Source organism: Streptomyces incanus (genome assembly GCF_042656345.1).
Classification (GTDB): Bacteria; Actinomycetota; Actinomycetes; order Streptomycetales; family Streptomycetaceae; genus Streptomyces; species Streptomyces incanus.
The window spans coordinates 1-55,221 of record NZ_JBHSPC010000063.1 but is presented as its reverse complement, the minus strand read 5'-3'; the positions used below and the strand labels follow the sequence as shown (position 1 = coordinate 55,221).

The 55,221-nt window shown below is 71.9% G+C and carries 51 protein-coding genes and 3 pseudogenes (1 of these 54 only partly in view); 26 read left to right on the top strand and 28 right to left on the bottom strand.

Annotated features, from left to right (window positions below; all coding sequences use genetic code 11):
• Positions 1 to 763 carry the 3' portion of an ADP-ribosylglycohydrolase family protein gene (locus ACFP2V_RS21080; protein ID WP_381214569.1) on the top strand. Its footprint begins 257 nt before the window's first position, so 763 of the gene's 1,020 nt are visible here — the last part of the coding sequence; its start codon lies beyond the left edge, outside the window; it ends in the stop codon at positions 761 to 763.
• Positions 764 to 794: 31 nt separating this feature from the next.
• On the opposite strand, the gene ACFP2V_RS21075 is transcribed toward ACFP2V_RS21080, so the two are convergent.
• Both ACFP2V_RS21075 and ACFP2V_RS21070 read right to left on the bottom strand, forming a co-directional pair.
• On the bottom strand, positions 795 to 1,487 hold the full coding sequence (locus ACFP2V_RS21075; protein ID WP_381214566.1) for a nucleotidyltransferase domain-containing protein: 693 nt from the start codon (positions 1,485 to 1,487) through the stop codon (positions 795 to 797).
• 28 nt (positions 1,488 to 1,515) lie between these two features.
• Positions 1,516 to 1,913 (bottom strand): annotated as a pseudogene (locus ACFP2V_RS21070) (Rieske (2Fe-2S) protein); the annotation flags it as partial.
• A 223-nt stretch (positions 1,914 to 2,136) separates the two neighbouring features.
• Here ACFP2V_RS21070 and aroH point away from each other — a divergent pair.
• From aroH to der, 5 genes are all read left to right on the top strand, one after another.
• Positions 2,137 to 2,499 (top strand): chorismate mutase, encoded by a 363-nt coding sequence (gene aroH / locus ACFP2V_RS21065; RefSeq protein WP_381214563.1) that lies wholly within the window; start codon positions 2,137 to 2,139, stop codon positions 2,497 to 2,499.
• Positions 2,496 to 3,581 (top strand): prephenate dehydrogenase, encoded by a 1,086-nt coding sequence (locus ACFP2V_RS21060; protein WP_381214560.1) that lies wholly within the window; start codon positions 2,496 to 2,498, stop codon positions 3,579 to 3,581. Before aroH ends, ACFP2V_RS21060 begins: the two co-directional genes overlap by 4 nt.
• A 436-nt stretch (positions 3,582 to 4,017) precedes the next feature.
• The gene (gene cmk / locus ACFP2V_RS21055) at positions 4,018 to 4,686 is read left to right on the top strand and encodes a (d)CMP kinase (protein ID WP_381214557.1); all 669 of its coding nucleotides are present in this window, start codon (positions 4,018 to 4,020) and stop codon (positions 4,684 to 4,686) included.
• A complete protein-coding gene (locus ACFP2V_RS21050; RefSeq protein WP_381214554.1) occupies positions 4,683 to 5,330 on the top strand; it encodes a lysophospholipid acyltransferase family protein in 648 nt (215 codons plus the stop codon). Before cmk ends, ACFP2V_RS21050 begins: the two co-directional genes overlap by 4 nt.
• A 75-nt stretch (positions 5,331 to 5,405) precedes the next feature.
• The gene (gene der, locus ACFP2V_RS21045; RefSeq protein ID WP_381214551.1) at positions 5,406 to 6,884 is read left to right on the top strand and encodes a ribosome biogenesis GTPase Der; all 1,479 of its coding nucleotides are present in this window, start codon (positions 5,406 to 5,408) and stop codon (positions 6,882 to 6,884) included.
• Between the two features lie 89 nt (positions 6,885 to 6,973).
• Here der and ACFP2V_RS21040 read toward each other — a convergent pair whose 3' ends face one another.
• Positions 6,974 to 7,393 carry a hypothetical protein gene (locus tag ACFP2V_RS21040; RefSeq protein ID WP_381214548.1) on the bottom strand — a complete coding sequence of 140 codons (420 nt, stop codon included), beginning with the start codon at positions 7,391 to 7,393 and terminating at the stop codon, positions 6,974 to 6,976.
• Between the two features lie 141 nt (positions 7,394 to 7,534).
• Positions 7,535 to 8,383: a hypothetical protein gene (locus ACFP2V_RS21035; protein ID WP_381214544.1), complete on the bottom strand. Its 849-nt coding sequence runs from the start codon at positions 8,381 to 8,383 to the stop codon at positions 7,535 to 7,537.
• 559 nt (positions 8,384 to 8,942) lie between these two features.
• Here ACFP2V_RS21035 and ACFP2V_RS21030 point away from each other — a divergent pair.
• The 3 genes from ACFP2V_RS21030 to ACFP2V_RS21020 all read left to right on the top strand — a co-directional run bounded on the left by ACFP2V_RS21030 (position 8,943) and on the right by ACFP2V_RS21020 (position 11,447).
• Positions 8,943 to 9,656, top strand: coding sequence for a LysM peptidoglycan-binding domain-containing protein (locus tag ACFP2V_RS21030; RefSeq protein WP_381214541.1), 714 nt, complete (start codon positions 8,943 to 8,945; stop codon positions 9,654 to 9,656).
• Positions 9,657 to 9,782: 126 nt separating this feature from the next.
• Positions 9,783 to 10,763 (top strand): helix-turn-helix transcriptional regulator, encoded by a 981-nt coding sequence (locus tag ACFP2V_RS21025; protein ID WP_381214538.1) that lies wholly within the window; start codon positions 9,783 to 9,785, stop codon positions 10,761 to 10,763.
• Between the two features lie 468 nt (positions 10,764 to 11,231).
• Positions 11,232 to 11,447, top strand: a complete 216-nt coding sequence (locus tag ACFP2V_RS21020; RefSeq protein WP_381214535.1) for an I78 family peptidase inhibitor — start codon at positions 11,232 to 11,234, stop codon at positions 11,445 to 11,447.
• Positions 11,448 to 11,531: 84 nt separating this feature from the next.
• On the opposite strand, the gene ACFP2V_RS21015 is transcribed toward ACFP2V_RS21020, so the two are convergent.
• Positions 11,532 to 12,548, bottom strand: coding sequence for a phosphatase PAP2 family protein (locus tag ACFP2V_RS21015; RefSeq protein WP_381214532.1), 1,017 nt, complete (start codon positions 12,546 to 12,548; stop codon positions 11,532 to 11,534).
• A gap of 266 nt (positions 12,549 to 12,814) precedes the next feature.
• Positions 12,815 to 14,110 (bottom strand): glycosyltransferase family 39 protein, encoded by a 1,296-nt coding sequence (locus tag ACFP2V_RS21010; RefSeq protein ID WP_381214529.1) that lies wholly within the window; start codon positions 14,108 to 14,110, stop codon positions 12,815 to 12,817.
• Between the two features lie 282 nt (positions 14,111 to 14,392).
• Between ACFP2V_RS21010 and ACFP2V_RS21005 the strand changes: the two genes are divergently transcribed.
• On the top strand, positions 14,393 to 16,048 hold the full coding sequence (locus tag ACFP2V_RS21005; protein ID WP_381214526.1) for an MFS transporter: 1,656 nt from the start codon (positions 14,393 to 14,395) through the stop codon (positions 16,046 to 16,048).
• 188 nt (positions 16,049 to 16,236) lie between these two features.
• Complete coding sequence (locus ACFP2V_RS21000; RefSeq protein WP_381214523.1) at positions 16,237 to 17,427, top strand: acyl-CoA dehydrogenase family protein; 1,191 nt, start codon at positions 16,237 to 16,239, stop codon at positions 17,425 to 17,427.
• A gap of 71 nt (positions 17,428 to 17,498) precedes the next feature.
• Here ACFP2V_RS21000 and ACFP2V_RS20995 read toward each other — a convergent pair whose 3' ends face one another.
• On the bottom strand, positions 17,499 to 17,936 hold the full coding sequence (locus ACFP2V_RS20995) for a cell division protein SepF (RefSeq protein ID WP_381214519.1): 438 nt from the start codon (positions 17,934 to 17,936) through the stop codon (positions 17,499 to 17,501).
• A gap of 290 nt (positions 17,937 to 18,226) precedes the next feature.
• Between ACFP2V_RS20995 and ACFP2V_RS20990 the strand changes: the two genes are divergently transcribed.
• From ACFP2V_RS20990 to ACFP2V_RS20975, 4 genes and pseudogenes are all read left to right on the top strand, one after another.
• Positions 18,227 to 19,417: a DUF5685 family protein gene (locus tag ACFP2V_RS20990; RefSeq protein ID WP_381214516.1), complete on the top strand. Its 1,191-nt coding sequence runs from the start codon at positions 18,227 to 18,229 to the stop codon at positions 19,415 to 19,417.
• A 455-nt stretch (positions 19,418 to 19,872) separates the two neighbouring features.
• A complete protein-coding gene (locus tag ACFP2V_RS20985; protein WP_381214636.1) occupies positions 19,873 to 20,778 on the top strand; it encodes a S1 family peptidase in 906 nt (301 codons plus the stop codon).
• Between the two features lie 203 nt (positions 20,779 to 20,981).
• A pseudogene (locus ACFP2V_RS20980) lies at positions 20,982 to 21,404 on the top strand (slipin family protein); the annotation flags it as partial.
• Between the two features lie 276 nt (positions 21,405 to 21,680).
• Entirely contained in the window at positions 21,681 to 22,763 is a 1,083-nt protein-coding gene (locus tag ACFP2V_RS20975) for a S1 family peptidase (RefSeq protein WP_461089361.1), read from the top strand.
• Positions 22,764 to 22,931: 168 nt separating this feature from the next.
• Here the strand turns inward: ACFP2V_RS20975 and ACFP2V_RS20970 are convergent, their stop codons facing one another.
• Entirely contained in the window at positions 22,932 to 23,306 is a 375-nt protein-coding gene (locus ACFP2V_RS20970; RefSeq protein ID WP_381214513.1) for a cupin domain-containing protein, read from the bottom strand.
• Between the two features lie 275 nt (positions 23,307 to 23,581).
• Between ACFP2V_RS20970 and ACFP2V_RS20965 the strand changes: the two genes are divergently transcribed.
• Positions 23,582 to 24,028: a MarR family winged helix-turn-helix transcriptional regulator gene (locus tag ACFP2V_RS20965; RefSeq protein ID WP_381214510.1), complete on the top strand. Its 447-nt coding sequence runs from the start codon at positions 23,582 to 23,584 to the stop codon at positions 24,026 to 24,028.
• Positions 24,029 to 24,202: 174 nt separating this feature from the next.
• Positions 24,203 to 25,063: an esterase/lipase family protein gene (locus ACFP2V_RS20960; RefSeq protein WP_381214506.1), complete on the top strand. Its 861-nt coding sequence runs from the start codon at positions 24,203 to 24,205 to the stop codon at positions 25,061 to 25,063.
• Positions 25,064 to 25,170: 107 nt separating this feature from the next.
• Here ACFP2V_RS20960 and ACFP2V_RS20955 read toward each other — a convergent pair whose 3' ends face one another.
• Together ACFP2V_RS20955 and ACFP2V_RS20950 are read right to left on the bottom strand one after the other, a co-directional pair.
• A complete protein-coding gene (locus ACFP2V_RS20955) occupies positions 25,171 to 26,253 on the bottom strand; it encodes a lytic polysaccharide monooxygenase auxiliary activity family 9 protein (protein ID WP_381214503.1) in 1,083 nt (360 codons plus the stop codon).
• Between the two features lie 220 nt (positions 26,254 to 26,473).
• Positions 26,474 to 26,608 (bottom strand): hypothetical protein, encoded by a 135-nt coding sequence (locus ACFP2V_RS20950; protein WP_381214500.1) that lies wholly within the window; start codon positions 26,606 to 26,608, stop codon positions 26,474 to 26,476.
• A 138-nt stretch (positions 26,609 to 26,746) separates the two neighbouring features.
• On the opposite strand from ACFP2V_RS20950, the gene ACFP2V_RS20945 reads away from it, so the two are divergent.
• The gene (locus ACFP2V_RS20945; protein WP_381214497.1) at positions 26,747 to 27,364 is read left to right on the top strand and encodes a class I SAM-dependent methyltransferase; all 618 of its coding nucleotides are present in this window, start codon (positions 26,747 to 26,749) and stop codon (positions 27,362 to 27,364) included.
• A gap of 9 nt (positions 27,365 to 27,373) precedes the next feature.
• Here the strand turns inward: ACFP2V_RS20945 and ACFP2V_RS20940 are convergent, their stop codons facing one another.
• Positions 27,374 to 27,874: a ribonuclease FAU-1 family protein gene (locus ACFP2V_RS20940; RefSeq protein ID WP_381214494.1), complete on the bottom strand. Its 501-nt coding sequence runs from the start codon at positions 27,872 to 27,874 to the stop codon at positions 27,374 to 27,376.
• Positions 27,855 to 28,784, bottom strand: a complete 930-nt coding sequence (locus ACFP2V_RS20935) for a GNAT family N-acetyltransferase (RefSeq protein WP_381214491.1) — start codon at positions 28,782 to 28,784, stop codon at positions 27,855 to 27,857. Before ACFP2V_RS20935 ends, ACFP2V_RS20940 begins: the two co-directional genes overlap by 20 nt.
• A 70-nt stretch (positions 28,785 to 28,854) precedes the next feature.
• Between ACFP2V_RS20935 and ACFP2V_RS20930 the strand changes: the two genes are divergently transcribed.
• A complete protein-coding gene (locus ACFP2V_RS20930; RefSeq protein WP_381214488.1) occupies positions 28,855 to 29,223 on the top strand; it encodes a GntR family transcriptional regulator in 369 nt (122 codons plus the stop codon).
• A gap of 75 nt (positions 29,224 to 29,298) precedes the next feature.
• Here the strand turns inward: ACFP2V_RS20930 and ACFP2V_RS20925 are convergent, their stop codons facing one another.
• The 4 genes from ACFP2V_RS20925 to ACFP2V_RS20910 all read right to left on the bottom strand — a co-directional run bounded on the left by ACFP2V_RS20925 (position 29,299) and on the right by ACFP2V_RS20910 (position 33,344).
• Positions 29,299 to 30,396, bottom strand: coding sequence for a DUF5925 domain-containing protein (locus ACFP2V_RS20925; protein ID WP_381214485.1), 1,098 nt, complete (start codon positions 30,394 to 30,396; stop codon positions 29,299 to 29,301).
• A 221-nt stretch (positions 30,397 to 30,617) separates the two neighbouring features.
• Positions 30,618 to 31,418, bottom strand: a complete 801-nt coding sequence (locus ACFP2V_RS20920; RefSeq protein ID WP_381214481.1) for a polysaccharide deacetylase family protein — start codon at positions 31,416 to 31,418, stop codon at positions 30,618 to 30,620.
• Entirely contained in the window at positions 31,411 to 32,445 is a 1,035-nt protein-coding gene (locus ACFP2V_RS20915) for a glycosyltransferase family 2 protein (RefSeq protein WP_381214630.1), read from the bottom strand. The genes ACFP2V_RS20920 and ACFP2V_RS20915 overlap by 8 nt, the downstream gene beginning before the upstream one ends.
• A 65-nt stretch (positions 32,446 to 32,510) precedes the next feature.
• Complete coding sequence (locus ACFP2V_RS20910; RefSeq protein WP_381214478.1) at positions 32,511 to 33,344, bottom strand: glycosyltransferase family 2 protein; 834 nt, start codon at positions 33,342 to 33,344, stop codon at positions 32,511 to 32,513.
• An 855-nt stretch (positions 33,345 to 34,199) separates the two neighbouring features.
• Here ACFP2V_RS20910 and ACFP2V_RS20905 point away from each other — a divergent pair.
• Positions 34,200 to 35,006 carry an SGNH/GDSL hydrolase family protein gene (locus ACFP2V_RS20905; RefSeq protein ID WP_381214475.1) on the top strand — a complete coding sequence of 269 codons (807 nt, stop codon included), beginning with the start codon at positions 34,200 to 34,202 and terminating at the stop codon, positions 35,004 to 35,006.
• A gap of 110 nt (positions 35,007 to 35,116) precedes the next feature.
• Here the strand turns inward: ACFP2V_RS20905 and ACFP2V_RS20900 are convergent, their stop codons facing one another.
• The 4 genes from ACFP2V_RS20900 to ACFP2V_RS20885 all read right to left on the bottom strand — a co-directional run bounded on the left by ACFP2V_RS20900 (position 35,117) and on the right by ACFP2V_RS20885 (position 42,014).
• Positions 35,117 to 36,817, bottom strand: a complete 1,701-nt coding sequence (locus ACFP2V_RS20900; RefSeq protein ID WP_381214472.1) for a serine/threonine-protein kinase — start codon at positions 36,815 to 36,817, stop codon at positions 35,117 to 35,119.
• A 51-nt stretch (positions 36,818 to 36,868) separates the two neighbouring features.
• Positions 36,869 to 38,527, bottom strand: coding sequence for an urease accessory protein UreH domain-containing protein (locus ACFP2V_RS20895; protein ID WP_381214469.1), 1,659 nt, complete (start codon positions 38,525 to 38,527; stop codon positions 36,869 to 36,871).
• Positions 38,524 to 40,233: a tetratricopeptide repeat protein gene (locus ACFP2V_RS20890; protein ID WP_381214466.1), complete on the bottom strand. Its 1,710-nt coding sequence runs from the start codon at positions 40,231 to 40,233 to the stop codon at positions 38,524 to 38,526. The genes ACFP2V_RS20895 and ACFP2V_RS20890 overlap by 4 nt, the downstream gene beginning before the upstream one ends.
• Positions 40,234 to 40,481: 248 nt before the next feature.
• A complete protein-coding gene (locus ACFP2V_RS20885; protein ID WP_381214464.1) occupies positions 40,482 to 42,014 on the bottom strand; it encodes a DUF4331 domain-containing protein in 1,533 nt (510 codons plus the stop codon).
• A gap of 241 nt (positions 42,015 to 42,255) precedes the next feature.
• On the opposite strand from ACFP2V_RS20885, the gene ACFP2V_RS20880 reads away from it, so the two are divergent.
• From ACFP2V_RS20880 to ACFP2V_RS20870, 3 genes are all read left to right on the top strand, one after another.
• Positions 42,256 to 42,801: a sigma-70 family RNA polymerase sigma factor gene (locus ACFP2V_RS20880; RefSeq protein ID WP_332426371.1), complete on the top strand. Its 546-nt coding sequence runs from the start codon at positions 42,256 to 42,258 to the stop codon at positions 42,799 to 42,801.
• On the top strand, positions 42,798 to 43,649 hold the full coding sequence (locus ACFP2V_RS20875) for an anti-sigma factor (RefSeq protein WP_381214459.1): 852 nt from the start codon (positions 42,798 to 42,800) through the stop codon (positions 43,647 to 43,649). The genes ACFP2V_RS20880 and ACFP2V_RS20875 overlap by 4 nt, the downstream gene beginning before the upstream one ends.
• 127 nt (positions 43,650 to 43,776) lie before the next feature.
• Positions 43,777 to 44,049 (top strand): hypothetical protein, encoded by a 273-nt coding sequence (locus ACFP2V_RS20870; RefSeq protein WP_381214457.1) that lies wholly within the window; start codon positions 43,777 to 43,779, stop codon positions 44,047 to 44,049.
• 310 nt (positions 44,050 to 44,359) lie between these two features.
• On the opposite strand, the gene ACFP2V_RS20865 is transcribed toward ACFP2V_RS20870, so the two are convergent.
• Both ACFP2V_RS20865 and ACFP2V_RS20860 read right to left on the bottom strand, forming a co-directional pair.
• Positions 44,360 to 45,142 carry an ABC transporter permease gene (locus ACFP2V_RS20865; RefSeq protein WP_381214454.1) on the bottom strand — a complete coding sequence of 261 codons (783 nt, stop codon included), beginning with the start codon at positions 45,140 to 45,142 and terminating at the stop codon, positions 44,360 to 44,362.
• Positions 45,139 to 46,137: an ATP-binding cassette domain-containing protein gene (locus ACFP2V_RS20860; protein ID WP_381214451.1), complete on the bottom strand. Its 999-nt coding sequence runs from the start codon at positions 46,135 to 46,137 to the stop codon at positions 45,139 to 45,141. The genes ACFP2V_RS20865 and ACFP2V_RS20860 overlap by 4 nt, the downstream gene beginning before the upstream one ends.
• Before the next feature lie 63 nt (positions 46,138 to 46,200).
• On the opposite strand from ACFP2V_RS20860, the gene ACFP2V_RS20855 reads away from it, so the two are divergent.
• Positions 46,201 to 46,914, top strand: coding sequence for a TetR/AcrR family transcriptional regulator (locus ACFP2V_RS20855; protein ID WP_381214448.1), 714 nt, complete (start codon positions 46,201 to 46,203; stop codon positions 46,912 to 46,914).
• Between the two features lie 26 nt (positions 46,915 to 46,940).
• Here ACFP2V_RS20855 and ACFP2V_RS20850 read toward each other — a convergent pair whose 3' ends face one another.
• The 3 genes from ACFP2V_RS20850 to hmgA all read right to left on the bottom strand — a co-directional run bounded on the left by ACFP2V_RS20850 (position 46,941) and on the right by hmgA (position 50,442).
• Positions 46,941 to 48,209, bottom strand: coding sequence for a type ISP restriction/modification enzyme (locus ACFP2V_RS20850; RefSeq protein ID WP_381214445.1), 1,269 nt, complete (start codon positions 48,207 to 48,209; stop codon positions 46,941 to 46,943).
• Positions 48,210 to 48,234: 25 nt separating this feature from the next.
• Positions 48,235 to 48,984 (bottom strand): GntR family transcriptional regulator, encoded by a 750-nt coding sequence (locus ACFP2V_RS20845; RefSeq protein WP_381214442.1) that lies wholly within the window; start codon positions 48,982 to 48,984, stop codon positions 48,235 to 48,237.
• Positions 48,985 to 49,092: 108 nt separating this feature from the next.
• On the bottom strand, positions 49,093 to 50,442 hold the full coding sequence (gene hmgA / locus ACFP2V_RS20840; RefSeq protein WP_381214439.1) for a homogentisate 1,2-dioxygenase: 1,350 nt from the start codon (positions 50,440 to 50,442) through the stop codon (positions 49,093 to 49,095).
• A gap of 275 nt (positions 50,443 to 50,717) precedes the next feature.
• Here hmgA and ACFP2V_RS20835 point away from each other — a divergent pair, with 275 nt between their 5' ends.
• Positions 50,718 to 51,329, top strand: a complete 612-nt coding sequence (locus ACFP2V_RS20835) for a hypothetical protein (protein ID WP_381214436.1) — start codon at positions 50,718 to 50,720, stop codon at positions 51,327 to 51,329.
• 99 nt (positions 51,330 to 51,428) lie between these two features.
• Here ACFP2V_RS20835 and ACFP2V_RS20830 read toward each other — a convergent pair.
• Positions 51,429 to 51,596: pseudogene (locus tag ACFP2V_RS20830) on the bottom strand (DUF4291 family protein); the annotation flags it as partial.
• 145 nt (positions 51,597 to 51,741) lie between these two features.
• Positions 51,742 to 51,924, bottom strand: a complete 183-nt coding sequence (locus tag ACFP2V_RS20825; RefSeq protein ID WP_381214432.1) for an SRPBCC domain-containing protein — start codon at positions 51,922 to 51,924, stop codon at positions 51,742 to 51,744.
• Positions 51,925 to 52,360: 436 nt separating this feature from the next.
• On the opposite strand from ACFP2V_RS20825, the gene ACFP2V_RS20820 reads away from it, so the two are divergent.
• Positions 52,361 to 54,139, top strand: a complete 1,779-nt coding sequence (locus ACFP2V_RS20820) for a multicopper oxidase family protein (protein WP_381214429.1) — start codon at positions 52,361 to 52,363, stop codon at positions 54,137 to 54,139.
• 189 nt (positions 54,140 to 54,328) lie between these two features.
• Here ACFP2V_RS20820 and ACFP2V_RS20815 read toward each other — a convergent pair whose 3' ends face one another.
• Positions 54,329 to 54,922, bottom strand: a complete 594-nt coding sequence (locus ACFP2V_RS20815; RefSeq protein ID WP_381214426.1) for a DUF4291 domain-containing protein — start codon at positions 54,920 to 54,922, stop codon at positions 54,329 to 54,331.
• Between the last annotated feature and the right edge of the window lie 299 nt (positions 54,923 to 55,221).

Sequence of the window (55,221 nt, the reverse complement as noted above, 5' to 3'; positions counted from 1 at the left end):
CGAGGAGTTCGTGGACTGGTACCGCTCGCCCGAGAACAACCGGGCGCCCGGCAACACCTGCCTGAAGGCCTGCCACCTGCTGTCCGAGGAGGACCGCCCCTGGCAGGACGCCAGCCAGGTCGGCTCCAAGGGCTGCGGTGCCAACATGCGGGTCGCGCCCCTGGGGCTCGCCCCCGGACTGAACGAGGAGCAGCGCGCGGGTGCCGCCCAGTTGCAGTCGGCCCTCACCCACGGGCACCCGACCGCGCTCGCCGCCTCCGACCTCACCGCCCACGCCGTACGCCTGCTCGCCGAGGGTGCCGAACCCGCCGGGCTGATCGGCTTGTTGCGCTCCTACGCCTACGAGAACCGCACCCGCTACCACGCGGTGTGGCTCGGCGACCTGTGGACCCGCGCGGGGGACCCCAGCCCCGAGCACTTCATCGCGCGCGGCTGGGACGAGTGCCTGGAGATCCTGGAACGCCTCCGGCGCGCCGTGCGCACCGTCTCGCCGGAGACCGATCCGTGCCTGGCGACGGGGGAGGGCTGGATCGCGGAGGAGGCCCTCGCGACCGGGCTGCTGTGCTTCCTGCTCTTCGTCGACGAACCGCTCACGGCCCTGCGCCGCGCCGCCTGCACCTCCGGCGACTCCGACTCCATCGCCTGCCTCGCGGGCGCCTTCGCGGGCGCCCACCTCGGCGTGGACGCCTGGCCGAACGCCTGGGCCGACCGCATCGAGTACCGGGACGAACTGCTGGCCCTGGGAGCGCTCTGGGACATCTGAGGGGAGCGCCCATGCCAAGGGGCCGCCCGCCCTACCCTGCCCGCAGGGCGGAAGCGCGGCGGACGCGGACCAGGAAGTCCTCGATCCGGCGTCGGTCCGGTTGCGCCGGGAGCGGCGTACGGTGCAGCGCCTCGCCGGCCTCCCGCTCCAGCCGGGCCATCCGGGCTTCGACCTCGGACCAGGGCACCTCGCCCCGCTTCACCGCGAGCAGCGGCTCGCGGTGCTCGCCCACGTCGATGGTGAGGACGCCCGTGCGCAGCACGTCGCGGGCGGAGAGCAGCAGGCGGAGCAGATGCATCGCGTGCTTCCAGCGGGGCGCCCCGTGCGTGCGGACGTCGGCCTCGAGTTTGCGGCGCTGGCCGTACGCGTACCCGATGAACGTCCCGTGGACCCGGCGGGAGAGGAACGCCCCGCGCAGGGCGAGCAGTTCGCGGCCGGTGTCGTCGGCGTACTCCATGAGCGGTGAGTGCAGGCACTCCAGGATGTTGGGGTTGGCGCGCAGGGCCAGCTCGCAGAAGCGCTCCAGCTCCCAGCTGAACTGCTCCTCGGCCGGCCCCTCGAGATGGGTCGGCGGCTTCTCGAAGCGCCAGAACAGGGGAGTGGGGGCGAGGAAGACGCCCCGGCGGTCGGTGTCGCTGCCCTCCGTGGCCAGGCCGAAGGCGCGCGAGCCCATGACGCAGGCGTAGACCGTGTGGTCGCGGACCAGGAGCTCGGCGGAGTGCATGCCCGGGAGCGTACGGGCCGGCTCGCGCCAGACGAATCGAATTTCCCTCCACCGTGATCCGCTCCACGGGCAGCGCCCCGGTGGCCGGCCCCTGCTCCACCGAGCCGTCGGTGATCCGGAACCGGCTGCCGTGGCAGGCGCAGTCGACCGTGCCGTCCGACACCTCCGCCACCAGGCAGTTCTGGTGGGCGCAGATCGCCGAGAAGGCCTTGAAGCCGCCCTGCTCGGGCCGGGTCGCCACAACCTTCCCGCCCTTGAGGATCACGCCCCCACCCACCGGGATGCCGTCGGTCGTGGCGGGTTCCCGCCCCGCCGGGCCGTCCGGCGCCGCGGTGCCCGAGGCGGCGTCCGGCGAGGAGCCGGCGCTGTCGCGCCTGCCGCGAGAAGGGCCGTGCGTCGTGTCGTGCGTGGGGTCGTGCGTCGGATTGCGCCAGTCGTGTCGTCACTCCGGAGGAGGGAACCACGGGGGCTCGGGAGGTTTGCGGAGGACTGAGGCATTTTTGCACCGACCGTCTCGGCGGGCGGGCACCGGACACCGGCCGCGCCCGTTCTGACTAGGCTGAACGACCGCACAACCGATACGCGCGTCAGCGCATCCAGCGCATCCAGTGCAATCAGCACATTCGGCACACCAGCGAGGAGCAACGCCGTGGCGATACGAGCGGTCCGGGGCGCCGTCCAGCTCGAGCGGGACGAGGCCGGCCACATGGAGGAACAGGTCGGCGCGCTGCTCACCGCAGTGCTGGAACGCAACGACCTGGCCACGGACGACCTGATCAGCATCTGGTTCACCGCCACGCCCGACCTGCACAGCGACTTCCCGGCCGCCGCCGCCCGCAAGCTCGGCATCGTCGACGTCCCCCTGATCTGCGCCCAGGAACTGGACATCGAGGGCGCCCTGCCCCGCGTCGTCCGCATCCTCGCGCACATCGAGTCCGACCGGCCGCGCGCCGACATCGCCCATGTGTACCTCGGCGCCGCGGCGGCCCTGCGCAAGGACATCGCCCAGTGAGAACCGCAGTCGTCATCGGTACCGGACTGATCGGCACGTCCGCCGCCCTCGCCCTGTCCCAGCGGGGCGTCACCGTCCACCTCGTCGACCACGACCCGGAGCAGGCCCGTACGGCCGCCGCGCTCGGCGCCGGTACCGACGGGCCCCCCGAGGGGCCGGTGGACCTGGCGATCGTCGCCGCCCCGCCCGCCCACGTGGCCGGCGTGCTCGCCGACGCCATGGAGCGCGGCGTGGCACGCGGCTACCTCGACGTCGCCAGCGTCAAGGGCGGGCCGCGCCGCGAGCTGGAGCAGCGTGGGCTCGACCTCTCGGCGTACATCGGTACGCACCCCATGTCCGGTCGTGAGAAGTCCGGCCCGCTGGCCGCCGGCGCGGACCTCTTCGAGGGCCGCCCCTGGGTGCTCACGCCCACCCGGGACACCGACACCGAGGTGCTGAACCTCGCCCTCGAGCTGGTCTCGCACTGCAGGGCCGTCCCGGTCGTCATGGACGCCGACGCCCACGACCGTGCCGTGGCCCTGGTCTCCCACATGCCGCACCTGGTGGCCGGCATGGTCGCCGCACGCCTGGAGCACGCCGAGGAGGCCGCCGTAAGGCTGTGCGGGCAGGGCATCCGGGATGTGACCAGGATCGCTGCCTCCGACCCCCGGATGTGGATCGACATCCTCTCCGCGAACCCCGGTCCGGTCGCCGACCTGCTCACCGACATCGGCGCCGACCTGGAGGAGACCGTACGGTCCCTGCGCGCGCTGCAGTCCTCCGACGAGGACAAGCGGCGCGAGGGCAGCACCGGCATCGAGGACGTGCTGCGCCGCGGCAACGCCGGCCAGATCCGGGTCCCGGGCAAACACGGCTCCGCCCCGCGTGCGTACGAGATCGTGGCGGTGCTCATCGACGACCAGCCGGGCCAGCTGGCGCGCATCTTCGCGGACGCCGGCCGTGCGGGCGTCAACGTCGAGGACATTCGTATCGAGCACGCGACCGGGCAGCAGGCCGGTCTGGTACAGCTCATGGTGGAGCCCAAGGCGGCTCCGGTGCTCACCGCGGCGCTGCGGGAGCGGGGCTGGTCCATCCGGCAGTAGCGCTGCCCGGCGGGCGGGCAGCGGTGGGCGGCGGCGTACGGTGCGTGGCGGGCGGCGGCCGTGGACGGCGTGCGGGGCGGACGGCGTGTGTGGTGCACGGCGGGCACCATGCAGGGCGGCGGGCGGCGGACGGCGGACGGCGCGTGTGGTGCACGGCGCGTGTGGTGCACGGGGTGGGGCGGGCGGCGTGTGTGGTGCAGGGCGGCGGGCGGCGGACACCGTGCGGTAGTGGTGGTGGGCTGCGGGGGTGGACAGCCCGGCGGGCCGCCGAGGGCATGGGGCGAGGGCGGTGTCGCTACCGCTTCCGGGCCGGTCGCGTCCCCGGGCCCGGGTACGGCCGATCGGGGGACGCGCACCCAGTAACCTTGTGCAGGGCGGTTTCGCGCCCCGCTCCCCGCCAGCCAGGTCCAGGAAGGTCCCCACTGTGGAAAGCGCCATGCCAGTGATTGTCGCCATCGACGGCCCGTCCGGCACGGGCAAGTCGAGCACGTCGAAGGCCGTGGCGGCACAGCTCGGCCTGAGCTACCTGGACACCGGCGCCCAGTACCGGGCGATCACCTGGTGGATGGTCACCAACGGCATCGACACCGCCGACCCCTTCGCGATCGCGTCCGCGGCCGGCAAGCCCGAGATCGTCTCCGGCACCGACCCGGAGAAGCCCGCCATCACGGTCGACGGCATCGACGTGTCCGGTCCGATCCGCGAGCAGGACGTCACCTCCAAGGTCAGCGCGGTCAGCGCGGTCCCCGAGGTGCGCACCCGGATCACCGAGCTGCAGCGCGCGATCGCCGGCTCCGCCGTCACCGGCATCGTCGTCGAGGGCCGCGACATCGGGACCACCGTGCTGCCCGACGCCGACCTGAAGGTCTTCCTCACCGCCTCCCCGGAGGCACGGGCCGCCCGCCGCAGCGGTGAGCTCGAGGGCGCCGACCTGCACGCCACGCGCGAGGCCCTGGTCAAGCGGGACGCGGCCGACTCCAGCCGCAAGACCTCCCCGCTGGCCAAGGCGGACGACGCGGTCGAGGTGGACACCACCGACCTGACCCTGCAGCAGGTCATAGAGTGCGTCGTCACCCTCGTCGAGGAGAAGCGAGCCGGCCGGTGACCGGGCTTCCGTCGGCGCGGGGCGCCGAGGTCGGGCGGCGTATCGGCGTCGGCCTGATGTACGGCTTCTGGAAGCCGCGCGTGCTGGGTGCCTGGCGGGTGCCGGCCTCCGGTCCGGTGCTCCTCGCCGTGAACCACTCCCACAACATCGACGGTCCGATGGTCATGGGCGTGGCGCCCCGGCCCACGCACTTCCTGATCAAGCAGGAGGCGTTCGTCGGGCCGCTCGACCCGTTCCTGACCGGCATCGGCCAGGTGAAGGTGGACCGGAACACCACCGACCGCACGGCCATCTCCCGGGCACTGGGCGTCCTGCAGCAGGGTGGCGTCCTCGGTATCTTCCCCGAGGGCACCCGCGGCGAGGGCGACTTCGCCTCGCTGCGCGCGGGGCTCGCCTACTTCGCCCTGCGCGGCGGCGCGCCGATCGTGCCCGTCGCCGTCCTGGGAAGTTCCGGGCAGGGCGGACGGTTGATAAAGGCGCTGCCCCCGCTGCGCTCCCGCGTCGACGTCGTCTTCGGCGACCCGTTCGAGGCGGGTGACGGCAGCGGGCGGCGTACCCGCAAGGCGCTGGACGAGGCGACCGAGCGCATCCAGAAGCAGCTCACCGCGCACCTGGAAAACGCCAGGCGCCTCACCGGGCGCTAGCGGACACTGAGTAGTGGAACGCCCGGAATCGGGTGTTCCACCGACCACCACGATGAACAACGAGGTACGGACTTCATGAACGACCACATCCAGCCCGACGGCTCGGCCGAGCACGAGCACGAGCACGGAGCGCTCGGCGACGCCGAGTTCGCGGAGTTCATGGAGCTCGCCGCGGAGGAGGGCTTCGATCTCGAGGACGTCGAGGGCGCCATCGAGGAGGCCGGACACGGCCCGCTGCCCGTGCTCGCCGTCGTCGGCCGCCCCAATGTCGGCAAGTCGACCCTGGTGAACCGCATCATCGGCCGCCGCGAGGCGGTCGTCGAGGACAAGCCGGGCGTCACCCGCGACCGCGTCACCTACGAGGCCGAGTGGTCGGGCCGCCGCTTCAAGGTCGTCGACACCGGCGGCTGGGAGCAGGACGTCCTCGGCATCGACGCCTCCGTGGCGGCGCAGGCCGAGTACGCGATCGAGGCGGCCGACGCCGTGGTGTTCGTGGTGGACGCCAAGGTGGGCGCGACCGACACCGACGAGGCCGTCGTCCGGCTGCTGCGCAAGGCCGGCAAGCCGGTCGTCCTGTGCGCCAACAAGGTGGACGGCCAGAGCGGCGAGGCCGACGCCTCCTATCTGTGGTCCCTGGGCCTGGGCGAGCCGCACCCGGTCTCCGCCCTGCACGGCCGCGGCACCGGCGACATGCTGGACCAGGTCCTGGAGGCGCTGCCGGAGGCCCCCGCGCAGACCTTCGGCACGGCGGTCGGCGGCCCGCGCCGGATCGCCCTGATCGGCCGCCCGAACGTCGGCAAGTCCTCGCTGCTGAACAAGGTCGCCGGTGAGGAGCGCGTCGTCGTCAACGAGATCGCCGGCACCACCCGCGACCCGGTCGACGAGCTGATCGAGCTGGGCGGCAGGACCTGGAAGTTCGTGGACACCGCGGGCATCCGCAAGCGCGTCCACCTCCAGCAGGGCGCCGACTACTACGCCTCGCTGCGCACCGCCGCCGCCGTCGAGAAGGCCGAGGTCGCCGTCGTCCTCCTCGACGCCGCCGACTCCATCTCGGTGCAGGACCAGCGCATCGTCACCATGGCCGTCGAGGCGGGGCGCGCGCTCGTCCTCGCGTTCAACAAGTGGGACACTCTCGACGAGGAGCGCCGCTACTACCTGGAGCGGGAGATCGAGACCGAGCTCGGCCAGGTGGCCTGGGCGCCGCGGGTGAACGTGTCGGCCCGCACCGGACGCCACATGGAGAAGCTGGTCCCGGCGATCGAGACGGCCCTGGCGGGCTGGGAGACCCGCGTCCCGACGGGCAGGCTGAACGCCTTCCTCGGCGAGCTGGTCGCCGCCCACCCTCACCCCGTACGGGGCGGCAAGCAGCCGCGCATCCTGTTCGGCACGCAGGCGGGCACCAAGCCGCCGCGGTTCGTGCTGTTCGCCTCCGGCTTCATCGAGGCGGGCTACCGGCGGTTCATCGAGCGCCGGCTGCGCGAGGAGTTCAGCTTCGACGGCACGCCCATCCACATCTCGGTGCGGGTGCGCGAGAAGCGCGGCAAGAAGAAGTGACGTAACGGCGGCACGCAGGGTGAAGGGGGCGGTCCCGGCCGGGACCGCCCCCTTCACCCTGTCTCGTCGATAGGCCCGGTGGCCCTTGGTCAGGCCTCCCGGCGCGGGGCCGGGGGCAGTGCCGCCGGCACGTGGTGCCTCCCGATGGCGTGTCGGCCGACCGCCGAGACGCGCTGCCACTGCGGCTGTTGCCCCGCGCTCTGACGGGCGCTGCTCGCCCCCGCGCTGTAGGCGCCGTACGACCCGCCGCCGAGGGAGCCGCCGAACGCCCCCGAGCCGTGGCCGGCGGACGAGCCCGTACTGTGCGGGGCGCCTCCGAAGGCGGTGAAGCCCAGCTTCTCCTCGCCGCTGCGGTCACCCGGCAGCGAGCGGAAGGACTTCACGTACTCGGCGTAGAGCGCGTCGTAGATCGGCGTGGCCGAAGGGCCGCCCGCTGAGTTCTGAGCCGACCGCGCGGGGGAGGGGACCAACGGGAAGGGCTGGCGGCGGGGAGCGTCGTATGCGTGCACGTATCTCCAAACGACCCCGCCCGGTAAGGGATGCGGCCGCAGTGCGGGTTTTCGCCGGTCACCGGCCTGTCGGCCGGCAGCAGGGGCTCAGCCGGGTGTCAGCCGTCGGTCATCGGCCATCGGCTGTCCGTCGACCACCGGTCAGAGACCGGCGAGCGGCAGTGCTGCCGTGACCAGCCTTCCGTTCGCCGCGGCCCTGTCCAGCGCGTCGCGGAGCAGATCCTCGCGCGGCTGGCGGCCGATCGAGCCGACCGGAGCCGCGAACAGCAGTACCTGTTGGTGCTTGTTGGCGGCCGCCCGCCAGCCCTCGGTGACCTGGAGCGGCTGGTGCGCCTGCCACCAGGCCACCGGCTGCCCGCCGTTCGGGTTCGGCTGGAGCACCGCGTGCAACTGTCCCACGGCCAGCAGAATCGACCAGCCGTGCAGCACGGAGGGCGCGGTGGACAGCTCGGTCACGGGCATGAAGCCCTGCTCGATGAGCAGCGGCAGGAAGTCGTCGCCGGACCCGAGGGAACCGGGCCGCGCCACCGGTGCGGTCGGCTCGACGACCAGGGCCGGGTGCAACTCCCCGGCGATCAGGACCAGTCCGCTGGTCACGCCGAGCACGGCCTGCTCGGGCATGACGTGCGGCGCTGCGGCCTGGTGGTGAGCGGTCTGCGCCGGGGCCGTCTGTACGGCCTGCGCGTTCTGCGCGGGCGCCGCCGGGGCCGCGGCGGCGCCGCCGATGGACCGCACGGCGCCCTGGAGCTGCTCCTCGGTGACCTGGACGACCTGCGAGGGCAGGCATGTGGAGTGGGCGAAGGCGAGGACGGCGGTCTCGTCCCCGATGAACAGGACCGTGCTGGTCCGCTCCTGCTCCGGATCGCCCGGTGTGCGGCAGGAGGTGCAGTCGTAACCGCCCGGGGCGGAATCTCCGGCGAGCAGGCGGTCGGCTTCTTCGTCGCCGATCTCGGCGCGTACCTCGTTGCTGACGTCGAGCATGCGCGGCACGGGGGGCTCCCTCGGGATGCGGTGCGTGGCGAGGCCGGGTGGGCCCCGGCCCGTGGTCCGGGGTGGGCCCCCGGCTCCTACGGATGACAACGGGCGATCTGTGGCGGGAGTCACGCCCGGAAGCGAACGGAATCGAACCATCCTGCGCCCACGGTCACTTCCAGCGCGGAATCGGACACTCATCGTCAACTGCCTGCGGTGTCAATGCCGTTGATCGAGTGAAGTGGCTCACAGGACATGCGTCCCGCTGGTTGATAAATCGTGAAATCAGTGAATGAAGTGGGTGTCCTGAAAACGACGCTACCGGGGGTAATGCCGAACTGGCCTGCGAAGACGGGGAGTTGCTTGCTGCCGGCCCGGTCGGCTGCCTAGATTCCTTCGCCGTGTGCAGCGAGCACCGCTCGGGAACGTCCGCCGACCGCACCAGCCGGATCCATCGCACCAGCCGGATCCGTCGCACGACCCGACGGCGGACGGGGCGAGCGCGACATGCCGCGTCCCATGACGCGGCGGTGGCGCTCCGCTCCGGGGGACCCCGGGTCCTCGGAGAGGGAACTACATGTCCGATTGTGCCGACAACACCCGCGACGACGCCCGCAGGACCCAGAAGACCCAGAAGCCCCGTACGGCGGCGGCCCTGGCCGGCGCGGCACTGCTCGCGCCCCTCGGACTGCTGGCCTCGGCCGGCAGCGCCGCGGCGGCGGACAGCGGAGTGTGGGACCGCATCGCACAGTGCGAGAGCGGCGGCAACTGGCACATCAACACAGGTAACGGCTACTACGGCGGGCTCCAGTTCTCTGCCTCCACCTGGCGCGCGTACGGCGGTACGGCCTACGCGCCGACCGCCGACCGGGCCACCAGGGCCCAGCAGATCACCATCGCCGCCAAGGTCCAGCGCGGCCAGGGGTGGGGCGCCTGGCCCACCTGCTCGGCACGTGCCGGGGCGTCCGGGAGCGCACCCGGCGCCGGCTCGGTGACCGTCCAGGAAGCCCCGGCGAAGCCCGCGAAGCCGACGGAGTCCTCCCGGCGGTCGACATCGTCGAACCAGTGGAACCAGTGGAACCAGTCGGTCCCGTCGAAGGCGCCGGCCCCGTCGTCGGGCAGCGCGGACCGGAGTTCGTCCGGCGGTGACTACACCGTCCGCGAGGGCGACACGCTGAGCGCCATCGCCGCCCGGCGCGGCACCACCTGGCAACAGGTGCACGCCGCCAACAAGGCCGTCATCGGCGGCGACCCCGACGTGATCCTGCCCGGTCAGCGTCTCGTGTTCTGATCCGCCCCGGACGCACCGCGTTGTGAGGCGAGGCCCCGCCCGGGCGGCCGCCGGTTTCCGGCGTCCGGACGGGGTCCACCTCCTTTGCGGACAGTGACTGTCCGCAAAGGCTGGCAGACTCGGCCCATGGTGGAGACCTCGGCACGACTGCTGCGTCTGTTGTCCCTGCTCCAGGCCCACCGCGAGTGGTCCGGCGCCGATCTGGCCGGGCGGCTCGGGGTCAGCTCCCGGACCCTGCGCCGCGACGTGGACCGGCTGCGCGCGCTCGGCTACCCCGTCAACGCCAGCCCCGGAACCGGCGGCGGCTACCAGTTGGGCGCGGGCGCCGAACTGCCGCCGCTGCTGCTGGACGACGACGAGGCCGTCGCCGTCGTGGTCGGGCTGCGTACGGCGGCCGGGCAGGGCATCGAAGGCATCGGGGAGAGCTCGGTGCGGGCCCTGGCCAAGCTGGAACAGGTGCTGCCGGACCGGCTGCGCCGCCGGGTGGGCGCCCTGAACGCCGTCACCGTGCCGATGCTGCGCGGACCGGGGGCCGAGGCCGTCGACCCGGCCGTGCTCACCGAACTCGCCCAGCTCTGCCGCGACACCGAACGTCTGCGTCTCGAGTACCGCGGCCACGGCGGCGCGACGAGTCGCCGCACCGTGGAACCGCACCGTCTGGTGTGCTCGGAACGCCGCTGGTACCTGGTGGCCTGGGACCTCGCCCGCGAGGACTGGCGCACCTTCCGGGTGGACCGCGTCACTCCGAAGCCCCCGCACGGCCCGCGCTTCGTCCCGCGTGATCCCCCGGCCGAGGACCTGGCCGCCTATGTGTCCCGGGGCGTCTCCACGCGCGCGTACGCCTCGCAGGCCGCGATACGGCTGCTGGTGTCCGTCGAGGAGGCCGCGGAGCGGATCTCGCCCTCTGTCGGCACGCTCCGGGCGGAAGGACCGGACACCTGCGTCCTGACCACCGGGGCGGCGAGCTTCAACGCTCTGGTGGTCCACGTGATGCTGCTGGGCTTCGAGTTCGAGGTGCTGGAGCCGGCCGGGCTGACCGATGCGATCACCGCGGCCCGCGACCGGCTCTCCCGCGCCCTGACCAGGGCGGGGGAGCCGGCGCGGTGAACTGACGCCGGACCGCGCGCCGCCCGGACCGCGCGCCGCCCGGACCGCGCGCCGCCCGGGCCGGTCGGCGCCGGACCCGGCAGAGCCGCGCAGGACCGGCCGGAGCCGGTCCGGGCCCACCCGTACCGGCCGGTGGGGGCGGGTGGATCGTGTGAAGGAACCGCGCGTTTTCCGTGGGGCGCGCTCTCCGGGGGCGCGCATCCGTCGTCACGGCGACGGAATGGCCCGAAGGGGCCCGGGATGTTTCTTCCGGAAGCCTCTGCCGGGTTTATCCGCGGCCCCGACGCGAGGCCCGGGAATTACGTTCGGCCACCGCTCGAAGAGACTTCGAATCACCCATTCGTGTGGTGGGGGTGAGCATAAACGTCTGTCGTGATCCTGTGACAGAAGTGTGACCGCCAGGGGATCTCGGACAGGTGTTCCCGGTCCGGCCTTCCCCGTCCGCCGGGCAGGGCATAGCGTGGCCGTATGGCACCCATTCCGACACCTTCCGCGGACCCCGACGACAGCCCGGACGCCTATGTGGGCCTGCCCGTGGACCGGGCCGAGCACCTCGCGCGCGAGCGCGGCTGGGCGACGGTCCGGGCGCTGCCGCCGGGGGCGATCATCACCATGGAGTACCGCGTGGGACGGCTGAACTTCGAGGTGAAGGGCGGCACGGTGGCGCGGTCCTGGAAGGGGTGAGACACGGCGACGGCCCCGGTTCCACGAGGGAACCGGGGCCGAGGTGTGTGTACCGGGCTGTCGCCGCGGGGTCCGGCGGGGCCGTCAGGGGCGGGTTGCCGGGGTGTTGCCGCGCGGATGACGTTCGCCGTGCGGCGGGCGGCGGCTGCCGGTCGGAGTGACCGGTGTGCGCTCCGCGCGCGTCGAGTGCGGTCCTGGCGCCAGATAGGCGGGTGACCGGCCGGCTGGGCGGGACGCGGAGACCGGTTCGGGGGCCGCGCCGGCCTCACGGCCGGCGAGTGGCTTGAGCATGACCGGCGTCGCGACGGGGGCCGCGGGGGCCGCCCGGTCCCGCTGGGCGTACCGGCGGTCCCGCCAGTGGTCGCGCCAGCCGAAGATCCGGTCCTCGGCACGGGCGATCAGCGGCTCGAACCAGGGCAGGGCCAGCAGGATCAGCAGGCCCGCCACCCAGCCGAGCAGGACGTCGCTCAGCCAGTGGGTGCCGAGATAGACGGTGGACAGCCCGACACCGAGCGAGGTCACCGCGGACACGGCGGACAGCCAGCGCCGCGCTCTCGGAGTGGAGGCCAGATAGGCCAGGATTCCCCAGGTCACCACGGCGTTCGCGGTGTGACCGCTGGGAAATATACTGCCGCCGAGCCACATCTCGCTGGAGCCGATCTCGGTCGCGTAATGCGGTCCGAGGCGTCCCATGCCGTACTTCGCGGCACCGACGGTGATGTTGAGCAGCAGCAGGGAGACCGCGAGCGCGAGCAGTGGACGCAGGGTGTGCTGCCGCCAGGAGCGCCAGCCCAGCCAGGCCGCCACCATCACCGCGGTCGGACCGCGCTGGCCGAGCACCACGTAGTAGTCGACGACGGCGTGCAGCTCCGCCCACTGCTCGTAAGGACGGAAGAACATCACCTGCCAGTCCAGCCGGACCAGCCAGGACGAGATGACGACGGCCCACACGATCGCCACGTAGAAGGCCAGGGTGGAGCCGAAAAGCACCGTCCGGTGCCGGCTCATTCGAGGCACGTCGAGGTGGGCCGGTCGTTCCGGCTCACGATCCAGCCTCGCGAACACCCGGTCCAGACGGGTGGTCTTCCGTTCGGTACGCACCCAATCGACGTTACAGGGAGTGAACGCCCGGCCCCGTCGAATCGGCAGATCTGTGATGACGATGTGATGTGGGATTGCTCTCAAGGCGGCCTTTGTTTTCCGTGAATCGGCATTCTTCGGCCGTGGCCGCCTTCAATTCTTTTGATCATTCGAGGGGGCATTTTTATCGCGCTTTTGGAATGTGTTCACCGAAGGCCGGCGCAGATTTTCCCCGGCGCTCACCGCCCGTTGGCGCGGGAGGGGGCGGACAGGGCCCGCGGGGCCGGTCAGGGCGGGCCGGAGCCGTTCAGCCAGAAGGCGCCGTACACCGCCGAGGCCACCGCGACGGACCCCACCACCAGCGCCGACCTGGGCGTACGCAGCCGTGCCAGGGGCAGGGCGAGGGGCAGCAGCAAGGGGAAGGCAGGCATCAGCAGACGCGGTTTCGAGCCGAAGTAGCTCGACGCGCAGAGGGCGAGGACGGTGACGACACCGGCGTACACCAGCAGCGGGAGCGGCTGGCGCTGCCGTACGCAGAGCACGTACAGCCACACCAGCAGGCCGGCCCCGAGGATCAGCCCGAGCCCCGCCAGGGCCGACGGGAACGACGTGAACTTCTCTGCCGTGAACCGGGCGAAGGCGAAACCGCCGTCGAACCCGTTCCGCCAGCCCGCCTGTACGTCGAGATACCCGAACGGGCCCTTCCCGGTCCGGTGCCCGACCCACAGAACGTAACCGGCGGCACCGAGCGGAGCGACGAACAGGCCGAGCGCCCGGCGGACGCCCACACCGGGGGCGCACGGCAGGAGGGGCGCGCCCTCGACGGAAGGCGCGCGCGGGGTGTTCCCGCCCGGGGCGGCGCGTTCCCCGGAGCGCGCGCCGTCCACCACCACCGCGCCACGGCTCCCCCCGAACGAGCGGTGCTCCTCGCCACGGTCGCGGCGCTCGTGCAGGAAGGAGACGATGCCCGCCGCCCAGACCGCCGCGACCACCGCCAGTCCCACCGGGCGGGTCAGACCGGCGAGCGCCGCCAGGACCCCGGCCGTCACCCAGCGCCCGGTCAGCACCGCGTACAGCGACCAGGCGGCGAGCGCCGTGAACAGGGACTCGCTGTACGCCATCGACTGGACGACCCCGACCGGCAGGACCGCCCAGAGCAGCACCGCGCACACCCCGGCCCGCGGCCCGTACACATGGTCCGCCACCGCGAAGACGCCCCAGGCCGCGACGAGCGAGGCGAGCACGGCGACCACGAAGCCCCCGTCCGCGTACGACAGCGGCGACACCGCCGCCACCAGCCGCTCCAGCCAGGGGAGCAGGGGGAAAAAGGCCAGGTTCGAGTGCACATCTCCGTTAGGGAGGCGCATCTCGTAGCCGTAACCCAGCTCCGCGACCCTCGTGTACCAGAGGGCGTCCCAGCGGGCCGTGAGCAGGGTGTACGCGCTCTTGCCGCGTGCCTCGCTCCACAGGGCCAGGACGAGGAGGCCCAGGGCGCGCACGGTCGCGTATCCGAGGAGCGCCGGCGCGGCCCTGCGCAGCGCTCCGGGGCGGGCCGGTGCGGCACGCGTCTCAAGATCGGTCACGGACCCGATTATCGACCGGGTGCGTGGCCGGGGCCCGTCCCGTGGGTGTGCGCACCCGGAGCGGGCCGAGGAAGCCGTGCGGAAGTGGTGTACGCCACACCTGTCGGCCGTAGATGTGAGAGGCCTGCCACTCGATAACGGCACGGCCTCGCGTACGCTGCCTGTCACTCGCCGTTCGTTGCGCGGGCCGGAGTTCGTACCGCTCCTCTCCGGCCGAGTCACGGGGGAGTCCCCCACCCCGTGAGCCCGCCGAGGGCGAGGGAACATCTGGGAGGTCTGTACATGTCCGGGACGACCACGGCCGCCGCGCTGCGCCGTCGGGCGGCCGGGGCCGGGGCCAACCGCTGGGCGGTGCTCGTCGTCCTCTGCGTCAGCCTGCTGCTCGTCGCCGTCGACGCCACCGTGCTGCATGTGGCGGTCCCCGCCGTCACGGAGAACCTCAGGCCCGGCGCGGTGGAGCTGCTCTGGATCGTCGACGCCTACCCGCTGGTCTGCGCCTCATTGCTGATTCTCTTCGGCACCCTGGGCGACCGGGTCGGCCGCAGACGCGTACTCCTGCTCGGCTACGCCCTGTTCGGCCTCGCCTCCGGACTGGCTGCCCTCGCGGACAGCGCGCCGGTGCTGATCGCGGCGCGGGCACTGCTCGGCGTCGGCGGCGCGATGATCATGCCCGCGACGCTGTCGCTCCTGCGACAGGTCTTCCCCGACCGGCACGAGCGGGCGCTCGCCATCGGTATCTGGAGCGCGGTGGCCGCGGTGGGCGCGGCGGTCGGACCGCTGCTCGGCGGCTTCCTGCTCGAGCACTTCTGGTGGGGCTCGGTCTTCCTCATCAACATTCCGCTGATGCTGGTCAGCCTCCCGGTGGGACGGATCCTGCTGCCCGAGTCGAAGGGCGACGGCACCGGTCCCTGGGACGTGACGGGCGCGCTGATGGCCGCCGCCGGACTGTTCACGGTGGTCCTCGGCGTGAAGCGGCTCGGCGGGGAAGCCGGCGGGGGCCTGTGGACCGTCCTGTCGCTGACCGTGGGCGCCGGTCTGCTGGCCGCCTTCGTCCGCCGGCAGCGGCGACGCACGCACCCGCTGGTCGACCTGCGCATGTTCGCCCGGCCGGCGTTCAGCACGTCGGTGGGCTGCATCGTGCTGGCGATGCTCGCCCTGGTCGGGCTGGAACTGATCGCCGCGCAGTACCTCCAGCTCGTCCTCGGACTCTCCCCGCTGGAGACCGGACTGCGCCTGCTGCCGCTGACGTTCGCCGCGATGGCGGCGGGGCTGGCGGGCGCGCGGCTGCTGCGCCGGTTCGGACCGCGCAGCATGGTCTTCTCCGGCTTCTGCCTGACAGCCGCCGCGGTGCTGCTGCTGACCCCGATGGGCGGGCAGGACAACCCCGTCCTGCTGCTGAGCGGGTTCGTCCTGCTCGGCTTCGGCCTGGAGACCACCCTGTTCGGGGCGTACGAGTCGATGCTGAGCGAGGCGCCTCCGCAGCAGGCGGGAGGGGCCGCGGCCATAGGCGAGACCTCGTACCAGCTGGGCGCCGGAATCGGGATAGCGCTCCTCGGCAGCGTGATGAACGCGGCCTACGCGCCCGGCCTCAAAGAGGTCCCCGGAGTACCCGCTTCGGAGTCCTCGGCGGCGCGGCACTCGCTGGGCGAGGCCTACGAGGTCGCCGCCCAGCTCGGCGGGCCCGCCGGAGCTGCCCTGAGGGACGCGGCCCGCCACGCCTTCGTGCACGGGCTGCATGTGACCCTGCTGGCCAGCGCGGTCCTGCTGATGCTCGGGGCCGTGATGGCGCTGCGGTTGCCGCGGACGATGCAGTGCGAGCCGGCGCCCGCCGGGGAAGCGCCCGCCGAGGCGCCCTCGGACGGGCCGGCCCGGGCCCCGGCCGAGGTGGCCGATGTCCCTGCGCCGAGGGAGGCCGCGGAGTCCCGCGTCTCGGTGTGAGGCGTGTCGCGGGCCGACCGGGTGGACGTGCGCGACCCCGCGTCGTAACGTCGGCTCGAACCTGACTAGCAGTGCTAGCTGAGCAGTATGAGCCGTCTCCAACCGGCTGTACTCGTACCGGCCGTATCCGTACCGCCCGTACACGTCGGCCGAATCCGTCCCGGACCGATCGCCCCGGAGGGTGTCCCATGTCCGCGTCCGCGAAGTTGCCCCCCTTCGACCCGGCCGACCCGCTCGGCCTCGACGACCTGCTGGAGCCGGAGGACCTGGCCGTCCGGGACACCGTGCGTGCCTGGGCGGGGGACCGGGTGCTGCCGTACGTCGCCGACTGGTACGAGAAGGGCGAACTGCCCGGCATCCGGGAGCTGGCCCGGGAGCTCGGCGGGATCGGCGCGCTCGGCATGCCACTCAGCGGCTACGGCTGCGCGGGCGCCTCGGCCGTGCAGTACGGGCTCGCCTGCCTGGAACTGGAGGCCGCCGACTCCGGCATCCGGTCCCTGGTCTCCGTACAGGGCTCGCTCGCCATGTACGCGATCCACCGGTTCGGCGGCGAGGAGCAGAAGCAGCGGTGGCTGCCGGGGATGGCCGCCGGCGAGGTCATCGGCTGCTTCGGGCTCACCGAACCCGACCACGGCTCCGACCCCGCCGCCATGGGGACCCACGCCAAGCGCGACGGCGGGGACTGGGTGCTGAACGGCCGCAAGATGTGGATCACCAACGGATCCGTCGCCGGCGTCGCCGTGGTGTGGGCGCAGACCGACGACGGGATCCGCGGCTTCGTGGTGCCCACCGACAGCGCCGGGTTCTCGGCGCCCGAGATCAAGCACAAGTGGTCGCTGCGCGCCTCTGTCACCAGCGAGTTGGTCCTCGACGACGTACGGCTGCCCGCCGACGCCGTACTGCCCGAGGTGACCGGACTGCGCGGACCGCTCAGCTGCCTGACGCACGCCCGGTACGGGATCGTCTGGGGCGCGATGGGCGCGGCGCGCGCCTGCTTCGAGGCCGCCGTCGACTACGCGAAGTCGCGGGAGCAGTTCGGGCGGCCCATCGGCGGGTTCCAGCTGACGCAGGCCAAACTCGCCGACATGGCGGTCGAACTGCACAAGGGGATTCTGCTCGCTCATCATCTCGGGCGGCGCATGGACGCCGGCCGCCTGCGGTCCGAGCAGGTCAGCTTCGGCAAGTTGAACAACGTCCGCGAGGCCATCGACATCTGCCGTACGGCCCGCACGATCCTCGGTGCCAACGGGATCTCGCTCGAGTACCCCGTCATGCGGCATGCGACGAACCTCGAATCGGTGCTGACCTACGAGGGCACCGTGGAGATGCACCAGCTCGTGCTGGGCAAGGCGCTGACCGGGATCGACGCGTTCCGGTAGGCCGGGAGTGGGAGTGGGAGTGGGAGTGGGAGTGGGAGTGGGGAGGGGCAGGGCCGGTGAGCGGCCCTGCCTCAGCTCTGGTTGAAGAAGCCGTCCGACCGGTGCGCCGCCGGCTCCCCGCTGACGACCTCGGTGTCGGCCGGGCTCAGCAGGAACACACGGTTGGACACACGCTCGATGGAACCGCGCAGGCCGAAGATCAGCCCGGCGGCGAAGTCGACGACGCGCTTGGCGTCACCGGCCTCCATGGCGGTGAGGTTCATGATGACGGGGATCCCGTCCCGGAACAGTTCGCCGATGGCGCGGGCGTCCCGGAAGCTGTCCGGGGTCACCGTGCCGATGCGGCGGCCCTTCTCCACGGCGACGTCCGTGGCCACCTTGACCCGCGGATCGGTGACCCAGGCGTCCCCGGGCGCGGTCCCGTCGGAGTAGTCGTCGTCGTAGTAGCGCTCGTCTTCGTTGTCGTCGACGAGGCCAAGCCAGGCACTTGCCTTGCGTACCGATCCCATGGACGCCTCCTCTCACAGCGGTCCTTCTTGCTTTCCGCATTCCTATGGTCGTCCATGATGCGGATGGCGCGCCAAGTGATGGGACGCCGTGCGGGGGGTTTGTGACGGTACTGGTGCAGGGCGCTTCCGTCGAGAGCCCAAGCCCCCCAAGGGTCCTGATGTAACCGAATGCTGACTGTGAGTGAAATATGATTCTTCTCGGCGTATGGGTGAGCGGCGGCGCGTACGGGTGAACGCGGCAGTGCGTACGATGCCGCCGCTCCCCTTCGGATCACCCACGGGGGAACGGCGTGTTCGGAATGGTCAGGCCCTGCCGGCACCGGCTCGGTGAACGGCTCACGGCTCAGTGGATGGCGCATCTGTACGGGCTGTGCCTGGCGTTGCGTGGGGACCACGGGCAGCTCGCACGCGTCGTCACCAACTACGACGGTCTGCTCATCTCCGTCCTGACGGAGGCTCAGGCCGAAGACGCCGGTGCCGTGCGGCGCACCGCGGGGCCGTGTCCGCTGCGCGGCATACGGACCGCCTCCGTCGCGCACGGTGAGGGTGCGCGGCTCGCGGCGGCCGTATCGCTGGTCCTGGCCTCCGTCAAGGTGCGCGACCATGTCGCCGACCGGGACGGGCTGCCGGCCCGCCGCCCGGTGGCACTCGCCGCTCGCCGCGTCGCCGCGAGCTGGGACCGGGCAGGGGCGCGGACCGGTACGGACGCCGGGTGCGACACGGCCGTCCTGGTGGACGCCGTCGACCGGCAGACCGGCATCGAGACCCTCACCGGCCCCGGCACCCCGATCCTCACCGTCACCGAACCGGTCGAGACCGCCACCGCGGCAGCCTTCGCGCACACGGCGGTGCTCGCCGGGCGGGTGCGCAACGCCGGGCCGCTCGCCGAGGCGGGGCGGCTCTTCGGTCGGCTCGCCCATCTCCCGGACGCCGTGGAGGACCGGGAGGCCGACGCCGCGTCGGGCGCGTGGAACCCCCTCACCGCCACCGGCACTTTGCTCACCGAGTCCCGCCGGCTCGCCGACGGCGCCGTGCATGGCATCCGTCTCGCGCCGCGCGAGGCGGCCTGGGGGTCCGGAGTTTCCCCGGGAGGACACAGCACCGACGGCAGTCTCGCTCACCGGCTGCTCGTTCATGAACTGCCCAACTCCGTAGATCGTGCCTTCAACACCTTTTCTTGTGCCCACGGCTCTCACCCCTACGCACCGCCCGGCGGACCCGGTACCCCGGGCATGCCGGGCGGTCCCGGCGGTCCGGTACCGCCCGGGCCGCCGCGCCGGCGTGGGCTGATCGCCGGATGCGCGGTGTGGGCGGGGCTGTTCTGTACGTGCCAGTTGTGCTGCGGCAGCCATGAGGACCCCTGGGCCGGGGAGCGCGAGCAGGCATGCTCCACCTGTGACTGCAGCGGGTGTTGCGACTGCTGCGAGTGCTGCAGTCGCTGTGGTGAGGGCGGCGGCTGCGACTGCGGGTGCGACTGCTGAGCCCGGGCGCGGGGAGGCGTCAGGGGGCGGGCCTGAGTCGAGGGGCGGCCCGAAGGGTGTACGGCGGTCGGTCGGCCGGATGCCCGGTGGGATGCCCGGCGGGGCGTCCGGTGGGATGCCCGACGGTTGTTGAATCCTTTGACGACTGGTTCGGAGGAACGTCCGCAAGAGTATTCGGAGGGTTCACTTCCGGACATCTCCAGGATGGCGGCGGCCGGCCGTGGCGCAGGAGTACCGGCTGGTGGCGCAGGGGTGTCGGGGGTCGCGCCGCAGGGGCGGTTCACAGGGTGACGACCGAAAGGCGCTCTTGCGTCGACCGACTCGTCGACCGAATACTCACCCCCAGCGCTTGTCAGGAGCACGGCATGTTCGGAATCCGGGCACCGGCCCCCTGACTGCGCCTCACGGGCCCGAACCCCACGGGGCCCCCTACTTCCTTCATGGAGGAACGAGAAGTGAGGATCAAGCGCACCACCCCCCGCAGCGGCATCTCGAGACGCACCCGGCTGATCGCCGTCTCCACAGGTCTCGTAGCCGCCGCCGCGATCGCGATCCCCAGCGCGAACGCATCCGAAGCCCCCACCACCTTCAGTTCCGCCGAGCTCAAGAGCGTCAGCGGTTCGGTGCTGGAGGCCGACATCCCGGGCACCGCCTGGGTCGTCGACAGCAAGACCAACCGGGTTGTCGTCACCGTCGACAGCACGGTGTCCGAGGCTGAGATCGCGCAGATCAAGCGGGAGGCCGGCGCCGACGCCGACGCGCTGCAGATCAAGCGCACGCCCGGCACGTTCACCAAGCTCATCCAGGGCGGCGACGCCATCTACGCGAGTAGCTGGCGCTGTTCCCTCGGCTTCAACGTCCGCAGCAGCAGCGGCGTCGAGTACTTCCTGACGGCCGGTCACTGCACCAACGGCGCGGGCACCTGGTACTCCAACTCCGGTCGTACCACGGCCATCGGCTCGACCGCCGGGTCCAGCTTCCCGGGCAACGACTACGGCATCGTGCGCTACACCGGTTCCGTCAGCCGCCCCGGCACCGCGAACGGCGTGGACATCACCCGCGCGGCCACCCCGAGCGTGGGTACCACCGTCATCCGTGACGGATCCACCTCGGGTACGCACAGCGGCCGGGTCACCGCGCTCAACGCGACGGTGAACTACGGCGGCGGCGACGTCGTCTCCGGTCTCATCCAGACCACGGTCTGCGCCGAGCCCGGCGACTCCGGCGGTTCGCTCTACGGCAGCGACGGCACCGCGTACGGTCTGACCTCCGGCGGCAGCGGCAACTGCTCCTCCGGCGGCACGACCTTCTTCCAGCCGGTGACGGAGGCCCTGAGCGCCTACGGAGTCAGCGTCTACTAGGCCGGGCGCCCGCCGACCGGGACCGGCCGGTACCACCGGTCCCGCAGCGCAGGGCCTCACCGCGGCCGACACGCGACGACGAGCCCCCGCACGCAACCAACGTGCGGGGGCTCGCCCTTGTGCGGGCACGGAGCTACCTTCGAGGGACACACACCAGGACGCGCCGGGCGGCGCCGGTCGCGGAATCACCTGATGCGCCACTCATGAAGCGGTCCATGGCCCGCCAGGCGGAGGCCGACCGCGAGCGCCGCGCCAGGATCATCAACGCCGACGCCGAATTCCAGGCGTCGAAGAAGCTCGCCGAGGCGGCGCAGCAGATGGCGGACACGCCCTCGGCGCTGCAACTGCGGTTGTTCCAGACCGTCGTGGCGGTGTCCGCCGAGAAGGACTCCACGCTGGTCCTGCCCTTCCCCGTCGGACTGCTGCGCTTCCTGGAGCGGGCCGCCCAGCCACCGGCGCCGGCGGAGCCCCGGCAACAGGCGCCGTCGCGGCGACAGCCACGGGGGCCTCGAGAGGTCCTGGACGTGGCGCAGGAATCGGCGCAGGAATCGGTGCAGGAGCACCTTCCGCCCGCTGCACCCCGCTCGAATCCGGACCAGGCAGGGGCGATTTCAAGTCAGGGGTAGATCTCCCGAATCGGCGCGCCGGTTACCCGCTCGTAGCGTTTGCAGTGCGAACTGCCCTGGGTGTCCATGAACTGTCAGGACATAGAGGACGTACGCTCGTTGCCGTATGCACGTCCTGAAGTCGACCTTGTGTGCTCCCTGTGGACCTCGGAATAGTGGGCGGCGTTCAACGGCCCGGGGTTCGGCTTTTTCCGTGTGCCGCCCACCTGGCCGTACGCCTTCCGGTTCGTGAGGTCCCCACAACCTCCCGGGCCGCCCCCCACAGGAGGACGCGAGTTGAAGCACCGACGCATACCCAGGCGGCGTGTGGCCATGGCGGGTGCGGGCATGGCCGCACTGGTCGCCGCGGGTGTCACCTTCCAGACTGCGAACGCCAGTGAGTCCCCGGAGGCCTCCGCACCCCGGACCCTCTCCATCACGGCGGCCGGAAACCTCGCGTCGACGCTCGTCGAGGACCTCGGCGCCGACGCGGCGGGAACGTACTACGACGCGAAGAGCAAGAGCCTCGTGGTGAACGTGCTCGACGAGGCCGCCGCCGGAACCGTCGAGGAGGCCGGCGCCAAGGCGAGAGTGGTGGCGAACTCCCTCGCCGAACTGAAGAGCGCGCGCGCCACCCTCAAGCAGGAAGCGACGATCCCGGGCACCTCCTGGGTGACCGACCCGACCACCAACAAGGTCGTCGTCACCGCGGACCGCACCGTCTCCGACGCCGAGTGGGCCAAGCTGACGAAGGTCGTCGACGGGCTCGGGGCCAAGGCCGAACTCCAGCGCATCAAGAGCGAGTTCACCCCGTACGTCGCGGGCGGCGACGCCATCACCGGGGGCGGCGGGCGTTGCTCGCTCGGCTTCAACGTGACCAAGGGCGGCGAGCCGTACTTCCTCACCGCCGGGCACTGCACCGAGTCCATCACCACCTGGTCGGACTCCTCCGGCACCGTGATCGGTGAGAACGAGGCGTCCAGCTTCCCGGGCGACGACTACGGCCTGGTCAAGTACACCGCCGACGTGGACCGTCCGAGCGAGGTGAACCTCTACGACGGTTCCGCGCAGGCGATCTCCGGCGCCGCCGAGGCCGCCGTCGGCATGGAGGTCACCCGCAGCGGTTCCACCACCCAGGTGCACTCCGGCGCGGTCACGGGCCTGGACGCCACCGTGAACTACGGCAACGGCGACATCGTCAACGGCCTGATCCAGACCGACGTCTGCGCCGAGCCCGGCGACAGCGGCGGCTCGCTCTTCTCGGGCAGTAGCGCGGTCGGTCTCACCTCCGGCGGCAGCGGCGACTGCACCTTGGGCGGTACGACCTTCTTCCAGCCGGTGACGGAGGCCCTTTCGGCGACCGGCACCCGGATCGGCTGATCCACCCCTCACAGGAACCGCAGGACCGCAGGACCCGCAGGACCGCAGGACCCGCAGGACCCGCAGTGCCCATTGGACGTCCCGTCCCTCCGTGCGAGGGGCGGGACGTCCGCATGTGCATGCCCGCCGGGCCGTGAGGCCGGCCGTGCGGCGTGACGCCCCCGCGGGTCAGTTGGCCCACGGCGGGGTGATCCGGGTGCCGTCGGCCAGCTCGGCCTCCAGGCCGACGGAGGTGGTGACCCAGGACGTCGCGGCTCGGTCGGTGGGGTTCTCGACGGCGAGGGTCGCCCCCGGGTTGATGATCACCGTGTCGCCCGCGGTGACGCGCTCGGTGCGGCCGTCGAGGGTGATCAGCAGCTCGCCGGAGAGCAGGTGGAGGATCTCTTCCCGGTTGACGGTGTGCGCGGGGGCCTTCGTGCCCGCCGGGATCTCACCCCGCCAGGCGCACAGCTCCTTGCTGCCGGTGCGGGGAGTGGCGTACGAGACGAAACGGGCGCCGTGGATTTGGTGGGTCACGGCTTCGGACGAGCGGACGACGGGCATGACGGTCCTACCTTCTTTCTGGGTTTGATCGGTCATTCGTGGGAGCGATAGGCCCAGGGGCTCTGGGTATGGCTGACATGGTGTCGCCGCTGGATGGCTCAGGAGACTTGGCCGCCCGGAGCCCCGCGACGACTCGACCACTCATGGGAAGACGTGACGCGATCGCTGTGTCTCCTGTCGATGGCCGGGGATTATTGGTCAAGTAACTTGACTGTATTGTCGGCCTCCATGGTCAAGTTTCTTGACCAATGTGTCAAGGGTGTTTCAATGCCCCCGTGCAGAACTCCGACGCCATGGCCCTGTCCGCCGCCCTGCTCGCCGCCGCCGGCGGGCTCACGCAGCGCATCCACGAGGGTGTCGTCGCCCGCGGCTTCGAGGGGCTGCGGCCCGCGCACGGTTTCGCCTTCGCCCGGCTGGCCCCGGACGGCGCGACGGTCACCGACCTCGCCGCGCATCTCGGGATGACCAAGCAGGCCGCCAGCCAGCTCGTCGACGAGCTGGTCCGCAAGGGGTACGTCGAACGTCGGCCGCACCCCGCCGACGCGCGGGCCCGACTGGTCGTGCTGACCGAGTCGGGGTGGGCCTGTACGCGGGCCGCGGAGGAGGCGGCGGCGGAGGCCGTACGCGCATGGGTCGACGTGCTCGGCGAGGGCGAGGTCCGCGCGCTGTGTGACCGCCTGCTGCGCGTCGCGCCCAACGGGCCTGTGCGACCCGTTTGGTGACCCTTTATCACCTGTGGTGCCGCTGACGTCGGTGGTCACTGGAAGTTTTTACCGACCCGTAACTTCACAATTGTACTACTCGCCCGTAACTTGACGAGTGACCAGCATGCTAGTGATCCGGATCACAGGGCGTCCTTTCGTTGCAACTCCCTTGAGCCGTAAGGAGATCACTCGATGCTGCCCTGGAGACGAGTGCTCGGACCGCTGACTGCGCTGCTGTTGACCGCCGCGGTCGCCCTGCTCCCCGCCACCACCGCCCACGCCGCGGGGGCGCCCAGCTCGGGCTGGAACGACTACTCCTGCAAGCCGTCCGCCGCCCATCCCCGCCCCGTCGTCCTGGTCCACGGCACCCTCGGGAACTCCGTCGACAACTGGCTCGGCCTCGCGCCCTATCTGACCCACCGCGACTACTGCGTCTTCTCCCTCGACTACGGCCAACTCGACGGCGTCCCCTTCTTCCACGGCCTCGGCCCCATCGAGAAGTCCGCGCAACAGCTCGACGCCTTCGTCGGCAAGGTGCTCGCCGCGACCGGCGCGGCGAAGGCCGACATCGTCGGGCACTCGCAGGGCGGGATGATGCCCCGCTACTACCTCAAGTTCCTCGGCGGCGCCGATGAGGTGAACGCCCTGGTCGGGGTCGCGCCCAGCAACCACGGCACCACCCTCGCCGGCCTCACCAACCTGCTGCCGTACTTCCCCGGCGCCGGGGGCCTGCTGAACGAGGCGACCCCCGCCCTCGCCCAGCAGGTCGCCGGCTCGGACTTCCTCACCAGGCTCAACGCGGGCGGCGACACCGTGCCCGGCGTCCGCTACACCGTCATCGCCACCCGGTACGACGAGGTGGTCACCCCGTACCGCAGCCAGTACCTGAGCGGGCCCAACGTGCGCAACGTCCTGCTCCAGGACCTGTGCCCGGTCGACCTGTCCGAGCACCTGGCGATCGCGCTGATCGACCGGATCGCCTTCCACGAGGTCGCCAACGCCCTCGACCCCGCCCGTGCCCGCCCCACCACCTGCGCCTCGGTGTTCAGTTGACACGTGTAGCCGAAGCGAGCCGCTGACACGTGCAAGTCCCCGTGCGCAAGCCGGGGCCTGTCCGGCCTGAGCCGCCCGACAGGCCCCGGTCCGCGGTCGACGCGGGGTCAGCGGCCGTGCCGCCCGCTCGCCGCTCGCCGCCGGGTGGAGGCGAACAGCGCCGCCGAACCGAGTGCCAGGGCGGCGGCCCCGCCGACCATCAGGTACGGGGTGTTCCCGTCGCCGCCGGTCTCCGCGAGGTTCCCCGAAGCGCCGGCCGTCTTGGGCTGGTTGGCGACGGCGTCGGGGATGCCGTCGGTGCCGTCCGCGTCGGCGTCGTCGACCGTCGTGTCACCGGCGGTGCCGTCGCCGGCCGGGGCCGGCTGCGCGGTGGTGTGCGGGTCGTCGTCCCCGTGTCCGTGGTTCTCGATGGTCGACTTGTCGGTACCGTCGTCGATCTGCTCCTCGGAGGGCGCGGAGGCGACCGGTGCCGGGGCGGCCTCGTCCTTGGGTGCGTCCCCAGCGCCGGACTCGCTTCCGCTGTCGCCTGCGCCCCCGCTCGCGCCTCCTCCTTCCCCTGCTCCGAAGGCGACGTCGGAGCAGGAGTAGAACGCCTCCGGGCTGTCCGAGCGCTGCCACACCGCGTACAGCAGTTGCTTGCCCGAGCGCTCGGGAAGGGTTCCGGTGAACGTGTAGAAGCCGCCGGTGGCGGCCGGGTCGGTGGCCGTCGCCACCGGTTTCGCCAGATCCAGATCACCCCAGCCCAGCGGCTGGGCCGGGTCGTAGCCGGGCTTGGTGATGTACACCTTGAAGGAGCCCTTGTGCGGGGCCGTCACCCGGTACTTGAAGGTGTACGAGCCGCTGCTCACCGCCGTCGCGGGCCAGTCGGTGCGGGCCAGGTCGAGCCCTTTGAAGGCCTCGTTGTTCGCGCTGCACAGCTTGCCGTCGGGGATCAGCTCCTCGTGGCGTCCGCCCGCGTCGCCGATGCGTACGCCGTTCCAGTCGTAGAGCGCCTGGGTGCCGCCGGCCGCGACCGCCGCCCGGCACGCCGCCGACTTCGGGCTCTCCGGCCCCTCGGCGAAGCACTGCGCGACCCTGCTGACCGGGTCACCCATCGAGCCGTGCGCGGCCGCCGGCGAGGCGGACAGCCCGGCCAGGGCGAGCGGGACGACACCGACAGCGGCGACAGCGGCCTTGCGGCGTGCGGGCATGGAACAGCAACTCCTCGGACGATCAGTGGACTTGGGGGAATCCCGTGGGGGGGGTGGCTCAGAAACTAGCCCCAAGAAACCGGGAAATCGCCTGCTGAAGGCCGCTCGCGGAGATCCTTATGGCCCCGTTAAGGGAGTGCTCAGGCTGGGATCAGGTAGGAGCCCGTGAGCGGCCGGCCGAGGAGTTGCGTGGTGGGCGGGAGGAGGCGGACGGTCGTGGTCAGGGAGTGGGCCACCAGGTCCGGGCGATGTCCTCGCGGATTTCCGGACGCGGGGCGGGGCGTTCCCCGCGTCCGTCGCGGACCCGGTGGGTGGTCGTCCTCTTCAGGGGCTTCTGCACGGTGACACGGCGCATGGCTGCCTCCTTCGGGGTCCCCGGGTGCCGCGTTCTCGCGGGAGTGGACCTTTCGGGGGAGAGTTCCTCATGGGCCCCGGTCTGTCTGTGGCCGCGGTCACTCATCGAGTGTCAGTGGCGTGTGTCACTCTTTGCCGCATGATTGATGACAGTGACGTGACGGGCACGGTGGGGGTCGACTGGGACACGCGGGCGGCCGACTTCGACGAGGAACCCGACCACGGCCTGCGCGACCCGCGGGTGCGCGAGGCCTGGGCGGGGCGGCTGCGTTCCTGGCTCCCCGAGCGGGCGAGCGATGTCCTCGACCTCGGCTGCGGCACCGGCAGCCTGTCGCTGCTCGCCGCCGAGCAGGGGCACCGGGTCACCGGAGTCGACCGGTCACCGGCCATGGTGCGGCTCGCCCGGGAGAAACTCGCCGGACGCGACGCGGTGTTCCTCGTCGGTGACGCCGCGGCACCGCCGACCGGGGAGCGGCGCTACGACGTCGTACTGGTCCGGCACGTGCTGTGGACGCTGCCCGATCCCGGCCGGGCGCTGCGGCACTGGCGGGGGCTGCTGCGCCCCGGCGGGCGGCTCGTCCTGGTCGAGGGGGTGTGGGGGACGGTGAGCCCGGTCGGTATCCCCGCGGACCTGCTCACCGCCCTCCTGGCCCCGCTCGGCGGACGGACGAGCGTGGAGCGGCTGTCGGACGACGCGGCGCTGTGGGGCCGGGACGTGGACGACGAGCGCTACACCGTGGTCGCGGTGCCGGACTGACCCGGACCCTCACGCGAGCAGCGCGCCGAGCCCGCCCTCGCGGGCCAGGGCGTCCAGCTCGTCTAGGGCGGCCACCGCGGCGGCCGCGGCCCCGGGATCCGTCGCGGCGAGGCCGCTCGCCGCGAACTCGTCCTCGTCCAGCCGCCGTACGTCCGTGCCGTCCGCCGAGACCCACAGGTCCAGGTCGAGATCCTCGACCACCAACCGGTCGGCCGAGAGCTCGGCAGGGCGGGTGACGTCGCAGTAGTGGCCCTTGAGGGCGCCTGTGGCGGTGCGCACCTCCTTCACCGCGTACCACCGGTCGCGCCAGTAGTGCTCCGTGAAGACGTCACCGGGCTCGAAGCGCACGAACCCGAAGTCCCGTACGCCGTCACCCGACCAGGGGGCGCGCACGGTGACGCGGGTGCCGTCGTCAGCGAGCAGTTCGGCCGGGTAACTGATCTTCGTACGCCCCGCTTTGACGAGGACGACGTCCAGGAATGCCGGACGTTCAGCCGAGTTCACGGACATACCGCACCTCCGTGGCGCAGACCTCGTAGCCGAACCACTCGTTGATCGCGATCATCGGTCCGTTGCCGGTGTCGTTCCCCGTGAACGCCTCCGTGTACCCGGCGGCGCGGGCGCGGTGCAGGGAGTCGTTCTTGGCGAGCTTGGCCAGGCCCCGGCCGCGGTGGGCCCGGGCGGTACCGGTCATGACCGTGCCGTACCGGGTGCCGCTGTCCGTGCGGGCCGCGGAGAAGGCGGCGGGTCGGCCGGCCACCATCGCCACCGAGGTCAGCTCGGGGCTGAACAGGGGGTGCCGCCAGGTCTCCTCCAGCCAGGCCTCGTAGTCGGTGAACTCCGTGTCCACATCGCTCGGTTCGTCCGCCGTCGTTTCCGCGTCCAGCTCGAACAGCGGGCGCGGATCATCGGCGAAGTCCGAGCCCGTGCGCAGCTCCACGCCGGGCGGCGGGTCCTGGAGCGGGGGGAGGGCGCCGTTCGCCAGGTCCAGGCGGAGGAAGTGGGCGGCACGGCTCGCCCGGTAGGCGTGCCGCTCGGCGAAGGCACGGTTGCCCGGCTCGTCCAGCACCCAGGCGAGCAGCCTGGTCGCCCCGTGCGCGACCAGGTGCTCCTCGGCGGCGCGCACGAGCAGCGTCCCGGCGCCCCGGCGCGTGTGTTCGGGATGCACGTACACGTTGACGTTGCCCTGGCCCGGCTCGGAGCTCTCGTGGGTCAGGTGCACCTGCGCCGTGCCGATCACCTCACCGTCGGCCACGGCGACGAGGGGACGGTAGTGGGACTCGGGGTGCATACGGGTGAGGTCATGGGCCAGGGAGTCCGGTGTGAGGAGGATGAACGGCAGCACGTCGTGCCGGACGCGGGCGAAGCCCTCGAGGTCGGCACGGACACCGGAGCGAAGATCGTGGACGGTCACAGTCACGGAGGTGCACCCTACGGAGGAGGCGCTGCGGCTGCCTCTCATTTTCCGCCGGGTGCGGGACAATCGGGCCGTGACTTTGAAGATCCATATCGACGACAGCGCGCCGCCGTACGAGCAGGTGCGGGCCCAGATCTCCGAGCAGGCCAGGTCGGGGGTGCTGCCGGTGGGCTACCGGCTGCCGACGGTACGGGGCCTGGCCCAGACGCTCGGTCTCGCCGCGAACACGGTGGCCAAGGCCTACCGCGCGCTGGAGGCGGACGGCGTGATCGAGACCCGCGGCCGCAACGGCACGTTCGTCGCCGCCGCGGGCTCGGCCGCGGAGCGCGAGGCCGCGGCGGCGGCCCAGGTGTACGCGGAGCGGGCACGGAGGCTCGGACTGGACGAGGACGCGGCCCTGGCCGCCGCACGGGACGCGCTGCGGGCGGCGTACGAGGCGTAGCCGCGGGGCAGGAGCGCAGGAGCGCAGGAGCGCAGGAGCGGGGGAGCGGGCGGCTCGGCCCCCCGCGCCCCGTGTCTACAAGTACAGCCCCGCCTCCGCGTTCCCGCGCGGTTCCGGCAGGGCCGTCGGGGAGGTGCCCCGGCGCAGGGCGTACAGCTCGGCCAGGGTGGCGCCCTCGCGGCCGATGCCGTCCTCGTGGCCCAGCCAGGTCACCGCCTCGGCCCGGGTCAGCGGCCCGACCTCGATCCGGGCGAGACAGCGTCCCGGACGGACGACGGCCGGGTGGAGGCGCTCCAGGTCCTCGTTGGTCGTGACGCCCACCAGGACGTTGCGGCCCTGGCCGAGCAGGCCGTCGGTGAGGTTCAGCAGCCGGGACAGGGCCTGTCCCGCGGTGTGCTTGGCCTCGCCGCGGATCAGCTCGTCGCAGTCCTCCAGCAACAGCAGCCGCCAGCGCCCCTTGCCCGTCGTCTCGTCCTCCTCGCCGATCGCGATGTCCATCAGATAGCCGACGTCGGAGAAGAGCCGCTCCGGGTCCAGGACGCAGTCCACCTGGCACCAGTCCCGCCAGGAGCGGGCCAGCGTGCGCAGCGCGGACGTCTTGCCGGTGCCCGGCGGACCGTGCAGCAGGAGCAGCCGGCCCGCGATGTCCTCCGGCGTGGTCTTCATCAGGCGGTCCATGGCGTCCGCCACCGGCGCGGTGTAGTTGGGCCGGATCTCGTCCCAGGTGCCCGCGGAGATCTGCCGGGTGGTGCGGTGCGGGCCGCGGCGCGGGGACACGTACCAGAAGCCCATGGTGACGTTCTCCGGCTGCGGTTCCGGTTCGTCGGCCGCGCCGTCCGTGGCCTCGTCGAGGATCTTCGCCGCGAGTTCGGCGGTGGTCGCGGTGACGGTGACGTCGGCGCCCCGGTTCCAGCGGGAGATCAGCAGCGTCCAGCCGTCGCCCTGCGCCAGGGTGGCGCTGCGGTCGCCGTCCCGGGCGGTCCGCAGCACCTCGGCGCCCGTCGGCAGCAGGGTCGCGCCGGAGCGTACGCGGTCGATGTTCGCCGCGTGCGAGAACGGCTGCTCGCCCGTCGCGAAGCGGCCGAGGAACAGCGCGTCGACGACGTCGGACGGGGAGTCGCTGTCGTCGACGTTGAGCCGGATCGGCAGTGCGTCGTGCGGATTCGCAGGCATACCGTCATGATCGGGCACGCGGACGCCCCCGCGCACCCGGTTTCCTCGAGGCGCGCGGGGCGCGTGAAGTGCGTGACCTGCACCGCATGCCTGTGTCACTGTCGGCCGTGCGCCGTCAGTCGCCGCGCGTGCCGTGCCCGACGGACCATCGCGTGCCCCTTGGTCAGGGCCCGGTCCCGGACGAAGACGCGGGCGAGGTCGCGGCCGTCCAGCAGCCGCTGTCACTGTCGGCCGTGCGCCGTCAGTCGCCGCGCGTGCCGTGCCCGACGGACCATCGCGTACCCCTTGGTCAGGGCCCGGTCCCGGACGAAGACGCGGGCGAGGTCGCGGCCGTCCAGCAGCCGCTCGAACTCGGCGGTGTCCGTCGACCGGCGCACGGTCACGCGCCGCAGCGCGTAGGGCCCCTGCGCGCGACGGGCGAGCCCGTTGCCGACGGCGAGGGCCTGCGCGTACCCCGTCTCCCGTACCGCCTCCCGCACCCGGCGGCTGGAATAGCCGTAGGGATAGGCGAACGACGTGGGCGCGCGGCCCAGCTGGTCCGAGACGATCTCCTTGCACAGGATCAGCTCGGAGCGCAGCCGCCGGTCGTCGAGCTGGTCGAGCTGCGGGTGGCTGTGGCTGTGGCCGCCGATCTCCACGCCCGCGGCGGCCAGTTCGCGGACCTGGTCCCAGCCGAGCATGGTGTCCAGGCCGCCACCGGTGTCATGGGGCCCCCGGAGCCAGCCCGTGGAGACGAACAGCGTGGCGGGGAAGCCGTGTTCGGCGAGGGCCGGCAGGGCGTGGCGGTGCACACCCTCGTAACCGTCGTCGAACGTGATGAGGACCGGCCGCGCGGGCAGCGGCCGCCCGGTGCGCCAGCAGGCGGCCAGTTCGGCCGTGTCGACGGGGGTGAGACCCCGCGCGGCGATCACCGCCATCTGTTCGGCGAACGCCTGCGGGGTCACGGACAGCGCGCGGGTGGCGTCGTTGGGGTCGGCGGCCACCGAGTGGTACATGAGGATCGGCACCCGTTCGTCAGCCACGGGCACCCCCTCGCTCCAGGTCCGGGCGGTCCCCCTTACGGCGCGCCCCGTCCCCCGAGTCCGACACGTCGACCACGGAGAACGTGACCCCGCCCCGCCGGGCCCGCACGCTCCCCACCACGTATCCGCCCGCCGCCGTGAGCACTCCGGCGACGATCGCGCCCGCGCGACCCGCGCCGCCCGGCCGGGCCAGCAGAGCGTCCCGCAGCCCCCGCACCACCCCGGCCGGCAGGACCCGCGTGGTGTACCGGCGTTCCGACTCCAGCCCTTTCCCGGCGCCGACGCTGCGCGCCACCAGTGCCTTGGACAGGCCCTCGGCGTAGGTGCGGGTGCGGAAGTAGCGGAAGCGCTCGCGTGCCTCGGGCACCCGGTGGTGGATCACCGCGCGGTCATCGATCAGCAGGACCGCGTCGGGCCGGGCGCGGCTGAGACGGATGCACAGCTCCGTCTCCTCCCCGCCCAGCGGGTGCTTGTTCCCGTCCCGTCCGATCCCGGTGGCGAAGCCGCCCGCCGCGTCGAAGGCGGTGCGCCGGAAGGAGGCGTTGCCGCCGAGGACGTTGCGCACCCGTACGCGTCCGGAGGGCAGGCCCCGGTAGGTGCAGCCCACGACCCAGTCGAACTCCTCGGGGAACCAGCCGGGGCGCCGACCCGACGCCCAGAGGGGTTCGGTGCGCCCGCCGACCGCCATCACGCTCGGATCGGCGTACGCCTCGGCGAAGTGCCCGAGCCAACCGCGCTCGGCCACGGCGTCGTCGTCGAGGAACGCGACGATTCCGCCGCGCGAGGCGGCGATGCCGGTGTTGCGTCCCGCGGACAGGCCGCGGGGGCCCGCGTTGGCGAGCACCCGCACGTCGTCGGTGTCCTGGTACTCCTTGGCCAGCCGGTCCAGCAGACCCTCGTTGTGGTCCACGACCAGCAGGGTCTCCAGGGCCGGCCGGGACTGTGCCCGCACCGAGGCGACCGCCGCGAGGACGTCCTCCCAGCGGTCCTCGGTGTAGGCGCAGATCACGACCGAGATGCCGGGCACGCCGGGCACGCCGGACGCGTCGGACACGCCCGGCCCGCCCGGAGCACCCGTGATGCCGGGCTCGCTCAAGACACCTTCCCCCGCACCGTGTCGAGCAGCGGGGAGTGGTGCGGGGAGTGGTGCGGGCGGCGGCGCAGCGCACGTCGGTTGGAACGTTCCCCGAGGATCACCCCGAGGACGCGGAACCCGTCCCGCACGGCCCGCAGATTGCTCGTGCCGTGGATGCGCAGGTACTCGTGGCTGGGTATCTCCTGCACTCTCAGTCCGGCCTTGACGACCCGGATGTTCATCAGGGTCTCGACCTCGAAGCCGGTGCAGTCGAGGTCGATCTTGTCCAGGCAGTGCCGCCAGAACGCGTTGTAGCCGTAACAGAGGTCGGTGTAGCGGGCGCCGAACTTGCGGTTGACGACACCGCACAGGATCCGGTTGCCGAGCTTGCGGATGAAGGTCATGTCGTCGGTGCCGCCGCCGTTGGCGAAGCGGGACCCCTTGGCGAAGTCCGCGCCCGAGACGAGGGCGGAGACGTACGACACGATCTCGTTGCCGTCCGCCGAGCCGTCCGCGTCGACCATCACGATGATGTCGCCGGTGCAGGCCTGGAACCCGGTGTTCAGGGCGTCCCCCTTGCCCTTGCCACGCTGTTCGACGACCTTGACGTCCGGCCACAACTCCCGGGCGACTTCGACGGTGTTGTCGGTGGAGTTGCCGTCGACCAGGACCACTTCGTGGATCCAGTCGGGAAGCGTCTTGAAGACGTACGGCAGGTTCTCCGCCTCGTTCATGGCCGGTATCACCACGCTCACCGGTGGTGCGATGGCCAGGTGCGAGGAGACGGGCCGGTACTTTCCGGTGGCCGGCGGATTCTGGTCCGCGGTCGCCGGCTGCAGAACGGAACTCATGAGTCTGGTCCCTCTCGTCCGGTGGGCCGCCCGCCCCTGGGCAGCCCGGCTATTCGTCCGGTTCGAAAGGGGGGTTCTCACCCGCGCACGGCGCGAAAAAGTCCCGTGCACGCCGGGTGAGCTGGCAAAACTGGCCGACCGCGGCACACGCCGGCCGACCGCGCGGCCCGGCCCGGTCCCCATTGCGGTCACCGAGCACGGCACCCCCCTACCGCGCCCCGCGCCGGTACGTCGCGGTCCTGAGCCCTCCCCTGGAGCCGCGTACTGACGGACCGATGCGGGTGAGATGTATTGCAATGTATGACGGTATTGATGATTGAGCCCGTATGGCAAGACCTGGAACCAGGACTCACATTTTTGTTGGTTTGACTGTTACGTGTGCCTCTGGTCGTCCTCGGGCCACCGGCATGCCGCCGTGGCGCACGGATGCAACCGCGCCTCGGGGGAGGTCGGTTGGTTCCGGCCGAGCGGCTTTGGCCGTGCGGCTTCGACCGTGCGGTGGTGGTTCACGCGAAGAGCGTGTTGGTGTGGATGGTCTGCATGGCCGACTTTGCCCCCCGAAGCGTCGGATGCCGGGCTTCAATCTGGCGCAGCCCGTTGTGGGCGTCAAGGGTCGAACGGCCCCAAGGCCTGAATTCGTCCGGGATTGAACAGGTGTCGGTGGTCGGCGACGGTGGTCCGGTGGCGGCCCCGTGACGGTTCGACAGCGGTCCAGTGGTGGTTGCCCGGTGGTTGCATGGTGAACAAGTCGAGGGGGTTCTGAGGAGGGGGCAGTATTTTTGGCATGGACACTTCCAGTCAATGCGCGTAGTTGCTATGAAGGTTGCGGCAGGGATCCTGCTAAAAGGAGGTTCCATGAGACGTTCCCGACTTTCCGTCTATCTCGGTTCCATCCTCCTCGCCGTCGTCACCACCCTCACCGGGGCAGCCACGGCCCACGCGTCCTCACAGGCCGCCGCCAACGGCTATGTGGCGCTCGGCGACTCCTACTCCTCCGGCGTCGGAGCGGGCAGCTACCTCAGCGGCAGCGGCGACTGCAAGCGCAGCACGAAGGCCTATCCCTACCTCTGGGCCGCCGCCAACTCACCCTCGTCCTTCGACTTCACCGCCTGCTCGGGCGCCCGAACGGATGAAGTTCTGGCCGGACAGCTCGGCCCGCTCAGCGCCGGCACCGGTCTCGTCTCGCTCAGCGTCGGCGGCAACGACGCAGGCTTCTCGGACGTCATGACGACCTGTGTGCTCCAGTCCGAGAGCACCTGCCTCTCGCGGATCGCCACCGCGCGGTCGTACGTCACCTCGACGCTGCCCGGCAAGCTCAACAACGTCTACTCGGCCATCCGCAACCGGGCCCCGAACGCAAAGGTCGTCGTCCTCGGTTACCCCCGCTTCTACAAGCTCGGCGCCACCTGCATCGGCCTCTCCGAAGCCAAGCGGGCGGCGATCAACGACGCGGCCGACCTCCTCAACAGCACCACCGCCCAGCGCGTCAACGCCCACGGCTTCACCTTCGCCGACGTGCGCACCCCGTTCACCGGCCACGAGATCTGCTCCAGCAACTCCTGGCTGCACAGCGTGAACTGGACCAACATCGGCGAGTCCTACCACCCGAAGGCGGCCGGCCAGTCCGGCGGCTACCTCCCGGCGCTCAACAGCGTGGCCTGAGCCGCCGGGGAGCCGCCTTCCTCCTGGACGGCTCCCTCAAGGCCACGCCCGTCGGGATCCCGTCCCTCGGGATCCCGTCCGCCGAGGCCGTTTCCCTCGAGGGCCCTCACTCAGGGAGCGGCCACCGAACCGGTGGGAGCAGGAGAGGGGGAGGCCCCGTCCGGCGGGGTCTCCGTCTCGCACGTCACCGAGAACGGCACCGGGTCCGACATCGTGTGCACGGGTTTCCGCACCTCCACCCCGATGCTGTTCTCGAACGTCCCGGACTCCAGATGCGTCGTCACGGTCACCGTGTCCTGCTTCGTACGCCCGCCGCCCTCCGGGAACGACAGCGTCCGCCACCCCGGGTCGGCCACCGAGTCGTCCTCGCCCACCCAGCGGTAGGACACCTCCGCGGGCAGCCGCCCCACCGTGAACGTCGCCGTGAACGAGGGCGACTGCTCCTTCGGCGGGGGACAGGCGCCGGAGTACTCCGTGTGCGTGCCCTTCACCGTCACCCGCACCGACTGCTGCGGCGGGGGACTCTCCGCGCCGTCGCCTCCCTCCCCCTCGCCTCCCTCCCCCTCGCCGCTCTCGCCGTCGTGCTCTGAGGTCGCCGGAGCAGGGCCGCCGGTCTGCCCGGTTCCGCCGTCGTCCCCGGCCCCGTCGTTGTCGCCGCCGGTCCGCGCGGACGAACTCGCCCCGCCCGTACGGCCGTCCGCGCCGTCCCCACGGTTCAGCAGCGCGTACGTCAGACCGGCCAGCGCCAGGGCCAGTACGGCCACGCCCGTGACCAGGACGACGGCGGCCCGGCGACTGCGCCCGGGACGGGCGACCGCGGTGTTCCCGGCGGACGGGGCCGGGGTCGGGGTCGCCGGGGTGGGCCGAGGAGCGGGGGCCGCGTGCGGGTACGCGTGGGTGGTCACGGCGGGGGCGTACGGGGCCGGTCCCGTCGTGCCGGCGCGCGCTGTACCGGCGCCCGGTGTGCCTCCCCCGGACGGAGTACCCCCAGCGCCGGCGAGCCGCAGGTCCTGCTGCGCCTGCACCGCAGACAGCCGCTCGGCCGGATCCTTGCGCAACAGACCCTCGATGACCGGGGCCAGCGGCCCCGCCCGGCGCGGGGGCGGCAACTCCTCGTCGACGATCGCGCGCAGCGTGCTCAGCGGAGTGTCCTGACGGAAGGGCGAGCTGCCCTCGACCGCCGCGTACAGCAGCACGCCGAGCGACCAGAGGTCGGACTCGGGACCGGGGGTGCGGCCCAGCGCCCGCTCCGGGGCGAGGAACTCGGGTGATCCGACCACCTCACCGGTCATGGTCAGTGCGGAGCTGCCCTCGACCGTGGCGATGCCGAAGTCGGTGAGCACGATCCGCCCGTCGTTCGCGATCAGTACGTTGGCGGGCTTCACATCGCGGTGCAGCACCCCGGCGCCGTGCGCGGCGCGCAGCGCGGCGAGCACCTCCGCGCCGATGCGCGCGGCACGCTGCGGTTCCAGCGGGCCCTCGGCATCCAGCACCTCGGCCAGGGACAGGCCGCGGACCAGCTCCATGACGATCCACGGGCGCCCGTCCTCGGTCGCCACGTCGTACACCGTCACCACGTTGCGGTCGGCGACCCGGGCGGCCGCCCACGCCTCCCGCTCCAGCCGGGCGTACATCCGCTCCACGTCGGACGCCGGCAGCCCGGCCGGGGCGCGGACCTCCTTGACGGCGACCTCGCGGTGCAGCACCTCGTCACGGGCCCGCCACACGGTCCCCATGCCACCCTCGCCCAGCGGCGACAGCAGCCGGTACCGGCCCGCGATCACCCGCTCACTGCCCGGTTCCTCGGACATGGCGCCCCCCATCACATCCGGGCGAATTCTCCGTTTCCTCATGAAAGTAGCTCAGCCCAGCGCGGATGCCGCCCCCCTGAACACCAATCCGGCCCCCAGGGCAACGACGACGAACGCCGATCCCAGGGGCGCGCTCCGGCGCACCAGCGCGACCATCGGGCGTGCGGTCCAGCGCGGGCGCCGGGCCAGGAGCCGGTTCACGCCGCTGCCCGCCTTCACCACGGCGTACCCGGCGGCGGTGAGGGTGAGGGCCAGTCCGACGCCGTACGCGACGACGAGCAGCAGCCCGAACCATGCCTGCCCGAGCGCCGCGGCGCCCACCAGCACGACCACGGCGGACGGACTGGGCACCAGCCCGCCGGCGAGACCGAGCAGGATGGTGCCGCGCAGCGTTGGGGCGACGGCGTGGGTGTGGGTGCGACCGCCGTGGGTGTGTTCGACGGTGTGGGCGTGCTCGGCGGGGTGGGGGAGTGCGGGGCCGGGGTGCTCGTGAGCGCCGTCCGCCTGCGTGTGGCCGTGCCCGTGGCCGTGATCATGGCCGTGCGTGTGCCCGTGCCCGTGCCCGTGCCCGTGCCCGTGCTCGTGGTCATGATCGTGGCCGCGCCCGTGTTCGCGCCCGTGGTGATGCAGGTGGCCCTGCGCGGTGTTCAGGTTGCGCAGGGCCCGGCGGAGGAGGCTCGCGCCCGCCAGGGTGACAAGGACGCCGCTCGCGATGCCGAGCCAGGCGACGACCGAGGGCGTGGCGGCCGAACCGGCCGTGACCAGCAGGCCGAGCGCCACCACGCCGAGGGTGTGGGTGACCGTCACCGAGGCGGCCATCGGCAGGACGTCCCGCAGCCGGGCCCTGCCGCCCCGGGCCGCCGCCGTCGCTGCCATGAGCGTCTTGCCGTGACCCGGTGCGAGCGCGTGCATCGCGCCGAGAACCACCGCGATCAGCAGCGCGAGCGCCGCGAATCCCGCCGTGAGGTCGTGCCGGGCGACGAGGTCGTCGAGGGCGCGGGTCCACCGGTCCGCGCCGCGGGGCAGCACGGAGGCGGCGGGTGCTTGGGTCTCCTTCCCCTTCCCCGCCAGCGCCGGCCCGCCCGTGCGCACCCGGAGGGACGCGGTCGCGGTGTCGGCCGGTGAGGAAAGCAACTCCTCCGGGTAGCGGGTCAGTTCACGCGACAGCGACGTCTCGGGCACGTTCGACGCGGCCAGCGTCATCCGGTCTCCGCGCGCGGTGACTTCCCGCCAGCCGGGCCCCGAGGACGCCCCGGCCCCGTGGAAGGAGACGTCCACCGTGTCGTCCTCGGGCAGCGGAGCGGTCAGTCCGCACTCCACGCGCAGCGTGTCGAGCCCGGCCTGACCGGGGCGCACCCGCACGTGGCTGCTCCGCACGGTGACCGGGACCGTACGCCCGTCCACCCGGACCTCGCTGTCGCGGGCGGCGCCGGCGCATCGCCGACGCGCCCACTCGGCCGCGCCCAGCGCTTCGACGTCCGGCTTCGCCTGGGTGGCCGGGATCTCGGCGAGGTCCTCGACATGGCGGACGCGGAGTTCGCCAGGCGCGGCGACCAATCCGTCGTACCGGTTGACGGTGAAGTTGCCGAGCGGATGCGCGCTCGCCGCCGTCGCCGGGACCAGCGTGAGCGCGCAGGCGGCGGCGAGGGCGGCGGCACCGGTGGCGAGACGGCGGCCGGCGCCGTTGGCCGGGGAGCGGCGGAGGTTCACCGCGCCGCCTCCAGATCCTCGAGGGCGGCACGGGCCGTGCGGGCGTCGAGGGGGGAGAAGCCGGGGTTCAGTTCCAGGGCCGCCGTGAGGGACCGGCGGGCGTCCTTGCCGTGGCCGGTGGCGAGTTCGATCATGCCGCGGTGGTGGAGGAAGACGGCGTTGCGGTAGCCGGTGGCCGTCGCCCGGCGGGTGTAGGGGAGGGCCTCCTCGGAGCGTCCATTGTGGTGCAGCGCCCAGGCGAGGGCGTCCGCGGTGTGCACACTGTGCCGGCGGTCCCATTCGGCGCGGGCCGCGCGCAGGGCCGCTTCGGGGTCGCCGTGGTCGGCGGCGGCGAGCGCGGTGTCGAGGTCGGCGTTGACCCCGCCGGCGCGGGCGAGGGCGGCATGGGCGTCGACGAGGGCGTACTGGTCGGCCGCCTTCGTACGGTCGCCGGCGGCGCCCCGGGCCTCGTACAGCTCGCCGAGAGCGACCAGCGGGCCGGGCAGCGGGGAACGGGCGACGACCTGCTCCAGCGTCCTGATCGCGCCCGCGCGGTCGCCGCCGGCGGCCTGGGCGCGGGCCCGGCCCTCCAACGCGGGAAGGTAGTCCTCGTCGGCGGCGAGGGCACGGGCGAAGTGGGTGAGCGCGGTCTCGTGATCGCCTTGGTTCCAGGCCAGTTGGCCGAGCGCGGTCGCCACGTACGCCACATCGGCGGGCGCGGACGCGCCGTCCAGGGCCCGCTCCAGCACCTCGCGCGCGGTCCGCACGTCACCGCGCAGCTCCCGCACGTACGCGTACCGCGTGAAGACGGGCACCCCAGGTCGCCTGCTGTCCGCGGTGTCGGCGGCCCCGGCGGCCTCGGCGTACCGGCCGAGCTCCACGAGGGCGTCGATACGGGAGGACAGGGCGCGCTCGCTGTAGGGGTTCTGCTTCAGGGCCCGGTCGGCGTACTCCAGGGCGCCGGAGAAGTCGTGCCGGGCCGCGGCGAGGGCGGCACGGCCGGCCAGGGCCTGCTCATTGCCGGATTCGAGCGCGAGGGAGCGGTCGAACGCCCGCTCGGCCTGCGGGTAGCGTGACGGGTCCCCCTTGGTCCGCGCCTGCTCGACATAGGCGAGCCCCAGGCTCGCCCAGCCACCGACGTCCCGTGGCTGGGCGCGGAGATGGGACTGCAGGGCACGGATCCCCGCGTCCAGGTCGCCCCCGGCGAGCACACCGGCCGCGGCCGCGGGAGCGGTATCGGTACCGGTCCGCGCTCCGGCCGGTGTTCCGTCCCGGCTGCCGCCGACGGCGACCGCTCCGGCGGTCATCGAGACCGCCAGCAACGCGGCGCACACCGTGAGATGCGCCCCGCGCGAGCGGCGCACGGCGGCGGAGAATCGGCGCAGAGCGGTCGTGCGCACGCCGGGTGGGAGGGTTCTCGGACCGGCCCCGGCCGCCTGGGTCTCGGTCCTGGTCCTGGTCCCGGCCCTGGTCCTGGTCCCGGCCCTGGTCCTGGTCTCGGCCCCGGTCTCGGTCCCGGCCCTGGCCCCGGTCCCGGTGCGGGTGGCGGCCTCGGACTCGGTGTCGGTGCGGGCGTCGGCCCGGTCGCCGGCGCCCGGCCGCGCGTCCGTGGTCCCCGGCGGTGCGACGGGCCCAGCGGGCGCGGCGGGCCCGGACAGCCCTGTGGGCTCCGCCGGCCCGGTGTCCCGGCCGCTCTCCGGGGCGTGGTCGTTCGTACGCGGAGGCATGCCTCTCCTCGGTTGCTTGCTCACTTGCTCACTTGCTCACTTGCTCACTTGCTCACTTGCTCACTTGCTCACTTGCTCACGTGCCCGCTTGCTCGCTGGGTGCGGGGGACCGGCGGCGCGGCCCGTGCCGCGGGGGACGGAGGGGACGGCCGCGCCTGTCACCGGAGCGGGCCGGAAGGCCCGCCTGCCGGTGGGGGGAGGGAAGGCCGGAGCCCCGGGTCCCGCCCCGCCCCGGTGGGCGCGGTGGCTCAGTACGCCCGGCCGCGCATCCTGCGCCACCACATCAGGGCCCCGCCGATCAGCAGGATCCCGAAGGCTCCCGCACCCGCGGACGCGGCGATCAGGGTGGTGTCGTCGGAGCCCCCGGTCCCGGCCGGCCGCAACGCGTCACCGAGCTGGTTGCGTACGTCGTTGCCGCTGTCCACGCCTTCGGCGAGCGGACCGCGCGACCCCTCCGTCGGGTTGGCCAGATACGGGAACGAGGCGCCGAACTCCTTGTCGTTGGCATCGACCGCGTCACCGAGGTCGTTCGCCGCGCCGACCAGCTCGCCCTCGACGACCTGGAGCGCCGCGTCGATCACGTCGTCCGTCAGCCGGCGTCCGTTGGGGAAGCCCGCGTTGTCGCCGTCCAGTACACCGAGCCGCTTCGGTTCGGCCGCCGGCTCGATCGACGTGTTGAGGCGCAGCATCTCCGACGGCGTCACGTGCGGCGGCTGGTTGAGCCCTTCGACGCCCTTGAGGAAGACGTCGACGAGGTCGTTGCGCGGTTCGGCGGGCGCCTCGATCTTGTAGATCGCCTCGATGAGCTTCGGCAGTTCCGGGTTTGTGACGTTCTTCAGGAACCGCGCGTCGTCCCACGGCGCGGACGCGTTGAATGTGTCCTTGTCCTTCAGCGGGTTGACGACCTCGTTCACCAGCGGATTGCCCAGCCGCGACACCTGGGTGAACTGTCCCTTGGCGTTCTTGCGCTGGGTCGTGGACCAGATACCGACGACCGGCTGGTCCGCCGACTCGGTGATCATGTCCGTCGGCACCTGGAGGGCCAACGAGTTGACGTTGTACCCCTTGAGGGTGTCGTTGCCGACCTCGGAGAGGTTCCCGCCGTACAGCAGGTCGAAGACGCGCAGGTCCAGGAAGAACGGGTCGTCGGCCTGCCCGGCGAACGTCGTGGCGCCGCTCGCCAGTTCGTGCACGGCCTGCTCGCGGAGCGTGTCGTAGTCCGGCATGGACGCCTTGCCGACGTTCGACGGCGCCACCGGGACGTCGTCCGCGATCTTCGTACGGGACACCAGGTGCTGGTCCTTCAGCTTCAGCAGCTCGATGTCGTAGGTCTGTGTGATGTTGAGGTCCGGGTCGTCCAGACCGGTGACCGGGCCCGTGTTGTAGAGGAACGTCTTCTTGTTCTTCGTATGTGTCCTGAAGGTGTAGCGGAACAGCAGCTCGCCCTGCGCGTCGCCGTTGGTGTCGATGTGGATGTCGTACTGCGCGTCCTCGGCGAACGTGAAGAAGTTCGGTCCGCCGGCCGGCTCCTCGAACGGGATCCAGTTCGCGATGATCGTCGTCGTGTCCGGCTTGTCGGGGCTGACGAACGCGTACAGGTCGGTGTTGTCGTACTGCGGAGTGCCCGAGATCAGCGGGGCCTCCCGGTGACTGGAGGCGGAGGCCGCCCCCGGTTCCAGCGCTGCCGTGCCGGCGGCGGCGAGCCCACCGGCGGCCAGCGCGCCACAGATCAGGGTCGCGAGGCTCCTGCGTCCCGCGCCGGTCCTGGAGTTAGGTGTCATGCCGTCCGTCCTCAGTGCCAACTTGTGTGACGCACCGGGATTCGGAGCCGTGCCCGGCCCGGATTGGTCGGGAGGCGAAAACGTCTCGACGGGTCCGCCGCGACTGAACGCCCGGAGCATTTCTCGCTGTTCGACCCGCGTTTTCGGTCCGCTGATCCGTAATTCCCCTCCGGGGGCACGTTCGCTGCGCGTGCCCCGGGTGACCGGGTGGCCCGAAGGGGCCGGGAGAGGGGGGTGCGCGTTGGAGGCGGACGAGCTTCTGGTGCGGGTGGCAGGGGGCGACCAGAAGGCATTCGAGGCGCTGTACGGACTGGTGTCCGGGCCGGTGTACGGACTGGTACGAAGAGTGGTGCGCGACCCCGCCCAGTCGGAGGAGGTCGTACAGGAGGTGCTGCTCGAACTCTGGCGCTCCGCCGCCCGGTTCGACCCGGAGCGGGGCAGCGCACTGTCCTGGGTGCTCACCCTCGCCCACCGCCGGGCCGTCGACCGGGTGCGCAGCGCCCGCGCGGCAGGCGAGCGCGAGCAGCGCGAAGCCGCCCGGCGCGGCAGCGGGCCCGCGTTCGACCAGGTCGCCGAGGAGGTCGAGGCCGGCCTCGAACGCGAATGGGTCCGCCGCTGTCTGGACCGGCTCACCGCGCTGCAGCGGCAGTCGGTCACCCTCGCCTACTACGACGGCTACACCTACCGCGAGGTGGCCGAGCGGCTCTCCCTGCCGCTCGGTACGGTCAAGACACGCATGCGCGACGGCCTGACCCGACTGCGCCACTGCCTGGGAGGTGCCGCATGAGCTTCCTGGACCGGTTGTCGGGCCGCGGGGGCCGCGGGGACCTCCACTCGCTGGCCGCCCCCTACGCGCTCGACGCACTCGAACCCGCCGAACGCGTCCGTTTCGAGAGGCATCTGACGTCCTGCCGCCGTTGCGCCGCCGAGGTACGCGTCCTCGCCGAGGACGCCGTCCGCCTCGCCTGGTCCACGGCCGCCCCCGCGCCACCCGCCCTGCGCGACCGGGTCATGGCCGCCGTACGGACCACTCCACAGGACCCCGCCCCCGTTCCGGCCCCGGCCCCCGGATCCCAGGAGCAGACGGGCGCGCGTGCACCGCAACTCCCGCCCCACGTATGGGGGACCGGGCCGGTGCCGCAGACCGGAGGGCGACGCGGGATGCCGCTGTTCGTACCCTTCGCGACGGCCACCGCCGCCGCTGCCCTCGTCGTCGCCGCGCTGTTCGCCGTCCAGGCGAACCAGACCCAGGACCGACTGACCGCCGAACGGGACCGGGCGCGTGAGATCGCCCACGTTCTCGCCGCTCCGGACGTCCTCGCGAGCAACGGCCGCGACGCGCGGGGCGGCACGATCGGAGTGATCGCTTCCGCATCGGAACGGAGTGCCGTCGTCACCCTCGGCGGATACGACAACCCGCCGAACGGACGTGTGCGTCAGCTCTGGCTCATGCGCCCCGGCGCACAACCACGCTCCCTCGGGCTCTTCGAGAGCGACGCGCCCCTCGTCGCCTCCGACCTCGACATCTCCGCGACGTCACTCGCCGTAACCGTCGAGCCGGGCGGAGGATCGTCGCAGCCCACAACTCAGCCGATCGTTCAACTCGCCCTGAAAGGGGTTGGATTCGGAGAGTAACCATCGAGTGTTCGTCAACCTCCTTATGGGGAAGGTGAATCCTGCGACCGAGACACGCGAGTGCCCGGACGGGGCGATAGGGTTAACCTGCCCGGGGCCGGGTGGACTCGTACGGGTGGAGAGTGACATGGATCAGATAACGGTGCGCAGCAGGGCCAGGGTCCCTGCGATCACCTGCGGGAGCAGCGCGACCAGTACGCGCCTGGACCGCCACCTCTCGGTGCTGGCGGGACCCGCCGTCCCGCAGCGGGAGGCGGCCGAGGCGACGTCGCTGATGCGCGAACTGACAGCGCGTGACAGGCGCGACCGCGGAGCCGAGGGTTCACGGGCACGGACGAGCCGCGTCTCGCTCTTCGCCCCGCTGCGCCGGCTGCGCCGCTCGCTCCTCGGCAGCCGCTAGTCCCGCGTCCGCGTCCGGACGGGTCCACCGTCCCGGCGTCGCACACCGCGCACGCGCCGCCCATCACCCCACGGCGCGCGGCGCCGCCCGTCGGTGCGCTCCGGCACAAGCACGTCGTCCTCCTCCGGCACCCCTCTCGGTACCTCGTTTCCGGTCGCGTTCCTCCCGGCGCCCCGATCCACCCGGCAGTGATCCGGGGGCGCGCGGGCTTCTGCCGTCCCGTCCCCGGATCCTGTGGTTCCCGGCGCCGGCCCCTGCCGCCCCCCGGCCTGTGCTCGTGAGCCTCACGGCCTCCCGTGCGGCGTGAGCCTCACGGCCTCCCGTGTGTGTACTGCCGTACCGCGAGCGGAACGAACACCGCGAGCAGTACCGCGCACCAGACCAGCGACCCCGCGACCGGGTGTGCCATGGGCCAGGCCGTCCCTCCCGGCGCGGGAGCGTTGCCGAAGAGGTCCCGCAGTGCCGTCGCCACCGCGCTGATCGGGTTCCACTCCGCGACCGTGCGCAGCCAGCCCGGCAGCCCCTCGGTCGGGATGTACGCACTGGACAGCAACGGCAGCAGGAACGTCGCGCCGCCCAGTTGGCCGGCCGCCTCCTCGTTCCGGGTGAGCAGGCCGAGGAAGATCCCGACCCACACGCACGCGAACCGGAACAGCATCAACAGCGCGAAGGCGCACACCGCCTCCAGCGCGCCGCCCTCCACCCTCCAGCCCACGGCGAGCCCCACCAGCAGGAACAGCACCGTCCCGGCGGCCGTCGCCACCACGTCCGCCACCGCCTGCCCCAGCGGCACGGCCGCCCTGCTCACCGGCAGCGTGCGGAACCGGTCCGTCACCCCGCGGTGGACGTCCTGCGCCGACTGGAACATGCCGGTCATCACCCCGCCCGCCGCGGTCGCCGCCAGTATCCCGGGGACCAGGAAGGACCGGTACGCCTCGCCCGGCACGGCCAGGGCACTCCCGAAGACGTAGCCGAAGAACAGCAGCATGCTGACCGGCATGACCTGGGTGAGGATCAGCAGGCCCGGATTGTTGCGCATCCGCCGCAGCTGCCGGCCGAGCATCGCGGTACCGTCGTACGCCAGTGCGCTCATACGGCACGCTCCTTGTCGTCGGTGAGGTTCGGGGAGCCGGTGGGGTGCCCGGAGGGGATGTCCGCCGGCCGTTCGGTCAGCCTCAGGAACACCTCGTCGAGGGTGGGCGACCGCAGGCTCGCGTCCAGCAGTGGTACGCCCGCCGCGTCCATCGCGCGGACGACGAGGGGCAGCGTGAGCGTGGGGTCCTTGGCGACCGCGCCGACGGCCCCGCGCTCGTGGTCGAGCCGCGGCTCGGCGCCGGTGAGCCGGTCCAGCACACCGGCCGCCGTCACCAGGGCGTCCGGGTCTCCGACCACGACCTCGGCGAACGCCCCGACGAGTGACTTGAGTTCGGCCGGCGAACCGGTGTGCTCGACCCGGCCGCGGTTCACCAGGGCGATGTCGTCGGCGAGTTGGTCCGCCTCCTCCAGGTACTGCGTCGTGAGCAGCACGGTCGTGCCCTGCCCGGTCAGTTCGCGCACCACCTCCCAGATCAGGTTCCGGCTGGCGGGGTCGAGCCCGGTGGTCGGCTCGTCCAGGAATAACACGTCGGGCCGGCGGATCAGGCTTGCCGCCAGGTCCAGTCGGCGCCGCATGCCGCCGGAGTAGCCGGATGCGGGACGGTCGGCCGCCTCGGCCAGACCGAAGCGGCCGAGTAGCGCGGCGGTCTGCCCGGCGGCCTCCCGCACCCGGTGCAGCCGGGCGAACAGCAGCAGGTTCTGGCGGCCGGTGAGGTCCCCGTCGATCGAGGTCTCCTGCCCGGTGACGCCGATCCTGCGCCGTACGGCCGCGGCCTCCCGGACCAGATCGTGGCCCGCGATCCTGGCGGAGCCCGCGTCGGGGCGCAGCAGCGTGGTGAGCAGTCGTACGGCGGTCGTCTTGCCCGCGCCGTTCGGTCCGAGGATGCCGCAGACCGTGCCCTCGGCCACCGCCAGATCCAGTCCGCGCAGGGCATGGACCTCCCCGAAGCGCCTCTCCAGACCCTCACTAAGTACAGCGTACGTAGTTGTCATGGGGAGACCATAGCGCACTACGTACGGTGTACGTAACTAAGATGGTGAGCGAGGTGATGAACCATGGCGGGCCGAGCGGCCGAACCCCACGTGATCTGGGCGCGCCCCGAGCGCACGGGCCGTGGGCCGAGGCCGGCGTACACCCGCGCCGACATCGCCGCGGCATCGGTGAGGATTGCTGACGCCGAGGGCCTGGACGCGGTGTCGATGCGCCGCGTCGCCACCGAGCTGGGCTGCGGCACCATGTCGCTGTACAACTACGTCCCCCGCAAGGAGGACCTGTTCGAGCTGATGGTGGACGCTGTCAGCGGCGAGCACGAGCTGTGGGAGCCGAGCGGCGACTGGCGCGCCGACATGCTCCGGGTGGCCCACCAGACGCGTGACCTGATGCACCACCACCCGTGGCTGCCGCGGCTGATGTCACCGGTCTACGGCTTCAGCCCCAGCGCCCTGCGCTACCTGGAACACTGCCTGGTCTGCCTGGACCCGCTCGAGACCACCTACGGTACGAAGATGGAGCTGGTCGCGATGCTGAACGCCGTCGTGACGATGTTCGTCACCAGCGAACTGGCCGCCGCCGAGCGCACCCGATCGCTGCCCTGGTCGGAGCAGCAGGAGAACGCGATGCGGATCGCCTACCTGGGCGGCCGGATCGCGACCGGTGAGTATCCGCGGATGGCGGCGGCGTTCGCGGAGGACGCGGGCCCGATCGATCTGGAGGCGGTACTCGAGCGGTCGCTCGGCCGGGTGCTCGACGGTTTCACCCCCCGACCCTGACCCTGCTCGAATGGGGCGGCCCGGTGTCAGAGGAGGGGGAGCTGGCCCTCCGGACCCTCCTCGTGGGTGTTCAGTACCGAGGCGGGCCGACGTGCGGACCGCGGCACCGGGAAGACGCCCGCCTTGTGCAACTCCGCCGACGTGATGGGGTCGGATCTCGCCGCTTCCGTCAATGCGGACTGCTGTGGGCGCAGTTCGGCGAGGAGCGCCAGGACCGTGATCAGCTCCAGGAGCTCCGACGTCCAGGTCTGCGGCCAGCCTGCCGGACGGATCGCCTCCAGCGTCCCCGGCTCGGCCTCCTCCGTGCGGGCCGCGCACCACTGCTCCAGCACCGGGACCCCGGCCATCTCGTAGTCCCAGGCCGCCGGCGGCACCGGCGAGATGCGGCCCTCGTCGAAGAACAGGGCCTCCTCGTCGCGGTCGTACCGGACGGTCGGCGGGCGGGGCGGGAGCGGGGCGCGGACGTAGGGGCGGCGTCCGCCCGGGAGCCGGGGGCGCTCCCCGTCGCGCCGCATCAGCCACAGCATCCGGCGTCCCGCCTCCACACCCGCGTCCCACGCACCGACGTCCCCGGTGAGCGGCACCGCGGGCCCTCCGGGGCCGGGCCGCCCCACGGCCATCATCCAGGCGAGCACGTCGACGGCCGGCACCTCCCGGCCGAGGCGTGCCGTGAGGTGCCCGGACAGGCCCGGGGCGAGGTTCGGCTCCGCGCCCCCGGGCCGGCGGTACAACGGGCGGACCCGGCCGGGACGGAGCACCGGCAGCAGGGATGTGGCGAGGAGCTGAGGACCGGTGGTGTCACCGGCGTCACCGGCGTCACCGGCGTCGCCGGTGCCGGCGGCGCCGCCCCGCGTGTGTCCGCCCCGTGTACGTGTCCCGCGTCCCGCGGCGGCCCCGGTCTCGACGAGGAAGATCTGCCGCTCGTCCGCCACCCGCCACAGCTCGGGGCGGGCCGCGTCGATCAGCCGCTGGTCGGGAATCAGCCACTGTTCGTCGAAGGGGGAGCGCAGCACACGGACCGGCTCCGGGCACGGACCCGAGGCGCGGGCCAGCCGCTCCGTGCCGCCCGACCGGCCCGGAAGCTGCCCCACCGCCGTGTGCCCGGTCCGTGAGCGGGTCGGCTGCAACAGGGCCTCCCTGACCGGTCCCGTGGCCTTCATCAGGATGCCCCAACGGGCTTTCAGAGCCGCTGGATCGGGTGCCGCCGGCCATCCCCGGCCGAGCCGTGGCGATGCGACGGACCACGGCATGAGGTCCGCCAACAGCGGAGCGTCGTCGTACGTCACGCTGGGCATCGTACGACCTGACGGGCGGGCGGGATCAGGTGGCTTCCAGGGTCACCGTGAAGGAGAAGCGGTCGCCCCGGTAGTTGATCACGGCCACGTCCAGAGGGCTGTCGTCGGTGCCGTAGGTGATGCCGGTGTAGTGCAGGATCGGGCTGAGCAGCGGGACCCGGAGCAGTCGGGCCGTCTCCGGATCCGCGAGCCGCGCCTCCACGGTGTCCGTGATGCGGCTGATGTCCGCCCCGACGACGTCCCGCAGCACCTTGGTCATCGGCCAGCGCCGCAGATCCTCCAGGTCGATCCGGGCGGCGAGTTCCGGACGGACGTAGTTGCGGGCGTGGTTGGTCGGCTCGCCGGTCTTCTCGTCGCTGCGCAGCCGGTGGTAGGCCGCCGCCTCCGTCAGTCCGGGGAGGTACTCGGCGAGTTCGGCCGGCACCGGCGCGGTGCCGTGCTCCAGCAGCTCGGTCGTCATACCGGACTGCTGGGCCACGATCGCGTCCACCGACCCCAACAGCCGCACCGGGGCGCCCCGGAGGGCATCGGGCTCGATGAACGTGCCGCGCCGGCGGTGCCGGGTGATCAGCCCTTCGTCCTCCAGTTCCTTCAGTGCCTGCCGCATGGTCAGCACACTCACTCCGTAGTGCCCCGCCAACTGTTCCTCGGTGGGCAGGCGCAGCGGGTCCCGGGGCGAGCGGCCGAGGATCGAGGCACGCAGCGACTGCGACACCTGGTACCAGAGCGGCAACTTGCGGTTCAGGACGATCGAATCCGGGGCGAAGGAGGTCACGGGCTATCCGTACCGGTCGGGAACGTTCAGTGCAATGTGAGGTGCAGGGATGCGTCGACACCGGCTGTGGCACCCGGAATCGAACCGGGCCACCCCGGGCCACCCGGACTACCTCGTGCGAAAGTGACGCTCGATGCCCTGCCACACGTCGTCGTAGCGCTGCTGCAGATGCTCCGCGCGTGCCGCCTGCGGTGTCAGGGACACCGGCCAGCGTGTCTCGAACATGAACGCGAGACCGTCGTCGATCTTCTGCGGGCGCAGCTCGGCGGCGCTCGCCTTCTCGAACGTCTCCCGGTCCGGCCCGTGCGCCGACATCATGTTGTGCAGCGAGCCGCCGCCCGGCACGAACCCCTCCGCCTTCGCGTCGTAGGCGCCCTCGATCAGGCCCATGTACTCGCTCATCACGTTCCGGTGGAAGTACGGCGGCCGGAAGGTGTCCTCGCCCACCAGCCAGCGCGGCGCGAACACCACGAAGTCCACACCCGCCAGTCCCGGCGTATCGCTCGGCGCCGTCAGCACGGTGAAGACCGACGGGTCCGGATGGTCGTACGAGATGGTGCCCATCACATTGAAGCGGCGCAGATCGTAGGCGTACGGCACATGGTTGCCGTGCCAGGCGACGACATCCAGCGGAGAGTGGCCGTAGGTGGCCGACCAGAGGTTGCCGCAGAACTTGTTCACCACCTCCACCGGACGCTCGACGTCCTCGTACGCGGCGACGGGCGCCCGGAAGTCCCGTGCGTTCGCCAGACCGTTGGCGCCGATGGGGCCGAGGTCGGGAAGCCGGAAGGCGGCGCCGTAGTTCTCGCACACATAGCCGCGGGCCACATCGTCCAGAAGCTCCACACGGAAGCGCACCCCACGGGGAATCAGCGCGATGTGCCCCGGCTCCACATGCAGCAGTCCGAACTCGGTCCGCAGCACCAGCCCGCCCTCCTCCGGGACGATCAGCAGTTCACCGTCGGCATCGCTGAACACCCGGTCCATCGACGTGTTCGCGTGGTAGAGGTGCACCGCCATGCCGGCGCGCTGGGTGACGTCGCCGTTGCCGCCCAGCGTCCACAGGCCGGCCAGGAAGTCCGTGCCCTCGGCCGGTGCGGGCAGCGGGCTCCACCGCAGGCGGTTGGGGTCGGGCACCGTCTGGTTGAAGGGCGCGCTGCGGATCGCCCCGTTGCCCGTGCGGGTGAACGCCGGGTGCGCGGCCGACGGACGGATCCGGTACAGCCACGAACGGCGGTTGTGGGCCCGCGGCTCGGTGAACGCCGTGCCGCTCAGCTGTTCCGCGTACAGCCCGAGCGGGGCGCGCTGAGGCGAGTTGCGTCCCTCGGGCAGGGCGCCCGGGACCGCCTCGGAGCTGTGCTCGTTGCCGAAACCGGAAAGGTGGCCGAGTCCCTCGGCGGCCTTGCGCGCTCCCCCACGCTCGAATGCGCTCGCGCGGGCGGTGCCCCCATCGCTCATCTTCGCTGCTCCCTTGCGTGCGATTCCTATGCAACACCGTAGGATTGTGATTTCCGCGGCGCAAGAGGGCCACGCGACATCACTTCGTGCGGCGCGGCGGTCCCCGCCCCCTGGATGCCGCTCGCCCCACTCCGGCCCCGCACCCACTTCGGCCCCGCCCCCGCCCGACTGTCGCCCTACTCCCATAGTGCCCCCCGCCCTCCTCTCGACGGAGGACACGGAACCCGACTCCAGGGGGATCCGCGTGACCGGATGCCTGTTCTAAGCTCCCCCGCATGGCGTGGACGGGGAGGCTGGTCACCGCGCTCGCGGTCTGTGGCGTACTGCTGGCCGGATCCGCGGGCTGCGGCTCGCGTGCTGCCCAGGAACAGGAACAGGAACAGGAACAGAGCGCCGGGTCGCCGTCGCCGGTGGGCAAACTCCTGGAGGAGCGGGACGACGAGGGCCGGCCCTACCGCGAGGTGGACGAGGAGGACGCCCCCGAGGTCGGCGTAGAGGTCACGCCCGACACCGACGGGGGCTGGGACGTACGGCTGCGCGTGCGCAACTTCCGCTTCTCGCCGGACGGCACCGCCGACCGGGCGGTGCCCGGCCGCGGCCTCGCGCACCTCTACGTGAACGACCGGCTCGTCGCCCTGCTGCGCACGCCCGGTCACCACCTCTCCCCGCACACCGTCCGGCGCGGCACGCACCAGGTCACCGTCCGCCTCTACGCGGACGACGAATCGGTGTGGGCGGTGGGCGGAAAGCCGGTGGAGAGCACGGCCGACATCACGGTCTCGGAACCGAGCCCCACCACTACCCCGACCGCGACAGAGCGAGGGGCGGCAGACCCCGACCCCGCCGGGGGCCGGGGTTCACCCGACCAGGACCGAAGGGCAGGATGAAGCCCGTTCCCGTCCCCCACGCGACCTTCCTCCGCCGCGTGCCCGTGCAGCGCCGCAGCACCGAACGACTGGCCAGAATTCCCGGACGCCTGCGCCGCGCTCGAAGCCGTCGCGCGTGATCTCCACAGCCAGGACGGTCTCCTGCCCCGCCTTCATGCCCCAGCCGCGGCGGTACATCATCCACAGGAACGACGACCTGATCCACGTCAAGCCGTGTTCGTGACCCCTTTTTCGTTCGGCTTGGCGGATCCACCTGAGCAGGACCACCCGTCGTGGTGACGGACCAGCTCGAACTGCTCAGCCGATCGGCCAGTGGGCAGGACCGGGCGTGTTCCAGCCTGCCACGTGATCCAGGGCCCACTGTGAGCTGTGAGCGGGGTTCAGTCCGTCGCTCCATCGGCCAGGAAGGCGCTCAGACCGTCGAGCCGGCAGCAGCGTAAGCCCACTGGGCATACTGCTCGGGGGTGGTCCACGCCCGCCACACCTTCACCGCGGGGGCGTCCAGCGTGCGAGTCAGCTGGTAGGAGAAGCCGCCGGCCGGGGTGGGCTGCCCACGGCGTCCGGCGGCGCGGAGCGAGACGCCGGGTCGCGGCATCACCCTGATGGACCAGAGCAGGACGTCCCGTCGAAACCCCTGACAGGCTTCCATCGCCCGCAGGCGCGCTCGAGCAGTGGGCCGTCAACGCCGTGATCGCGGGGCGCCAGTGCGTTCCGTGGCTGCCGGCGGTCGCCATGCGCATCCACCGGGGCGATGCGACGATCATCGGTAACCGGCAGCCGACCGCATACGGGCCCGAGCCCGCCGAGGGTCCCGGCTCGGAGGTCACTGGTGCCGTGCCCCGATGACCTGAGCCGAGGTGAGAAGCCCAGTGATCAGCAGGAGGTTCGTCCTTCAGGCCACTCTGGCAGGCGGAACGTCACTCATTTCCGTTCCTGGTACGGCGATGCCGCGGGCTTCGCCGACGGAAGCAGAAGTCCTCGATCCGGCGGCGATACGGAAGTACGTGGCCGAACTTGTGATACCCCCCGTCATGCCGCTGGACAGCCGGGTCGGCCGGGACATCTACACGATCGGCATCCGGCAGTTCCGGCAGCAGGTGCTTCCCCCGGGCATGCCGGCCACAACCGTGTTCGGATACGGCTCGACCGGGCACCCCGAGACGTTCCACTCTCCCGCCTTCACCATCGAAGCCCGGTACGGACGAGCGGCTCAGGTCAGGTGGGTCAATCAACTGGTCGACACGAACGGCGGACATCTGCCGCATCTGCTGCCGGTCGATCCCGCACTCCACTGGGCGAACCCGCCGGGCGGGGCCAAGTCGCGGGACTCCCGCCCCACGTTCACCTCGACACCCGGGCCGTACGGCGGACCGGTTCCCGTCGTCACCCACCTGCACGGCGGGGCGAACACGGAGGAGAGCGACGGATACGCCGAGGCCTGGTACCTGCCCGACGCGCAGGGCATTCCCCGGGGTTACGCCCGAGTCGGTTCCTTCTACGAGGAGTTCGCGAAGAAGTCCGAGGCGAAGTTCGGTGTGCCCTGGGGCCCGGGCGAGGCCGTCTTCCACTACGCCAACCACAGCCGGGCCGCCACCATGTGGTTCCACGACCACACCCTGGGCATCACCCGGCTGAACGTGTACGCCGGAATGTCGGGCTTCTACCTGCTGCGCGGCGGGCCGTCGGACCTGGGGGAAAGTGTTCTGCCCGGCCCCGCGCCGAGGCTCGGTGACCCGCCCGGCACGCGCTACTACGAGATCCCGGTCGTCATCCAGGACCGCTCGTTCCGCACCGACGGGACCCTGTTCTATCCAGCGAGCCGGGCGCTCTTCGACGGGTTCAAGGGCCCTTATGTGCCGGGCAGCGACATACCGCCGATCTGGAACCCGGAGTACTTCGGCAACGCGATGGTCACCAACGGCAGGACCTGGCCGGTGCTGCCCGTGGAGCCGCGCCGATACCGGTTCCGGTTCCTCAACGGCTGCAACGCACGTACCCTGGTCCTGAAGATCGCCACCGATGGATTGGCCCGCAGGCCGGTACCGGCAAAGTTTTCCCTGTGGCAGGTCGGAAGCGACGGAGGCTTCCTGCCCGCACCCGTTCGGCGCGACCAACTGCTGCTCGCCCCGGCCGAACGCGCCGACGTCGTCGTCGACTTCTCCTCGACCCCGGTCGGCACGGAGCTGTACCTGATCAACGAGGGACCGGACGCCGTGTTCACGGGAGGCACGGTCGGGACCGACTTCCCCGCGGCGAACCCGAAGACCACCGGGCAGGTCATGAAGTTCGTGATCAAACCACTCGTCACGGCGGACACCTCGACGCCTCCCGCACAGCTCACGCTGCCCCCCTTCGAGCCCCTGGGTGCAGCAGACCGCACCCGACAGGTCAGTCTCGGCGAGGTGGCCTCGGCCCGCGTGCCGGGCGTGAGCCCCCGCGAAGTTCTGCTCGGCGTGATCGGCCCGAACGGCAAACCGAAACTACTGGGATGGGGCGACCCCATCACGGAGAACCCCGCCGTGGGATCGACGGAGATCTGGGAGATCCACAACCTGACGCAGGACGCCCACCCCATTCACATACACGAAGTGCAGTTCCAGGTCGTCGACCGGCAAACGCTCCCGGCCGGCGGCCGTCGCCCCCCGGAGGCGTGGGAGCGCGGCTTCAAGGACACAGTGCTCGCCTATCCGCAGGAGACGACCCGGGTCAAGGTGCGCTTCGGTCAGGCGGGCCGGTACATGTGGCACTGCCACCTCCTGGAACACGAGGACAACGAAATGATGCGTCCCCTGCACGTCGGCCCAGCCTGACACTCGACCAGAAGACCGCTGGAACCCGCTGCCGTGGACTCACGGCACGTCCGGCGCCGGAGCGAGGCCCGTCGGGCACGACGCACCCCAGTTGGTCTCGAACGGGGTACTTCTTGACGCCCGTCCCAGCGAACCCACGCTGCCACGTGACCCATGTGCGGCAGCCGGCCGTTCGGCGAGTGTGCTCGGTCACGGGTGCAGGTGCGCCATGAATCGGTCCTCGGCCGGATACGGCCGTACCTTGGGCAGCAGTCGGTCCGCGGAGTCCTGGTTGCCGCTGCTGACGAGTGCGTGGATCTCACGGGCGAGTGGAGTCACGTCGCTGATGGAGACCGTCCACTCGTCCGCGTATCGCCGTACGGCCTCACCGGAGAGCCCGAGCTGCAGCGAGCGGTACGGCACGGGCTGCAGGCGCAGATCGCGCTCGGGGTCCCACCGGACGCGGGTCGGTGCACGCTTCAACTGGCTTTGCCATGTGTCGCGGTCGGAGTGCAGTCCGGGTGCGTAACTCGACAGGCACGCGTTCCGCAGCGCCCACTCGAAGCCGTCCCGAGCGATCTCGACGGCGACGATGGTCTCCTGCCCCGCCTTCGTGCCCCAGCCGCAGCGGTACATCATCCACAGGAACGACGGCTTGACCCAGGTCATCCGGTCCCGCTTCCACATGTCGGGAAATCGACCTTCCAGGGCGGCGGGCAGGCCGATTTCCGGGGAGTACGCCTGGTAGACGGTGATCGTGGATGCTGTGTAGGCCGCGCGGATCCCGCGTTGCGGTTCTTCCATGGCATACAGCGTGGAGGCGCCCAGTGGGCGCGGCCACTGATTTTCAACGGCCGTTCATGTCAGCGGAGAGCCGGCCGAAGCACGGGTGCCGGTGTCATGGCCGTCGTCTTGAAGCAGGGGCTCGCGCGGCCGGCTACCGGGTTTCATTTGCAGTGCTCCGGCCTTCAGGCCGGGGGTGAAGCGAATCGTGTGACTGCGGCGCGGAGCGTCGCGGTGGCGTTCCGGCGGAGCCGGACAGTGCGGCCACCGAGGGTGAGGCGGGGAACGGATGTTCCCGGCGACATCCGGTGTGGATCGTT

What these genes read in the sequence shown, in the direction of transcription:
- ACFP2V_RS20900 (WP_381214472.1), bottom strand. Translation starts at nt 36,817, where the DNA reads ATGTCCGAGGAACCGGGCAGTGAGCGGGTGATCGCGGGCCGGTACCGG.
- ACFP2V_RS20950 (WP_381214500.1), bottom strand. Translation starts at nt 26,608, where the DNA reads ATGCGCCGTGTCACCGTGCAGAAGCCCCTGAAGAGGACGACCACCCAC.
- ACFP2V_RS20960 (WP_381214506.1), top strand. Translation starts at nt 24,203, where the DNA reads ATGCTGCCCTGGAGACGAGTGCTCGGACCGCTGACTGCGCTGCTGTTG.
- ACFP2V_RS20815 (WP_381214426.1), bottom strand. Translation starts at nt 54,922, where the DNA reads ATGGAAGAACCGCAACGCGGGATCCGCGCGGCCTACACAGCATCCACG.
- ACFP2V_RS21075 (WP_381214566.1), bottom strand. Translation starts at nt 1,487, where the DNA reads ATGCACTCCGCCGAGCTCCTGGTCCGCGACCACACGGTCTACGCCTGC.
- ACFP2V_RS20940 (WP_381214494.1), bottom strand. Translation starts at nt 27,874, where the DNA reads ATGTCCGTGAACTCGGCTGAACGTCCGGCATTCCTGGACGTCGTCCTC.
- cmk (WP_381214557.1), top strand. Translation starts at nt 4,018, where the DNA reads ATGCCAGTGATTGTCGCCATCGACGGCCCGTCCGGCACGGGCAAGTCG.
- der (WP_381214551.1), top strand. Translation starts at nt 5,406, where the DNA reads ATGAACGACCACATCCAGCCCGACGGCTCGGCCGAGCACGAGCACGAG.
- ACFP2V_RS20890 (WP_381214466.1), bottom strand. Translation starts at nt 40,233, where the DNA reads ATGCCTCCGCGTACGAACGACCACGCCCCGGAGAGCGGCCGGGACACC.
- ACFP2V_RS20860 (WP_381214451.1), bottom strand. Translation starts at nt 46,137, where the DNA reads ATGACAACTACGTACGCTGTACTTAGTGAGGGTCTGGAGAGGCGCTTC.
- ACFP2V_RS20870 (WP_381214457.1), top strand. Translation starts at nt 43,777, where the DNA reads ATGGATCAGATAACGGTGCGCAGCAGGGCCAGGGTCCCTGCGATCACC.
- ACFP2V_RS20835 (WP_381214436.1), top strand. Translation starts at nt 50,718, where the DNA reads ATGGCGTGGACGGGGAGGCTGGTCACCGCGCTCGCGGTCTGTGGCGTA.
- ACFP2V_RS20865 (WP_381214454.1), bottom strand. Translation starts at nt 45,142, where the DNA reads ATGAGCGCACTGGCGTACGACGGTACCGCGATGCTCGGCCGGCAGCTG.
- ACFP2V_RS20925 (WP_381214485.1), bottom strand. Translation starts at nt 30,396, where the DNA reads ATGCCTGCGAATCCGCACGACGCACTGCCGATCCGGCTCAACGTCGAC.
- ACFP2V_RS20825 (WP_381214432.1), bottom strand. Translation starts at nt 51,924, where the DNA reads ATGCCGCGACCCGGCGTCTCGCTCCGCGCCGCCGGACGCCGTGGGCAG.
- ACFP2V_RS20885 (WP_381214464.1), bottom strand. Translation starts at nt 42,014, where the DNA reads ATGACACCTAACTCCAGGACCGGCGCGGGACGCAGGAGCCTCGCGACC.
- ACFP2V_RS20910 (WP_381214478.1), bottom strand. Translation starts at nt 33,344, where the DNA reads ATGAGTTCCGTTCTGCAGCCGGCGACCGCGGACCAGAATCCGCCGGCC.
- ACFP2V_RS20875 (WP_381214459.1), top strand. Translation starts at nt 42,798, where the DNA reads ATGAGCTTCCTGGACCGGTTGTCGGGCCGCGGGGGCCGCGGGGACCTC.
- ACFP2V_RS21030 (WP_381214541.1), top strand. Translation starts at nt 8,943, where the DNA reads ATGTCCGATTGTGCCGACAACACCCGCGACGACGCCCGCAGGACCCAG.
- ACFP2V_RS21000 (WP_381214523.1), top strand. Translation starts at nt 16,237, where the DNA reads ATGTCCGCGTCCGCGAAGTTGCCCCCCTTCGACCCGGCCGACCCGCTC.
- ACFP2V_RS20850 (WP_381214445.1), bottom strand. Translation starts at nt 48,209, where the DNA reads ATGCCCAGCGTGACGTACGACGACGCTCCGCTGTTGGCGGACCTCATG.
- ACFP2V_RS20855 (WP_381214448.1), top strand. Translation starts at nt 46,201, where the DNA reads ATGGCGGGCCGAGCGGCCGAACCCCACGTGATCTGGGCGCGCCCCGAG.
- hmgA (WP_381214439.1), bottom strand. Translation starts at nt 50,442, where the DNA reads ATGAGCGATGGGGGCACCGCCCGCGCGAGCGCATTCGAGCGTGGGGGA.
- ACFP2V_RS20820 (WP_381214429.1), top strand. Translation starts at nt 52,361, where the DNA reads ATGCCGCTGGACAGCCGGGTCGGCCGGGACATCTACACGATCGGCATC.
- ACFP2V_RS20905 (WP_381214475.1), top strand. Translation starts at nt 34,200, where the DNA reads ATGAGACGTTCCCGACTTTCCGTCTATCTCGGTTCCATCCTCCTCGCC.
- ACFP2V_RS20945 (WP_381214497.1), top strand. Translation starts at nt 26,747, where the DNA reads ATGATTGATGACAGTGACGTGACGGGCACGGTGGGGGTCGACTGGGAC.
- ACFP2V_RS20995 (WP_381214519.1), bottom strand. Translation starts at nt 17,936, where the DNA reads ATGGGATCGGTACGCAAGGCAAGTGCCTGGCTTGGCCTCGTCGACGAC.
- ACFP2V_RS20970 (WP_381214513.1), bottom strand. Translation starts at nt 23,306, where the DNA reads ATGCCCGTCGTCCGCTCGTCCGAAGCCGTGACCCACCAAATCCACGGC.
- ACFP2V_RS21025 (WP_381214538.1), top strand. Translation starts at nt 9,783, where the DNA reads ATGGTGGAGACCTCGGCACGACTGCTGCGTCTGTTGTCCCTGCTCCAG.
- ACFP2V_RS21005 (WP_381214526.1), top strand. Translation starts at nt 14,393, where the DNA reads ATGTCCGGGACGACCACGGCCGCCGCGCTGCGCCGTCGGGCGGCCGGG.
- ACFP2V_RS20955 (WP_381214503.1), bottom strand. Translation starts at nt 26,253, where the DNA reads ATGCCCGCACGCCGCAAGGCCGCTGTCGCCGCTGTCGGTGTCGTCCCG.
- ACFP2V_RS21020 (WP_381214535.1), top strand. Translation starts at nt 11,232, where the DNA reads ATGGCACCCATTCCGACACCTTCCGCGGACCCCGACGACAGCCCGGAC.